Origin of the sequence: Methanococcoides seepicolus, from assembly GCF_023684405.1 — an archaeon.
Lineage (GTDB): Archaea > Halobacteriota > Methanosarcinia > Methanosarcinales > Methanosarcinaceae > Methanococcoides > Methanococcoides seepicolus.
The window spans coordinates 1-56,326 of sequence record NZ_JAGSOI010000005.1; the positions used below are offsets into that span (position 1 = coordinate 1).

Annotated in this window: 68 protein-coding genes, 3 tRNA genes, 1 other RNA gene and 1 pseudogene (1 of these 73 cut by a window edge); 17 read left to right on the forward strand and 56 right to left on the reverse strand. The window is 43.0% G+C overall.

The features are described 5' to 3' along the window. Both KDK67_RS02000 and KDK67_RS14505 read right to left on the reverse strand, forming a co-directional pair. The coding region (locus KDK67_RS02000) for a DUF6444 domain-containing protein (RefSeq protein ID WP_250867173.1) at positions 1-722 on the reverse strand (722 nt) is incomplete at its 3' end. A gap of 363 nt (positions 723-1,085) precedes the next feature. Beyond that, a complete protein-coding gene (locus tag KDK67_RS14505) occupies positions 1,086-1,328 on the reverse strand; it encodes a tyrosine-type recombinase/integrase (protein WP_420846916.1) in 243 nt (80 codons plus the stop codon). Here KDK67_RS14505 and KDK67_RS02005 point away from each other — a divergent pair. Continuing rightward, positions 1,316-1,552 (forward strand): hypothetical protein, encoded by a 237-nt coding sequence (locus KDK67_RS02005; protein ID WP_250867174.1) that lies wholly within the window; start codon positions 1,316-1,318, stop codon positions 1,550-1,552. The two genes, KDK67_RS14505 and KDK67_RS02005, sit on opposite strands and share 13 nt — an antisense overlap. A gap of 37 nt (positions 1,553-1,589) precedes the next feature. Here KDK67_RS02005 and KDK67_RS02010 read toward each other — a convergent pair whose 3' ends face one another. Continuing rightward, positions 1,590-1,775: a 4Fe-4S binding protein gene (locus KDK67_RS02010; protein WP_250867175.1), complete on the reverse strand. Its 186-nt coding sequence runs from the start codon at positions 1,773-1,775 to the stop codon at positions 1,590-1,592. Positions 1,776-1,856: 81 nt separating this feature from the next. Here KDK67_RS02010 and KDK67_RS02015 point away from each other — a divergent pair, with 81 nt between their 5' ends. The 6 genes from KDK67_RS02015 (at position 1,857) to KDK67_RS02040 (ending at position 9,176) form a co-directional block, all read left to right on the forward strand. Then, on the forward strand, positions 1,857-2,903 hold the full coding sequence (locus KDK67_RS02015; protein ID WP_250867176.1) for a radical SAM protein: 1,047 nt from the start codon (positions 1,857-1,859) through the stop codon (positions 2,901-2,903). A 106-nt stretch (positions 2,904-3,009) separates the two neighbouring features. Beyond that, on the forward strand, positions 3,010-3,321 hold the full coding sequence (locus KDK67_RS02020) for a DUF2551 domain-containing protein (protein WP_250867177.1): 312 nt from the start codon (positions 3,010-3,012) through the stop codon (positions 3,319-3,321). A gap of 80 nt (positions 3,322-3,401) precedes the next feature. Further along, positions 3,402-4,259 (forward strand): polyprenyl diphosphate synthase, encoded by an 858-nt coding sequence (gene uppS, locus KDK67_RS02025; protein ID WP_250867178.1) that lies wholly within the window; start codon positions 3,402-3,404, stop codon positions 4,257-4,259. A gap of 397 nt (positions 4,260-4,656) precedes the next feature. After that, positions 4,657-6,027, forward strand: coding sequence for a monomethylamine:corrinoid methyltransferase (locus tag KDK67_RS02030; protein WP_250867179.1), 1,371 nt, complete (start codon positions 4,657-4,659; stop codon positions 6,025-6,027). A gap of 15 nt (positions 6,028-6,042) precedes the next feature. Further along, on the forward strand, positions 6,043-7,224 hold the full coding sequence (locus tag KDK67_RS02035; RefSeq protein ID WP_250867180.1) for a Cdc6/Cdc18 family protein: 1,182 nt from the start codon (positions 6,043-6,045) through the stop codon (positions 7,222-7,224). A 23-nt stretch (positions 7,225-7,247) separates the two neighbouring features. Continuing rightward, a complete protein-coding gene (locus tag KDK67_RS02040; protein ID WP_250867181.1) occupies positions 7,248-9,176 on the forward strand; it encodes a hydantoinase/oxoprolinase family protein in 1,929 nt (642 codons plus the stop codon). Between the two features lie 210 nt (positions 9,177-9,386). Here the strand turns inward: KDK67_RS02040 and KDK67_RS02045 are convergent. From KDK67_RS02045 to KDK67_RS02075, 7 genes are all read right to left on the reverse strand, one after another. Beyond that, positions 9,387-9,474: transfer RNA gene (locus KDK67_RS02045), tRNA-Leu, on the reverse strand. A gap of 78 nt (positions 9,475-9,552) precedes the next feature. Next, positions 9,553-9,640, reverse strand: a tRNA-Leu gene (locus KDK67_RS02050). A gap of 52 nt (positions 9,641-9,692) precedes the next feature. Continuing rightward, a complete protein-coding gene (locus tag KDK67_RS02055) occupies positions 9,693-10,496 on the reverse strand; it encodes a DNA-directed RNA polymerase subunit D (RefSeq protein WP_250867182.1) in 804 nt (267 codons plus the stop codon). Positions 10,497-10,519: 23 nt separating this feature from the next. Continuing rightward, positions 10,520-10,900 (reverse strand): 30S ribosomal protein S11, encoded by a 381-nt coding sequence (locus KDK67_RS02060; RefSeq protein WP_250867183.1) that lies wholly within the window; start codon positions 10,898-10,900, stop codon positions 10,520-10,522. A gap of 13 nt (positions 10,901-10,913) precedes the next feature. Next, the gene (locus KDK67_RS02065; RefSeq protein WP_250867184.1) at positions 10,914-11,468 is read right to left on the reverse strand and encodes a 30S ribosomal protein S4; all 555 of its coding nucleotides are present in this window, start codon (positions 11,466-11,468) and stop codon (positions 10,914-10,916) included. Between the two features lie 12 nt (positions 11,469-11,480). After that, positions 11,481-11,927, reverse strand: a complete 447-nt coding sequence (locus KDK67_RS02070; RefSeq protein WP_250867185.1) for a 30S ribosomal protein S13 — start codon at positions 11,925-11,927, stop codon at positions 11,481-11,483. A gap of 311 nt (positions 11,928-12,238) precedes the next feature. Next, positions 12,239-13,141, reverse strand: a complete 903-nt coding sequence (locus tag KDK67_RS02075; protein ID WP_250867186.1) for a DMT family transporter — start codon at positions 13,139-13,141, stop codon at positions 12,239-12,241. 223 nt (positions 13,142-13,364) lie between these two features. Here KDK67_RS02075 and KDK67_RS02080 point away from each other — a divergent pair, with 223 nt between their 5' ends. Further along, complete coding sequence (locus KDK67_RS02080) at positions 13,365-13,589, forward strand: DUF5684 domain-containing protein (RefSeq protein ID WP_250867187.1); 225 nt, start codon at positions 13,365-13,367, stop codon at positions 13,587-13,589. 22 nt (positions 13,590-13,611) lie between these two features. Beyond that, positions 13,612-14,277 (forward strand): HAD family hydrolase, encoded by a 666-nt coding sequence (locus tag KDK67_RS02085; protein ID WP_250867188.1) that lies wholly within the window; start codon positions 13,612-13,614, stop codon positions 14,275-14,277. A gap of 5 nt (positions 14,278-14,282) precedes the next feature. Here KDK67_RS02085 and KDK67_RS02090 read toward each other — a convergent pair whose 3' ends face one another. Continuing rightward, complete coding sequence (locus tag KDK67_RS02090; RefSeq protein ID WP_250867189.1) at positions 14,283-17,105, reverse strand: M1 family metallopeptidase; 2,823 nt, start codon at positions 17,103-17,105, stop codon at positions 14,283-14,285. Between the two features lie 153 nt (positions 17,106-17,258). Between KDK67_RS02090 and KDK67_RS02095 the strand changes: the two genes are divergently transcribed. Beyond that, the gene (locus KDK67_RS02095) at positions 17,259-17,792 is read left to right on the forward strand and encodes a DJ-1/PfpI family protein (RefSeq protein WP_338101224.1); all 534 of its coding nucleotides are present in this window, start codon (positions 17,259-17,261) and stop codon (positions 17,790-17,792) included. A gap of 51 nt (positions 17,793-17,843) precedes the next feature. On the opposite strand, the gene KDK67_RS02100 is transcribed toward KDK67_RS02095, so the two are convergent. The 31 genes from KDK67_RS02100 to rpl3p form a co-directional block, all read right to left on the reverse strand. Continuing rightward, positions 17,844-19,037, reverse strand: a complete 1,194-nt coding sequence (locus KDK67_RS02100) for an ammonia-forming cytochrome c nitrite reductase subunit c552 (protein WP_250867191.1) — start codon at positions 19,035-19,037, stop codon at positions 17,844-17,846. Between the two features lie 243 nt (positions 19,038-19,280). Continuing rightward, positions 19,281-20,723: a hypothetical protein gene (locus KDK67_RS02105; protein ID WP_250867192.1), complete on the reverse strand. Its 1,443-nt coding sequence runs from the start codon at positions 20,721-20,723 to the stop codon at positions 19,281-19,283. A 395-nt stretch (positions 20,724-21,118) separates the two neighbouring features. Beyond that, positions 21,119-21,201, reverse strand: a tRNA-Ser gene (locus KDK67_RS02110). A 29-nt stretch (positions 21,202-21,230) separates the two neighbouring features. Continuing rightward, positions 21,231-22,226 (reverse strand): RNA-guided pseudouridylation complex pseudouridine synthase subunit Cbf5, encoded by a 996-nt coding sequence (locus KDK67_RS02115; protein WP_250867193.1) that lies wholly within the window; start codon positions 22,224-22,226, stop codon positions 21,231-21,233. Positions 22,227-22,248: 22 nt separating this feature from the next. Continuing rightward, entirely contained in the window at positions 22,249-22,776 is a 528-nt protein-coding gene (gene cmk / locus KDK67_RS02120; protein ID WP_250867194.1) for a (d)CMP kinase, read from the reverse strand. 2 nt (positions 22,777-22,778) lie between these two features. Then, positions 22,779-23,399 (reverse strand): DUF106 domain-containing protein, encoded by a 621-nt coding sequence (locus KDK67_RS02125; RefSeq protein WP_250867195.1) that lies wholly within the window; start codon positions 23,397-23,399, stop codon positions 22,779-22,781. Positions 23,400-23,419: 20 nt separating this feature from the next. Then, on the reverse strand, positions 23,420-24,067 hold the full coding sequence (locus tag KDK67_RS02130; protein WP_250867196.1) for an adenylate kinase: 648 nt from the start codon (positions 24,065-24,067) through the stop codon (positions 23,420-23,422). A 21-nt stretch (positions 24,068-24,088) separates the two neighbouring features. Continuing rightward, positions 24,089-25,567: a preprotein translocase subunit SecY gene (secY, locus tag KDK67_RS02135; RefSeq protein WP_250867197.1), complete on the reverse strand. Its 1,479-nt coding sequence runs from the start codon at positions 25,565-25,567 to the stop codon at positions 24,089-24,091. Positions 25,568-25,673: 106 nt separating this feature from the next. Continuing rightward, complete coding sequence (locus KDK67_RS02140; RefSeq protein ID WP_250867198.1) at positions 25,674-26,117, reverse strand: uL15m family ribosomal protein; 444 nt, start codon at positions 26,115-26,117, stop codon at positions 25,674-25,676. A gap of 4 nt (positions 26,118-26,121) precedes the next feature. After that, a complete protein-coding gene (locus KDK67_RS02145; protein WP_250867199.1) occupies positions 26,122-26,583 on the reverse strand; it encodes a 50S ribosomal protein L30 in 462 nt (153 codons plus the stop codon). A 2-nt stretch (positions 26,584-26,585) separates the two neighbouring features. After that, complete coding sequence (locus KDK67_RS02150) at positions 26,586-27,221, reverse strand: 30S ribosomal protein S5 (RefSeq protein WP_011498209.1); 636 nt, start codon at positions 27,219-27,221, stop codon at positions 26,586-26,588. Between the two features lie 12 nt (positions 27,222-27,233). Then, on the reverse strand, positions 27,234-27,755 hold the full coding sequence (locus KDK67_RS02155; protein ID WP_250867200.1) for a 50S ribosomal protein L18: 522 nt from the start codon (positions 27,753-27,755) through the stop codon (positions 27,234-27,236). Between the two features lie 59 nt (positions 27,756-27,814). Further along, the gene (locus tag KDK67_RS02160) at positions 27,815-28,261 is read right to left on the reverse strand and encodes a 50S ribosomal protein L19e (RefSeq protein ID WP_250867201.1); all 447 of its coding nucleotides are present in this window, start codon (positions 28,259-28,261) and stop codon (positions 27,815-27,817) included. Between the two features lies 1 nt (position 28,262). Beyond that, positions 28,263-28,709 carry a 50S ribosomal protein L32e gene (locus KDK67_RS02165; RefSeq protein WP_250867202.1) on the reverse strand — a complete coding sequence of 149 codons (447 nt, stop codon included), beginning with the start codon at positions 28,707-28,709 and terminating at the stop codon, positions 28,263-28,265. Between the two features lie 23 nt (positions 28,710-28,732). Next, on the reverse strand, positions 28,733-29,266 hold the full coding sequence (gene rpl6p / locus KDK67_RS02170; protein ID WP_250867203.1) for a 50S ribosomal protein L6: 534 nt from the start codon (positions 29,264-29,266) through the stop codon (positions 28,733-28,735). 18 nt (positions 29,267-29,284) lie between these two features. After that, a complete protein-coding gene (locus KDK67_RS02175) occupies positions 29,285-29,677 on the reverse strand; it encodes a 30S ribosomal protein S8 (RefSeq protein WP_250867204.1) in 393 nt (130 codons plus the stop codon). Between the two features lie 11 nt (positions 29,678-29,688). After that, positions 29,689-29,841, reverse strand: coding sequence for a 30S ribosomal protein S14 (locus KDK67_RS02180; RefSeq protein ID WP_011498203.1), 153 nt, complete (start codon positions 29,839-29,841; stop codon positions 29,689-29,691). Then, positions 29,841-30,338 carry a 50S ribosomal protein L5 gene (locus tag KDK67_RS02185; RefSeq protein ID WP_250867257.1) on the reverse strand — a complete coding sequence of 166 codons (498 nt, stop codon included), beginning with the start codon at positions 30,336-30,338 and terminating at the stop codon, positions 29,841-29,843. Before KDK67_RS02185 ends, KDK67_RS02180 begins: the two co-directional genes overlap by 1 nt. A gap of 4 nt (positions 30,339-30,342) precedes the next feature. Continuing rightward, positions 30,343-31,053: a 30S ribosomal protein S4e gene (locus tag KDK67_RS02190; RefSeq protein ID WP_250867205.1), complete on the reverse strand. Its 711-nt coding sequence runs from the start codon at positions 31,051-31,053 to the stop codon at positions 30,343-30,345. Positions 31,054-31,057: 4 nt separating this feature from the next. Beyond that, positions 31,058-31,411, reverse strand: coding sequence for a 50S ribosomal protein L24 (rplX, locus tag KDK67_RS02195; RefSeq protein ID WP_250867206.1), 354 nt, complete (start codon positions 31,409-31,411; stop codon positions 31,058-31,060). A 10-nt stretch (positions 31,412-31,421) separates the two neighbouring features. Beyond that, entirely contained in the window at positions 31,422-31,820 is a 399-nt protein-coding gene (locus KDK67_RS02200) for a 50S ribosomal protein L14 (RefSeq protein ID WP_172368496.1), read from the reverse strand. Beyond that, positions 31,817-32,146, reverse strand: coding sequence for a 30S ribosomal protein S17 (locus KDK67_RS02205; RefSeq protein WP_250867207.1), 330 nt, complete (start codon positions 32,144-32,146; stop codon positions 31,817-31,819). Before KDK67_RS02205 ends, KDK67_RS02200 begins: the two co-directional genes overlap by 4 nt. 5 nt (positions 32,147-32,151) lie before the next feature. Next, on the reverse strand, positions 32,152-32,457 hold the full coding sequence (gene rnp1 / locus KDK67_RS02210; protein ID WP_250867208.1) for a ribonuclease P protein component 1: 306 nt from the start codon (positions 32,455-32,457) through the stop codon (positions 32,152-32,154). A gap of 1 nt (position 32,458) precedes the next feature. Further along, positions 32,459-32,662, reverse strand: a complete 204-nt coding sequence (gene rpmC, locus KDK67_RS02215) for a 50S ribosomal protein L29 (protein ID WP_250867209.1) — start codon at positions 32,660-32,662, stop codon at positions 32,459-32,461. Positions 32,663-32,664: 2 nt separating this feature from the next. After that, positions 32,665-33,579, reverse strand: a complete 915-nt coding sequence (locus tag KDK67_RS02220; protein ID WP_250867210.1) for a 30S ribosomal protein S3 — start codon at positions 33,577-33,579, stop codon at positions 32,665-32,667. Next, positions 33,579-34,034: a 50S ribosomal protein L22 gene (locus tag KDK67_RS02225; RefSeq protein WP_250867211.1), complete on the reverse strand. Its 456-nt coding sequence runs from the start codon at positions 34,032-34,034 to the stop codon at positions 33,579-33,581. The genes KDK67_RS02220 and KDK67_RS02225 overlap by 1 nt, the downstream gene beginning before the upstream one ends. A gap of 10 nt (positions 34,035-34,044) precedes the next feature. After that, complete coding sequence (locus tag KDK67_RS02230) at positions 34,045-34,461, reverse strand: 30S ribosomal protein S19 (RefSeq protein WP_250867212.1); 417 nt, start codon at positions 34,459-34,461, stop codon at positions 34,045-34,047. 12 nt (positions 34,462-34,473) lie between these two features. After that, positions 34,474-35,187: a 50S ribosomal protein L2 gene (locus KDK67_RS02235; protein WP_250867213.1), complete on the reverse strand. Its 714-nt coding sequence runs from the start codon at positions 35,185-35,187 to the stop codon at positions 34,474-34,476. 11 nt (positions 35,188-35,198) lie between these two features. After that, positions 35,199-35,447 carry a 50S ribosomal protein L23 gene (locus KDK67_RS02240; protein WP_250867214.1) on the reverse strand — a complete coding sequence of 83 codons (249 nt, stop codon included), beginning with the start codon at positions 35,445-35,447 and terminating at the stop codon, positions 35,199-35,201. Then, positions 35,444-36,205 (reverse strand): 50S ribosomal protein L4, encoded by a 762-nt coding sequence (rpl4p, locus tag KDK67_RS02245; RefSeq protein WP_250867215.1) that lies wholly within the window; start codon positions 36,203-36,205, stop codon positions 35,444-35,446. Before rpl4p ends, KDK67_RS02240 begins: the two co-directional genes overlap by 4 nt. 5 nt (positions 36,206-36,210) lie before the next feature. After that, positions 36,211-37,224: a 50S ribosomal protein L3 gene (gene rpl3p, locus KDK67_RS02250; protein ID WP_250867216.1), complete on the reverse strand. Its 1,014-nt coding sequence runs from the start codon at positions 37,222-37,224 to the stop codon at positions 36,211-36,213. A 644-nt stretch (positions 37,225-37,868) separates the two neighbouring features. Here rpl3p and KDK67_RS02255 point away from each other — a divergent pair. Further along, positions 37,869-38,912: a methyltransferase domain-containing protein gene (locus KDK67_RS02255; protein ID WP_250867217.1), complete on the forward strand. Its 1,044-nt coding sequence runs from the start codon at positions 37,869-37,871 to the stop codon at positions 38,910-38,912. 24 nt (positions 38,913-38,936) lie between these two features. Here the strand turns inward: KDK67_RS02255 and KDK67_RS02260 are convergent, their stop codons facing one another. The 4 genes from KDK67_RS02260 to KDK67_RS02275 form a co-directional block, all read right to left on the reverse strand. Further along, positions 38,937-39,305, reverse strand: a complete 369-nt coding sequence (locus KDK67_RS02260; RefSeq protein WP_250867218.1) for a response regulator transcription factor — start codon at positions 39,303-39,305, stop codon at positions 38,937-38,939. A 107-nt stretch (positions 39,306-39,412) separates the two neighbouring features. Beyond that, positions 39,413-39,940 (reverse strand): Hsp20/alpha crystallin family protein, encoded by a 528-nt coding sequence (locus tag KDK67_RS02265; RefSeq protein ID WP_250867219.1) that lies wholly within the window; start codon positions 39,938-39,940, stop codon positions 39,413-39,415. Positions 39,941-40,033: 93 nt separating this feature from the next. After that, positions 40,034-40,285 (reverse strand): hypothetical protein, encoded by a 252-nt coding sequence (locus KDK67_RS02270; RefSeq protein ID WP_250867220.1) that lies wholly within the window; start codon positions 40,283-40,285, stop codon positions 40,034-40,036. A gap of 209 nt (positions 40,286-40,494) precedes the next feature. Further along, positions 40,495-41,091, reverse strand: a complete 597-nt coding sequence (locus tag KDK67_RS02275; RefSeq protein WP_250867221.1) for a PEF-CTERM sorting domain-containing protein — start codon at positions 41,089-41,091, stop codon at positions 40,495-40,497. Positions 41,092-41,256: 165 nt separating this feature from the next. Here KDK67_RS02275 and rnpB point away from each other — a divergent pair. Then, an RNA gene (gene rnpB, locus KDK67_RS02280) (RNase P RNA component) lies at positions 41,257-41,610 on the forward strand. A 60-nt stretch (positions 41,611-41,670) separates the two neighbouring features. Here rnpB and KDK67_RS02285 read toward each other — a convergent pair. From KDK67_RS02285 to KDK67_RS02310, 6 genes and pseudogenes are all read right to left on the reverse strand, one after another. Then, positions 41,671-42,288, reverse strand: coding sequence for a DUF116 domain-containing protein (locus KDK67_RS02285; protein ID WP_250867222.1), 618 nt, complete (start codon positions 42,286-42,288; stop codon positions 41,671-41,673). Next, positions 42,281-42,916, reverse strand: a complete 636-nt coding sequence (locus tag KDK67_RS02290; protein WP_250867223.1) for a DUF116 domain-containing protein — start codon at positions 42,914-42,916, stop codon at positions 42,281-42,283. Before KDK67_RS02290 ends, KDK67_RS02285 begins: the two co-directional genes overlap by 8 nt. Before the next feature lie 100 nt (positions 42,917-43,016). Then, the gene (locus KDK67_RS02295; protein ID WP_250867258.1) at positions 43,017-44,267 is read right to left on the reverse strand and encodes a (Fe-S)-binding protein; all 1,251 of its coding nucleotides are present in this window, start codon (positions 44,265-44,267) and stop codon (positions 43,017-43,019) included. Then, positions 44,267-45,073, reverse strand: coding sequence for an NUDIX hydrolase (locus KDK67_RS02300; protein ID WP_276575035.1), 807 nt, complete (start codon positions 45,071-45,073; stop codon positions 44,267-44,269). Before KDK67_RS02300 ends, KDK67_RS02295 begins: the two co-directional genes overlap by 1 nt. 350 nt (positions 45,074-45,423) lie before the next feature. Continuing rightward, positions 45,424-46,082: pseudogene (locus KDK67_RS02305) on the reverse strand (NAD(P)/FAD-dependent oxidoreductase). Between the two features lie 44 nt (positions 46,083-46,126). After that, entirely contained in the window at positions 46,127-46,501 is a 375-nt protein-coding gene (locus KDK67_RS02310; RefSeq protein ID WP_250867224.1) for a ferritin-like domain-containing protein, read from the reverse strand. Positions 46,502-46,722: 221 nt separating this feature from the next. Between KDK67_RS02310 and KDK67_RS02315 the strand changes: the two genes are divergently transcribed. The 5 genes from KDK67_RS02315 to KDK67_RS02335 all read left to right on the forward strand — a co-directional run bounded on the left by KDK67_RS02315 (position 46,723) and on the right by KDK67_RS02335 (position 51,552). Continuing rightward, positions 46,723-47,418 (forward strand): RNA methyltransferase, encoded by a 696-nt coding sequence (locus tag KDK67_RS02315; RefSeq protein ID WP_250867225.1) that lies wholly within the window; start codon positions 46,723-46,725, stop codon positions 47,416-47,418. A 117-nt stretch (positions 47,419-47,535) separates the two neighbouring features. Next, on the forward strand, positions 47,536-49,626 hold the full coding sequence (locus KDK67_RS02320) for a minichromosome maintenance protein MCM (protein ID WP_250867226.1): 2,091 nt from the start codon (positions 47,536-47,538) through the stop codon (positions 49,624-49,626). A 12-nt stretch (positions 49,627-49,638) separates the two neighbouring features. Further along, positions 49,639-49,929 carry a DUF424 domain-containing protein gene (locus tag KDK67_RS02325; RefSeq protein ID WP_250867227.1) on the forward strand — a complete coding sequence of 97 codons (291 nt, stop codon included), beginning with the start codon at positions 49,639-49,641 and terminating at the stop codon, positions 49,927-49,929. A 43-nt stretch (positions 49,930-49,972) separates the two neighbouring features. Beyond that, positions 49,973-50,632 carry a hypothetical protein gene (locus KDK67_RS02330; RefSeq protein WP_250867228.1) on the forward strand — a complete coding sequence of 220 codons (660 nt, stop codon included), beginning with the start codon at positions 49,973-49,975 and terminating at the stop codon, positions 50,630-50,632. Further along, positions 50,629-51,552 carry a coiled-coil protein gene (locus KDK67_RS02335; protein WP_250867229.1) on the forward strand — a complete coding sequence of 308 codons (924 nt, stop codon included), beginning with the start codon at positions 50,629-50,631 and terminating at the stop codon, positions 51,550-51,552. The genes KDK67_RS02330 and KDK67_RS02335 overlap by 4 nt, the downstream gene beginning before the upstream one ends. Positions 51,553-51,763: 211 nt before the next feature. On the opposite strand, the gene KDK67_RS02340 is transcribed toward KDK67_RS02335, so the two are convergent. The 4 genes in view from KDK67_RS02340 to oadA are tightly spaced (at most 48 nt apart) and all read right to left on the reverse strand, a layout consistent with a single transcriptional unit that may run on beyond the window. Next, the gene (locus KDK67_RS02340) at positions 51,764-52,318 is read right to left on the reverse strand and encodes a hypothetical protein (RefSeq protein ID WP_250867230.1); all 555 of its coding nucleotides are present in this window, start codon (positions 52,316-52,318) and stop codon (positions 51,764-51,766) included. 12 nt (positions 52,319-52,330) lie between these two features. After that, a complete protein-coding gene (locus tag KDK67_RS02345) occupies positions 52,331-53,296 on the reverse strand; it encodes a biotin--[acetyl-CoA-carboxylase] ligase (protein ID WP_250867231.1) in 966 nt (321 codons plus the stop codon). Between the two features lie 48 nt (positions 53,297-53,344). After that, positions 53,345-54,841 (reverse strand): acetyl-CoA carboxylase biotin carboxylase subunit, encoded by a 1,497-nt coding sequence (locus KDK67_RS02350; protein WP_250867232.1) that lies wholly within the window; start codon positions 54,839-54,841, stop codon positions 53,345-53,347. A gap of 14 nt (positions 54,842-54,855) precedes the next feature. Continuing rightward, a protein-coding gene (gene oadA / locus KDK67_RS02355; protein WP_250867233.1) for a sodium-extruding oxaloacetate decarboxylase subunit alpha crosses the window boundary here: on the reverse strand, positions 54,856-56,326 show its 3' portion. It continues 245 nt past the right edge of the window; the window shows 1,471 of its 1,716 coding nt (coding positions 246-1,716); its start codon lies beyond the right edge, outside the window; it ends in the stop codon at positions 54,856-54,858.

The window sequence follows — 56,326 nt, forward strand, 5'->3', positions numbered from 1 at the left end:
AGGTCCTTGATATGTTGTTCAAAATCTTCCAGTTGTTCAAAACATGTTTTTTCTGCTCTGATCAAAGTAGCAGGACTTATCTCACACCCACAAACATCGGATAACAATTCACAACTGCGTTCATAGGGAATCAACTGATAGTCATGTAGATAGACTGACAAAGATGTCAGACGTGAACCATATTGTACAGATTGTTTGATCCCTTCTGGAAAAATAGCTTTATTCTTACAACCACAATGAGGACATGTCTTAATTTCAGCACGATGTTCGGTCACTCTAAGTTTAATGGGTGGTATGTCAAACACCTGTCTTTTTTCATGATCATTGGTCTTTAGAGTTTCAAGTAAACTCTCGCAATTACTACATTTGTGCACTTCATGAAGTACAATTTCATCAGGATCATCTACCATTCTGAGCGTGGTTCCAGGATGGCCTTTCTGACCACCTTGTTTCTTTCCACTCTTTTTTCGTCTGCTTTTTGGGTTTGGCTTCTCATGAACAAAAACATCAGTCGAAGGTGGTTTACTACTATTACGACTGTTTTTCTTGAGTTGGTCTTCCAATTTTTTAACTCGTTCTTCGAGTTCTGTTATTCTAGCAGCCTGTAACTCGATGATCTTTTGTTGTTCAGCAATTATGTCGTATAACGTGGTGACAAGAGTAACAACTGCTTCTGGACCTTGTTCATAAACTGCTAGGATTTCTTTGCGTTTCGTAATCAATCACCTCGTGCCTGGTAAAAACCAGGTTGAATTTCAGGGAGTGACTAAAATAGAGGCATAGTATATTGTTTTTTGGTAAAATCAATATCAAGCACTGATGGAATTGTGTTGAGTATTCTAAGTTTATATCAAAAACGTGAGGATGGCTGAATAGTTACGATTAATATAATATTCCTCTTACTTTTTTGAGATTCGCAATCTCATAAGATATATTGTGCATTGATGGTTTTGTTCAGCCCATGATAGTGGCATATTTGCCGTTTAGGTCGATGTAAAAAAGAAATGGATGATTACATCCGATTGTAAAAAAGATTGAAACGTTGGGCTATTTGCCACGTCAGATTATCTTTCCGACATTATCATCTATCGCATCAAGTGATGATTGCACATCTTGGAATCCGATGTTGAGATCTTTATGGTAGTTCCAATGTTCTTGTGCCGAAGAAATTTACTTAATGTTGTGATTGGCATTCCATGGTTCAAGAGATAGTTGGCTCTGGTTCTACGGAATCCATGAGTTGCAATGGACTTGTCAAGTCCAACATCCTTACATATCTTGTTGAATACTCGAAATACTTGTGTACGGCTGACCTGTGGACTTTTCACCGGAGAACCTTGACCAGACAATTGTCCCGGAGCTTTTCATGCTGGCTATTGGGATCTACCTTATACTGATCACAGCCATCCTCACAAGATTTTCAAGCACCATTGAGAACGGCGGGGACAGAACACAATTCATGTATGACCTGGGACAGGTATTACCAATTTCTATAATCGTTTTCACTGTAACTGCCATTACGGCAAGGACCTTCTTCAGAGGACTTATATGAGCCTTTAAGAAAAATAATGAGAATATTACACTACAGCTCATTCGATATAGACAATGGCCTTTATGGGACATACCTCTGCGCAATCCATGCAGAGAATACAAAGATCATAATCAATGGTCACCCTGCCGTTGTGATGCTGTAAAGCACCATGAGAGCATACCAGAGCACATTTGCCGCAATTATTGCATCCTATGATGGCCAGAAGGCCTTCAGGTCTCACCATTGTCACAGGTTATGGTACAAAACAGATAAGAACTTTGCTTTAAAACATCCTTATATATCAGAGGGCGTATGAAAGGATACTATGAAAGAAATGATCCAGACGGATAAAGGGTCTTTCTACAATTTTCTAACTGAAGGTTGCAGACTCTGTCAACAAGGTGCCAAAATGGTACTCTTCATCACAGGTACATGTGATAGAGGATGTTTCTACTGCCCCCTTTCCGAAGATCGGAAAAGAGATACTGTTTATGTGAACGAGAAGGCAGTTGAAACTGATGATGATGTTTTGAGTGAAGCATATACGATGGATGCGCTAGGCACAGGCATCACCGGAGGAGAACCTTTACTTAAAAAAGAGAAGGTTATCCATTATATCGAACTTCTCAAAGCGGAGTTTGGGAAGGAACATCATATTCACCTCTACACATCCATAGCACCTTCAAAAGAGACACTTGAAGCTCTTGCTTCTGCCGGTCTGGATGAGATAAGATTCCACCCACCGCAAAATATGTGGCACGTTCTGAAAGGGTCCGCTTACGAGAAAGCGGTTAAGGATGCAAAGGACCTGGATATCGAAGTAGGGTTCGAACTGCCTTCGATAAAGGGAGTTCACGAGCTGAAGGACATTATTAACGAGCTAGGATGTTTCCTGAACCTTAACGAACTGGAATTTTCAGATAACAATGCCATGGAACTCACAGAAAGGGGATTCATGCTTAAGAACGATATAAGCAACGCAGTGGAGGGTTCTGAAACATTTGCCCGGGAAATTGCGCAGTATCTTCCAAAGATGCATTTCTGTTCATCAAGATATAAAGATGCAGGCCAACTTAGGGAACGACTCATTAGAACTGCTAAGCAGACCGCCCGCCCATTTGATGAGATCACAGAGGATGGGACATTGCTATACGGATCCATAAAAGCAAGCGATATTGAGGAAGTTGTGAGCTTCTTAAATGAAATAGGTGTCCCTGAAAATATGTTCGAAATAGGGGAAAGAGCAATAGAATTGCCGGGGTGGTTTACCGAAGAAAATGCCCAGGAACTTAAAGAATGTGGATTCATACCATCAGTTATCGAAAGATATCCTTTCAAAGATGGTCTGGTAGTCGAAGTTATACCGCTTTGATACTAACATTTATAAGGATTAATGCTGTAGAGAAAACGCATTCTGCATCAGAAATCAAATGTATTACCATAAATTTATAACTTAAAATCACATAGAGACAATTGAGGTGTTTGTGCTGGAGACTATAGAAGACCGGGTTAAGGCGAGACTTATAAAATATTTGGGCCGAGACGATACCGGAATACGGGAAGTTGTACTGAAACTGTTCCTTGACGGAGGCACTTTCACTACAAGTGATGTCTACAAACATCTCCATGAAAAGGAGTTCGATGTAAGCTACAGAGGAGTTTCAGCCATGGTAGGGCTTATGAACACAAGGCTTGGAATACTCAGTATCGATGTTACAGGCGACCATAATCTATACCTGTTGAAAGAGGATTATAAACCAGTAGTTAAGTCCGTACTTGATAATTACTGATCTTCATTATAGTTCAAATTACTAATTGGCACTGAGAATCGGTGCCTGATGCTCTTAAAATATCGAAGATCTGATCTTTTATGTCACCCATATTGAATCTGTTCTACAATATCTATGAGAGATCCCTTCTTGCAGGCATGAAAGGGAAAAAGGTTCCAGACCATATTGCGATAATTATGGATGGGAACCGCAGATTTGCCGGCAAATTCGGGAAGAGGATTGATTACGGCCATTCCCGCGGTGCAGATATTACGGAGAAGGTCATCGAATGGTCTTATGAGATGGGAGTTAAAGAGCTTACCATATATGCTTTTTCTACAGAGAACTTTAACCGCTCCGACGATGAGACAGTACGCCTTTTTGAACTAATTACCAACAAATTTGACCATATGCGCAAGAACGAGCGCACCCATGAGCGGGAGATAAGAGTGCGTGCTGTCGGCGACATTGGCCTTTTGCCTAAAGAGCTTCAGGAAGCTACCCGAAGGATAGAGAAAGCTACCAAAGGTTACAGGAAGTTCAAACTGAACGTTGCTATTGCTTATGGCGGCAGACAGGATATAGTGCAAGCTGTCAGAAAGATGGCGGATAAAGTGCTGATCAATGAACTGATGCCTGAAGATATCAATGAGAACACTGTTGCAGACCACCTATACCCCATGGAAGGTCCTTCGGTCTCAAATGTAGACCTTATCATTCGCACAGGTGGAAATGAAAGGATCTCGAACTTCCTGCCATGGCAGGCCAATGGGAACGAATGTGCTGCATATTTCTGCGCACCTTTCTGGCCGGAGTTTCGGAAGATAGATCTTTTGAGATCGATACGTATATACCAGACACGTCTTGCCGAACAAAAAAGATACGAAAGACATCGAGAAGAACTTTTCTTAAGCAAAATGCAAAATCGATGCAAAGAAGAAGAACGTATCCGAAATTGAGCTTTTACAAACATCCATCATAAAGAGAAGAATGGGGCCGTAGTGAAAGCAAACGGTTTGACGGGATGGAGGAAGCTACGGCCGAATGTTGCAGAAACTCACCTACGAGCTCTTAGTAATTCTTCAAATTGTTCATAGTATCTTGCCCTGTTAACTAATTCTGTAAAGAAATCATCCATTTAAATTCACCTCGAACAATACTACTACTTCTGCATATATTAAAGACTGCCAAGTGGGGTGAAAGTATTCGGTTCTTTTCAATGACATCTCCATGTCAACATAGGTTCTTTTTGATACACATGGAAAACTATAAATAAAGTTCCATGTCAATATAGGTATAAGTAACATTTACATGGAAATTTGACAGCCCTCATAAAACAAAAAAGGAGCAATTGAAATGATCGATATCTACAAACATCTGAAATCTGCAACGACTGGTGATGAAAAAGCTGAAGAAAAGCATGACATGGAAGTTTTCATGAGATCACAGGAGCTGGCAGAAAAATATGGTATCATTCGTGAAAGCGGTAGTTTTGTCCCAACAGACATGAGTCTGGCAGATTCAGTTTTTGAAGCTGCTGTTGAACTCCTGACATCAGTTGGAATATACTGTATTGATACAAAGAAAAGCATCAAGATCGATGAAGAGGAGATCAGGAGATCAGTCAATAGTTCTAAAGTACTGGAAATAGGAAGATTTAAGGAAAAGGTCATTGTGCCTTTTAGATACACAATGGACTCTGAACCCCCTGTTATTATTGGCGGGCCAATGGGTGGTACGGTATCAGAAGAAAATTTCCTTGAAGTCCACTTAAGTTCTGCAATGGAACCTATTGTACAAGGTGTTTATGCAGGAGCTTTGGAAAAAATGGGAGGAAAAGGAAGACGAGGGAAGACTCCTTTTGAGATGCTTGCAGCTTTGAAGGAAGCAAGACAAGAAAGACTTGCAACAAAACTTGCCGGTCGTGAAGGACTGGCATTAATGGGTCCCGGCACACCCACCATTTCACCGGCATATATGCTAGTATCATCCGAAGAACTTTATTCCACTGCGGATGTACAGGAAGTTTACCAGCTTGACGAGCTAAAGACCGATTATGAGACTTTTTACAAATCTATATTCCATCTTGAACACGGCAATCATTTCCTTAGTGGCCAATGTCCTGTATTCGGTGGCACAGGTATCGGCACACCTGAAGGTTTAGCCATAGTCGATGTTGCAGAGACCATCCAGTCAAAGATAGTGACAGGAGCAAGTATTCATCTATCGGGTGCTGTCCATGTAAATACTCATTCCTCCTCCACAGAAGAGATCATGTGGGCATCCAACCTTTCATCCATGGCAATTTCAAGGAACATGCACCACTACACAGGAAGATATTACTGGAACCTTGCTGGATGCTGCACCGATATGATGTTCTATGAAACTGCCGCACAAGCTATTGGCGATACCGTATCAGGAAGAGATATGTTGGTCGGACCTGTGGGCGCAAGAGGAGCAGGTGCAGACCACTCAACAGGACTTGAATCAAGATTTATGGGAGAGATCGCCCATCTGGCAACAGGACTTACACTCGAAGAAGCAAACGAAGCTGTAAGCAAAATATACGCAAAATACGAAAACTTTTTACAATATCCGCCTGAAGGAAAGCCATTCAATGAATGCTATAAAGTTAGATCAGAATATGAAATGAAACCAACAGAGGAATACCTGAAGCTTTACAGAGATATTTTCACGGAGATAGAAAGCTACTGTAACATTGAATGAGACTGTGTAAAGAACATGAATAATATATTCGGGACGGGTGCAAGCAAAATATTCAGGGACAGGTCTGTATTATCATCCAGATACATACCCGAAGAACTTGTCGGAAGGGACAAGGAGATAAAGGAACTTGCTGAGGTAATAAGACCTGTACTGCATCATGGCGAACCTGCAAATGCAATTATTTCAGGAAATAAGGGTACTGGAAAGACAACTGTCGTGAGATATGTCCTGAAACAGCTAATAGAGAACATTGAAAAGGATAATCTCAATGTTGTTCCTGTATTCATCAATTGTCAGAAGATCAATACTACCAGTAGGATCATACAGGAAATACTCAACAAAGTATCTCCTGAGACGGAGGTCCCAAAAACAGGACTTTCCATGGGCAAATATTACAGAGCACTCTGGAAAGCTCTGAACGAGACACATTATACAATAATAGTTGTATTCGATGAGATAGAATTACTCAAAAATCACACGATACTGTATGACCTTAGCCATGCAGGAGAAAATATGAGTATAGAGGATGATATTTTCATAGGAATCATAGGTATTGCAGATGATCTTACATTCCACGGACAACTTGAACAAAGTATTGTTTCAGCACTTCAACAGAAAAACCTTGTGTTTAGACCATATGATAGTGATCAGATCACACAAATCCTTGAAAAAAGGAATACTTCTGCATTTGCAGAAGGAGTTTTAAACAGTGAGAACATTAAATTATGTGTAGAACTGGCAGGTGAAGAAGGCAATGCTTCAAAGGCGGTCACATTACTGGAAAGAGCTGGGAATATTGCAGACACATTAAGATCAGAAGAGATCACCGAAAAACATTTTCGTGTTGCAAACGAAGAAATGGGTGATTCAGAACTGATCAGTTCGATGGAAAAACTGCCATTCCATTCGAAGCTGGTTCTTTTAAGCATTGTCAAACTGACAAATGAATTGAACGACAAGGTCACTACAGGACAAATTGAAGCCCTTTACAGGAAGTTTTGCGACGAGACAAACATGGACCCGCTTGGACGCACCAGTGTTTCCAGGATCGTTTCAGAATTCGACATGGAAGGTGTCATTTCCGCGCCTGTGCGAAGTAGAGGGAGATATGGGAAAACCCGTCTTGTAGCATTGAAGAAAAATTCACAAAAAATAGAGGCAGCACTTCATTCGGACTACAGATTAAAACAGCTGTGAATTAATTAAAAATGGAGACTAACATGAAACTGAGCCTTGGAATAGATGCTGGCGGCACTTACACAGATGCCGTCATTGTAGAGAACTCTAAGAATGAGATACTTGCCTCAAGCAAGGCTTTAACGACATACCCAGACCCGTTAGAAGGGATCAGGAATGTATTGAACTCACTTGATCAGTCCATACTTGGACAAGTTGAGATCGTCTCGGTCTCAACGACCCTTTCCACCAATACGATCCTTGAGGGTACAGGTTTTCCCGTAGGGCTGATCCTTGTCGGAGATTATCATATTAGCACGAATCTCCCCACAGAGCATTATATTCAGGTGAACGGAGGACATGACCACAGGGGTGCTCAGGCAAACCCCCTTGACGAAGATGCAGTGAGAAAATTTGCCCTCAGTGTTAAGGATAAAGTAGCAGCTTTTGCAGTCTCTTCGTATTTCAGTATTCGAAACCATGAACATGAACTGAAGGTCAAGGATATCGTCAGGGAAAGTACAGGAATGCCTGTTGTCTGTGCCCATGAGCTTTCACAGGACCTTGGTGCCTTTGAAAGAGCAGTGACTGCATTCTTCAATGCACAATTGATACCAATAACTGAAAAGTTCATGACCAGCGTAGAATCCGAAATAAGGAGCAGAGGCATGGATGCGAAGATATTCATGCTCAAATGTGACGGATCGGTCATAGGTATCAAAAATGCTCTCGAAAAGCCGATAGAATCCATATTTTCAGGACCTGCAGGAAGTCTTGTTGGTGCTTCATTCCTTTCAAAGAGAGATAGTTGTGCAGTGATCGATGTGGGTGGCACAAGTACCGATGTTTCGGTGATATATGATGGCGTGCCACAGATGAGCGATGCGGGTGCGGTTGTAGGTGGATGGAAGACAAGGGTCAAAGCGATAAAGATGGAAACATCTGCCCTTGGCGGTGACAGTGACATATGGGTAGGAGCGGCAAAGATGACCATCGGGCCCAGAAGGGTCATTCCGTTGTGCAGGGCCGCAGTGAAATACCCAGAGTTCCTGGAGCAGCTCACCAATAATCCAATGCCTTCAAGAGGCATTATTGGTATGAACTTCCAGCCTACGAAATTCTTCATCAGAACAGATTACGAACCTATCGACCTGAGCAATTATGAGGCTGAATTACTGGAAGCCATTTCCAAGACACCCACATCAGTAAGGGAAATACGCAACCGCCTGAATAAGCTTCCTACTAATAAACACCTTGATATGCTTATGCAGAAACGTTTGATACAACCCATCAATTTTACACCCACAGATGCACTGCATGCGCTGGGGGACTATACTGAATATAGTGTAGAGGCTTCCAGGATAGGTGCGCAGCACCTCGGTTCAATGTGCAGGATGGAAGGGAAGGAATTTGCAGAACATGTTAAGAATGAGTTTACAAAGAACATGGCAGCAGACCTTGTATCATTTTTCCTTGAAGATAATTCAAAGGAAGAAGTACGCAAGACATTTGATACGAACTCACCCATAAAGTTCAAGATAGAGATTCCGGTGGTGCTCATTGGAGGACCTGTGGTAGCTTATCTTGAGGGGATGAGAGACCTCATCGATGCAGAGATGATCCTGCCGGAATTTGCCAGTGTGGGTAATGCGGCAGGCGCGCTGGCCGCAAAAGGAGTACGAAGGGTCGAAATGCTTATCAGACCTGTTTCAATGGCTGCCCCTGACTGGGAATTCTACGTGTACTCTGAAAAGGGAAGAGAAAGCTTTGATGAATATGAAGAAGCTGTGGAGCATGCCCTCAGGCTTGGTGATGAGACCATACACAAATACATGAAAGATGCTAACATGGACAGTGATTCGGTAAAGATAGAAGTGAAAAAGGACGAGCTGTTCATGGAAAATTCAAATACGCTCATCGAAACAAGGATAGTTGTTCTTGGTGTAGCCGAACATACTGAGAAGGACGAGTAATATCGATAGAGGGCTGCATCATGTGGCCCTTTTACTTTTTTTGTTTTTTACCGCAAAAGTGACATTTAGAGCACATTTGTAGTATTGGAATTGCAATATTTGAATTGTAGTATTGAATTTGTAATTATTGCATTAACATATCAAAAAACAAGCTATCTGAAAACAAAAGATAATAAAAAATGCATGGATGTTCAATAACTTAATTTAAAATGGTGCGGGAGGTGTGATTCGAACACACGAACTCCTACGAGACTAGGCCCTCAACCTAGCGCCTTTGACCTGGCTGGGCAACCCCCGCATATTGTTGGGTTATTGTTTATCGAACTTCCATCCTGAAATAGCTCAGGATCGCTTAATTCCACATTTGTAGTATGTTTGGTGCGGGAGGTGTGATTCGAACACACGAACTCCTACGAGACTAGGCCCTCAACCTAGCGCCTTTGACCTGGCTGGGCAACCCCCGCACGGGGAATACTGCGAATTAAATAAAGTAAAAAGGAAATCAGAATTTCCGATTTACAATGTGCTCAAGATGCTCTGCATCTCAGCAGCCTTGCCCTTAATAGTATTCACTGCATTTAAGATTAACTGTTGAGCAGTGTAAGAACCATCCGATTCCATACTGAAAATGAATGATTTTTCATCTGCACTTACAGTAATTGCATTAATATCGCAGGAATCCTGACAAAGTCTACAAAGTGAGCACTTAAGACGGTCTTCATCGGCCACCATTGCAGACTCATCGGTGAGCTGAATGATGTTCCTGGGACAAGAATTGACGCAGACGCCACACCTGTCACAACCCTCAACGGTGATGATCGGCATGTTCTTGTAGCCACAGGCAACGCCTGCCTGCCACTTTGCATGCTTATTACCATAGCCCATATGAGCAATTGCTTCAAGGACAACCTTCTGGCCAGCCCTAAGATCGATTATAGGGATGTTCTTGTCTGCTGGTTGAACATTCGGGTCAGATGACACAATATCACCAGAGTGAACGATGGTCTGACCGCTTTCATCAGTTTCTACACTAAGTGTCAATGAAACAGTACATGCAGGGCAACCTGCCCCATCGCATGTACATTTATCCTGAGGAACGAAGTCGTCGAGGCTGGTAGTGAGTGGGATCAAGCCCAATCTCAATGCCAGCTGTTCGTCATACAGAACAGAAGTATTGTTATAGATATTCACGTCATCGATCGCAAGCGTAGGTACGTCGGCAAGCATTGCGCGACGAACCCCGTTTGCGAAAGCTGCAGTTGTATTTGACAGTATGAACTTTGCTGATCTGTCCGATAACTCAAGTATATCGATTTCCATAAAATAACCTCTGTTCTTAGTGATTATACACGCCTTCCGCCTTTTGGACGAGTTCCATCATGTGGTACTGGAGTTACGTCTTCGATCCTTCCGATCCTGACGCCAGCTCTTGCGAATGCCCTGATAGCAGCCTGTGCTCCTGGTCCAGGACTCCTCTGCTTGTTTCCACCAGGTGCTCTTACCTTGATGTGGACACCTTCGATACCCTTGTCCCTAAGGAGATCTGCGAGCTGAGTAGCCATCTGCATAGCAGTATATGGGGAACTTTCATCCCTTGCTGCCTTTACAACCATTCCACCAGAGGATTTTGCGATGGTCTCTGCGCCTGTGAGGTCAGTCACAGTAATGATCGTGTTGTTGAATGAGCACTTGATGTGTGCAACACCCCAGATTCCGTTAGCCATATTTTATTCCTCCTTATTCAGTTACCACTGATGCTGCAATCTGTGCAGGCCTCTCTGGATGGGATTCCTTGGTCATAGGAGATGTACCGTAATATTCGACATTCATCTCCTGCTCCCTTGTTACCATCATACCAGGGATTGTTACCCTCTTGCCATCAATAGCGATATGTCCGTGTGTGATGAACTGCCTTGCCTGACGTGCAGTGCGGGCGAGTCCAAGTCTGTGGACCTGGGTCTGAAGCCTGCGCTCCAGAATAGCCTCGGTCTGAAGACCAAGAACATCATCGATATTGGAATCAGATTTGAGAATTGAAAACCTGATAAGTTTTGCAAGGAGCTGATCAGCTTCGGTCTTTGAGTGACCTACAAGATCAGATTCTGCGGACTCTGCAAGAAGACGTCTTGCATTTCCTCTGACCCTTCTCAGAACACTGAGTGATTTCCAGAGTTCCCTTTTGTTACGGAGACCATACTTCTTTACGAGCTCGACCTCGGATGCCAACCTTTCAGCTTGCCATGGATGTTTTGGAGTGTCATAGCTCTTTGTACTTTTACCTGGATATGCCATAGTTCATCACCCTCATTTCTTCTTCCTGACACCAATGGTGCTTCCACGCCTACCGGTGGATTTGGTTCTCTGTCCTCTGACCTTAAGACCTCTCTCATGTCTGAGACCACGGTATGCACGTGATTTCCTGAGGTCGTTAAGATCTTCTTTAAGTGTCAGAATGATGTCCTGACCAAGAAGGTGTTTGTTTTCGCCTGATATAGGGTCGAACTGTCTGTTGAGCATCCATTTAGGAAGTTGCTCTTCGAACTTATCAATAGTTGAATCCAGTTTTTGAATATCTTCGTCAGGAAGGTAACCGATCACTGCGCTTGGGTCGATACCTGTACTGTCAATGATAACACGAGCGGTTCGTAATCCGATACCACGTATACCGGTTAATGCGTACTTCACTGGCTGGTTGCCCTGCAGATCAGTATTCATTATACGAACCAGATGTCTTATTTCTTCATCTGCCATATATTGTCCTCCTTAAGAATGCGATATCGCACTCCGTAGCCTCGGAACTTATCCGTTCCGACACAGCCATGTGGCTTTATAAATTTTTATAAATTCAAAAGCGACTTCGCTGAATATGCCGTTTCTGGTATATAACGGTATTCATCTGAACGTAATTATAACAAACTTCCTTCAAAATGAAAATGTGTATTTGGACGCATATTGCCCATACGCACCATCAACAGTACTCAGCATCGACCTTACATATAATTGTTTATAGCTCTTTCTAAAAAGAAACTTCACAAAGCAGGAAACGGATCCATGACCCCCGATCAGGTCTCGAATTCGGGATGCTTCCTAAAAGACATAGTCCCCATAACAGCAAGAAGGGCACCTGCAATAATGAACACGCACCCTATCAACGTTTCAGCGAATATTGCACTATGCAAAAGAGCATAATCAAAAAATATGCCACTTACCGGCTCAAGCATAGCCAGTATACTAGCAGTCTGAGTTCTTACCTTTGACAGACCGCTGAAATAGAGAACTCCACTTATACTGGTATTCACCACTCCAAAAAGAAGCAGTATCATAAAATTACCCTTAAGTACTGGAACAGTAACATCCGATGCAAACGGAAGCAGCACGATAACACAGAATATTGTTGCCCAGAAGAATTGTGCAAATCCTGAATATTCATCCCGTAGGTAGCGTGCAGTCATAATAAGGAAACTGAACGATATACCCGAAAGAATACCCGAGATCAAACCGACGAAATGCATATCGCCCAAACCGAGCCCAACAAGGTTTGAAAGGTCCACCATCAGAACAATACCTGCCATAGACAGGAACAATCCAACGATACCAAGCCTTGTAGGCATTTCCTTGAGGACAAAAGGAGAGAATACCGTAACATACATAGGTGCCGTATAGAGCAACAAAATAGCAATTGACAACCCCGAATATAGAATACATGTAAAATAAAAATAAATGGTCAGGAGCTTGAAGATACCAAGAAGCAATAATTGCTTTCGTTTTCCTTTTATCCGGATAAGGTCCATTTTGCCTGTCAGATAAACATAACCCGCAAGAAAGATCACACCAATCAGAAGTTTGTAAAACATGATAGGGAGAGTACCCATATCATTGATGAGGACAAGAAAAACACCCACCATACCATAAATGATACAACCGGTCGTGATCTCGAAATATCCCTTGACAGACGCTGATGCCATGAACGACAAATGAGACACACTATATATAGAATATTGCATCCATCACCGGCATGGATAAGTATAGGGTATAACAATCTGCAAATAAAAGGTAGATAATATGGATATTATATCATTTTTCCCAGGATTTGGCACACAACACTTTATATTTGCTATACTGCTCTACGCATATTTTTCCTACTCTTTGCAAATAATAGCCGCCAAAACTCGAATTTCAAATAAGTGGATGGCGTGGATACCGATATTGAACCTTATATTGATGTGTAGAATAGGAAAGACATCGATCCTAGTACTTCTGGGACTGCTCATTCCATTGGTCAACCTATTTGTATTCGCATACATCTGGGGTGAAATAGCCTTTGCCACCAACAGATCAAGATGGTATGGAATCCTCATAATAGTACCTGTGATCAATGTGATCCTTCCGGGATACCTTGCATTTACAGACTGAATGCGAAGATCTTAAAAAATATATGACCAGAAATATACAGGCCGTCCTTTTTGATATGGACAACACCCTTTTCGATTTTCTGGAAGCAAAACTGATAGCATGTCAAAGGATAGTAGAGCACCTGGGCGCAGGGGATGCAGAATCACTACTTCAATATTTTCTAAGAAAGAATGCCGGCTATGAAGACCTTGAGAACATACAGGATTACCTCCAGGAAAACGAACTATATTCCGATGAGAACTATGCGATCAGTTGTGCTCTTTATGAGAAGGTGAAAGTCGAAGCACTCGTCCTATATCCCGGCGTCATAGAAACACTGCAAAAGCTCAAAGAAAAGAGACTGGATATCGCACTTGTTACAGATGCGCAATCATACAATGCAATAAAACGTATCGAAAGAACACATATAGGCGATTACTTCGATACAATTGTGACAACTGACATGACCGGTGCGAAAAAACCCGACCTAAAGGTTTTCCTTTATGCACTGGACATCCTGAACATTCCCCCATCAAAAGCTCTTTTCGTAGGGGACAGTCCCAGAAGGGATATTGAACCTGCCCGAAAGATAGGAATGCAAACCGCCTACGCAGCCTATGGCGATAAAAGAGAGAAGGGACAAAAAGTAGAAGCCGACATCACCCTTTCAAAGATATCAGAGATAATCGACTTCATATTTGAAAAGTGAAGGGATCAAAAACCTTCGATAGCACCAATTTCCCCCTGATATCTTGCAACCGCTTTTGGAGCACCTTTCAGAAGCTTCCTTACCCGGTTATAGACACTCGGAACCTTTTCAGAATCCAATTCCTTCAACATCTGTGCAAGGATATCCACCAGAGGCACATGGTATACATCTTCCATCAGATCTATATTGGCAAACACGTTCAGCATGTTAGTAGTACTATATTCATTAACATTAGAGAGCTTGAACAGTATCTCACGAAGCAGTTCACGTCCAGCTTCTGTTTGCAGAGATATTTTTCGGTTCCTCGCAAACCCACCATAAAGAGCACGCTGGTCATTTGCCTGCTCAATACGGAACGATTCGGAGACTTCGATCTGCCTGACAAGAGATACAGCATCCGTACTACTGTTTCCTGCGACTATTGACAAGAAAGCCTCCCAGGCGACAAGGTTCTTTTTCGACTCTTCCATGAACATTTCAAGCAGTTCCATCTTATCATCGGCAGAACTGTTGATGTAACGATCAAAGGCTGCAAGCTTGTCACTTGCACAAGAAGATTCATAGAACTGCTTCTTACATAACTGCTGTACAAAGGAAGTATCAAGTGTCGAAAGGATCCTCAGAACCAGATTCTTGACCTGTCTGGCCTTAATGCAACGTGCCTGCTCTTCAAGAGTATCGCTCTTAGGAACTGAAAGAGCAAGGTATTTGTGATAAACATTAAGCAAGGAAACTGTCCGGTTCTTTGCAATCTCACTAAGAGCACGTTCCTTAACATCATAAAGGAGCTGATAGCGGTGAGATAAAGATACATCCTCAACTGATTCGAATATCGAGAGGAATTGACCGCCAACATTTCCCATAAGTTCATCATCGGTGATGAGCTCACTAAAGAGATCAATGAACATTTCAGAGACACTGGCACCCTCGTCTGCAATGAGCTTCATCTTTTCCCGGTCCACCAGAGTGTAATACGCAACGAACCTGTTGATCATATCACTATCCTTTTCCACCTGTATGAGCAATTCATCGTCGGAAACATCACGAACGACCTTCCCATAGAACGAATATCCACGGTTCACAGAAACAAAGGCAGGCATGTCAACATTTTCCACGGAGATCTCAGCTTTTTCTGAAACTATCCATTCAGTGAATGCTGCAATATCATTTCCTTCACGGTCCACCAATGCAGCCACGAAAGGGAATTCCCAATAAGTGCTGCCTTCCGGAACGACCTGAACCAGTTCGAACTTAAATGAACGGTTCGAACTGTCATAAGAAGTATTGATGTTCAAAACAGGGAATTTGGTCTGTTTGAGCCAATTTTTGGACATTTCTGAAAAGTCCATTCCTGAGAACTCTTCCATTGTCCTGAGCCAATCCTCACCTGTTGCATTGGAATGACTGAACTTCGTATGATAACTATCAAGAGCACGCGCAAACGTTTCCTTACCCATTAACGTTTCAAGCATCCTGACAAATTCCGGTGCTTTCACATAGGTGACAGCAGTTATCAGGTCATTGGGATCGTTAAAGCCCTCCGGAACAATAGACATCGAAGCTGCACCGCTATCAATGGCAAAGGTACCTACTCCGGGATATAGCAGGTCCAAGACGTTCGCCAGACGGCTGTAGGTATCTCCGAAAAGGAAAGCATGGAACTGATGTTCAATGTGTACGGTCACCGCCTCATTAAGCCAGATCTCAAAAGGACTCCAGCCAGTGACCTCAGAACCATTGATATTGTGATAATATTCATGCACCTTGACACGTATCATGTATTCAAATGCAGGATCAGTGGTTTCCGGATATGGCATGATGCGATTCGTGGTGATGGTAGTATTGCCGACATTTTCCATCCCGCCAAAATCAGAGTTCTGCATTCCGATCTCACGATAGACAGTACCGGTATATTTATAGCCCATTTTAAGGGAGCGATCAAGCTTTTTCAGTTCATCACGAACGAACTGGAGATCTTCAGAGTCACCTTCCTTCTTCAGACCGTCCCTTGTCCTGACAAGCTCATATATCTCTTTCCTCTTGTCAAGTTCATTGTATTGTTCAGGCCCGGTGAAAAGATATGTCCACAGAACAGAATCATAGAGAACATCGAGTGCCTTTTCTGCAGGATATATATCAGATTCGGGAGGGACCAGGAACTCGAGATTGAAAGTGTCGCCACAGGGGTATTCGAATTCTCTTGTGAAAGTGCGGTAGGTACCCACTCCCAAAAAGAAGAGATAGGTCGCCATGGGAGTGATGGAATTGTCATAGATGATCCTGGACCTGCCATTTCCGATGGAATGACGTTCTTCGATCACATCACCATTGGTAATGAGATTGGTGTAACGTTCATCTGCAATTATTGTTGTAGTGTAAGTGCATTTTGCAGTCATGTCGTCAATGCAGGGAACCATACGCTGGAAGCCCCACTGTTGACACTGTGTTATCTGCTGAGGAGGCGCGCCTGCCGGCGTTTCGTCATAATAGAGACCTTCGAGTACATTCGAGGTTGGTCTGCAAATGGTTTCCGTGTGAATGACAATTTCAGTGCTTTCCGGCACCATTGCAGGGAATTTGATGGAAAGTATATATTCATCCGCCCTAAAATCATAGGATATGTCATAGTCCTTGCAACTAATGTCCTTTATTTCCAGATCACGACAATTAAGGTCAAGATGATCTATCGGTTTGTCAAGGGTCTTGACCTTCAAATCGGATGTAACATATGTATGGTCATCATATACATCGAATAAAAGGTCCATGTGAATGACATTTACAGTAAGCTCCCCAAAATCTTCAGGATAATATTTGTATATACGTTCCATGTGATTACACCTATTTTCCTAAAGTCATGTTAGCTTAAACATGTTTCTAAATAGTGATAGCAAAGGTCATCCAATATTCTGCAAGCGTAGGATAAAAGCAACACTTTTTCAAAGAAAAGGACACAATTATAGAAAAGAGATAACTTTTTGTTGGTGATCAGTTTGACAGAGCAGAAGAAAATACTCATGGTAATAGCACAGGAAAATTTCAGGGATGAAGAATTTCTTGAACCAAAGAAGGTGTTCGAGGACAGTGGTGCAAAAGTGACCGTTGCGAGCAACACCACAAAAAAAGCAAAAGGTGTGCTTGGAAAGAAAGTCAGTCCGGACATCAGCATCTCTGATGTGAACATCGATGATTATGATGCGATATCAATCACAGGAGGCGGAGGAGCAAAACAATACCTGTGGGATAATAAGGAGCTTCAGGAAATCGTAAGAAAGGCAAACGAACAGAGGAAGATCATTGGTGCCATCTGTATCGCACCTGTGGTCCTTGCCAATGCGGGATTGCTGGAAGGTAAAATGAGCACTGTTTTCAAGAACGAGGAAACTGTGAAGATCCTGAAGGACAATGGTGCGAAATACAGGGATAAAGATGTCATGGTCGATGGGAATATCATAACTGGCAGGGATCCAAACGCTGCCAGCAAATACGGACAAGCTGTGATAAAGGCTTTGAAGTAAATAATACAGTAAAAGTAGTTAAGAAAAGGATAGAAGGAGAGGGATCCAATATTAGTGCCCTTTCCTTACAATAAAAGCCACTGCAGCAAAAAGTGCTATTGAGATGAAAGCACTGAACCCAGGAACCGGTTTTCCAGCTTCATCGGAACCATCGCCTGCAATTATGACCTTGTTGAACAGTTCTTCTGCGGCCACAAGGTCATTTGTAGCAGTTTCAAGGTTGTGGATTCCAAGGCTTCCATCATTCTCTATTTTTGTCAGATAAAATTGACCGTTGTTGTAGTTGACCCTTTGCTCCTCGTATGCATCAGTACCATTGATGCTCTCAAGTGCATTGCCTGCTTTTTCTTTCAAAGAGTTCAGAGCGGAGATGTGGGATGCAATAGGTGCCTGCTTTTTTTCTATCAATGAGGGGAGAGACGACCGATGACAGAGGCTACAGTTGTTCCCGGAATCGGGATTCGACAATAGTACCGCATCAAAGTCAAAAGTGTGACCGGTTTCAACAACTTCATCAGTAGATATTTCCACCATGTGGCAATCGACACAACCGATAGAAGTAGGATGTGTGCCATCCACATATCCGGAAGTGCTCACCAATTCCCACTGTGCATGTCTTACTATCGGGGTGTTACCGTCCATGACCGCACCTTCGGTGTTATGGCAGTTCCCGCACAGAAGGATCGAATCATCGATACGGGGGCCAGTATCGTGAGGATCATGACATGCAGCACATGAAATTGCCCATTCCTCCACCACTTCAAGATCATGAATGCTTTCCTCATCCAGAGCATAAGGTTCAGCGTCTGCGATGTTCAATATGCCCCCATCAGTGCTCTTGCATGCAACACATGATGCTCCACGATGCAGGATATAAGGCTCGGCAACATCCGTTGGTTCTGAATGGCTTGCAATAGCCTCTATATCGAAGTCAGCTTCACCGAATTCGTTCCATTCATCATAGATCCCTGAATGGCAGTCCCCACAGACTTCAGAGGAAAGGCTGACGTTAGGCGAGGACGTGAACGGCGCAGAGATATGAGCATCAAAACCGCCTGGTGATGTAGTATGACATATCTCACAGGATGCAGACCCGTGAGGTGATGAGCTCCAGACTGCATAAGTTTCCCCATGGCAGTCGCCGCATTCTTCAAAGTCTACCGCCCCCACAACAGTTGTTAAAAATAGCAATACTGTTGTAACTACTACTATTGATCTTAAGATTTCCCCCATCATATGAATCATTTTAATATTGGACATTCAGAACATATAAAGATTTCTGACACAGATTTCAGATCAGAGAGAACATAACGTTAAAGCGAATAGGATGCTTGTCGTGAATGTGGGAAACAAGGCCTTTCATATGATAGCACAAAGGAGCTTGTTTCAAAACTTAAGAAGCATGGTGATCTGTTGGCTGTTAATACAGAGTTGTTTAGGATGGGGAGTTAAATATCTTGCAACTAACTTTAATGACTTATTTTTATTTTATGGTAAATAATAAGTTAGCAGTTGCCTTGCCATTCCTGAAACCAGTGACGTAATAGTATCAATCTGACTTAATATTAAAATTACTTGTATAACTGTAAGAATAATTATAAAAATTGTTAAATTTTTAACAGATTTTTGTATTTTCTTGTTGTAATAAATGTTTTTTAGTGCTAAGTTGCTGCTAGAATGTTTATTTAATATACTAACATACGATTCTATATACTTAATATTTGAATTAATCATTTTGTTAATTTGATCGTCAAATAAGTAATTATGTGGTTCGTTTAGTTCACGAAAATCATGATATTTTCTTGTAGAAGTCATGACGAATTTTTGAAATTCTACTTTAAATCTTTCAAAATTGAAAATGTACTTGATAATTAGTTCCCTATTAGAGATTACTTGATCAAATTCGTTTTTATTTATGTGTTCTAGTTCATTAGATATCAATAATTGATGACTTGTACCTTTTCTTTTCTCTACTTCCACCCATCTATCAAAACCAATGAGTTCAAATGTTATTTCACTCATTAGAGGGTACTGGATAAAGTGTTTTATATCAGAGTATCCATTATCCGCATTTGCATTTTTTCGATTTGCAAGTAGGGAATAGTTTGAATATAAATTATAAGTATATGCATTTATTGCAAAAATATAGTTGTTGAATTTATATAATGGATAAATGCTTGTAGGAATGTCTAAACACTGGAGAAAATGACTATTATCTGCTAACCACTGACGTGTTTCTTCTAACTCCAGTGGATAATTTATAGAAAATAGATCAATTGAAGGAACATATGATATATCCTCTTTAGACAAAGTAAAGAAGCTACCTTCGAAATATGATGACAAAAAATTAATGATCTTAGTTTTGAGTTCCTGTTTAATTTGATTTATTTTTTGAAATTTTATGTTGTTTGGTGAAGTAGTTGATGTGTAGGTTCCGTCTAATAATTTGAATTCTTCTATTTTTTCACCAAAAGTAGAATATAAAATGTCATTAATTTTTTCAGAGATATTAGGGTTTAAAGAGGTATGGATTTGTAAATGTATAGCTGATGGTAGAGTAACGTTTAAGGTTATTACAATGCCTACAAATTCGGGGTCTAGTTTTTGGGTAACTGCCCTTTCACCTTTACTAACTTCTTTAGCTAGTATAGTTGGAAGAATAATGGTTCTTTGAAATGCATTTTGTTTATTGTTGTCAAGTAGTTCTCTGTATTTTAATTCATTTTTATCAAAATTATTTAGACCTGAATACAATCGATCCAATGAGTTGAAAAAAGAATCCCATTTCTCAATAAAAATAATCTCAGATAGAATAATTGAATCATAGTACACTTTTTCATTATTAGGAGGATAGCACATTTCATTAAGTTGCTTAATAGTGTCTTTTCTTGAGTTACACGTATAACTGCCAGATGATATTTTATCACTCATTTTTACCACATTATTTTAACTATTAAAGCACAAACATTTTCAGAGATTATATTTCCATCACAATATAGAAGTAATCTGGTTTTTCTTTCCGAAATAAGATTAATTCATTTCTAGAATGTTAACAATAAATATGTGGTGTTATAAAAATTTTTGTGTTTTGTTTATATTAAAATCATAAATTTTAGTTTAGAAAATTTGCCTGTTAAATTGAACAATTTCTCAATTTTCCTTCTATCCTGTTATACTTAAGAATATACTCCCCATCTGAATCCTAATCTACATGGAAGAGGGACAAAAATACTACAATTACTAATATCTACTTTAATATATGGAATTAAGTACAATCAAAATAAGTAGATCGATCACATCAAAAAAAGCACTCAAAAAGAATTATACGCCGAGGGGGAGATTCGAACTCCCGAGGGGTCAAGCCCCACAAGCTTTCCAGGCTTGCGCCCTACCACTAGACTACCTCGGCAAAAATGCCAGATTCGTGCTGACCGGCGTTTATTTCGCCTTCCAGCACCTTGGATAAATAGCGGCATCCATTATTACCCTTTCGGTCACACAAGCTATGCCGTGACTTTCATTTTCAAGTTCATTTGCATCCATAGAGGACTTGCAAAGTGCCACAGCTTCCCCTTTTAGAGTGAAAACGGCAATTATGTCATCTTTTTTGATGCATTTACTAAATGAAACGATCCCCGGAACTGCAAGGGAAGCACCCCTGCAAACAGCATCTACAGCAGTATCACGTACGATGATTTTCGGCAGATGGGACAGACCATCTTCCATTGGACGTACCAATTTGCGTAGTTCAGACTCATCGCCATCTTCCTGCCAGTACACGCATGCATCCTTGAGGTCATATAATGATACAAGAGTATCTTCCCTGAACGGACCTGTTCCGGTTCTGCGAAGCTGCTTCATGTGTCCGCCACAACCAAGGACCAGACCTATGTCATGACAGAGCTTACGAAGATACGTACCTGCCTCACAGCCCACCCTCATGAGCACTTCTCTGCCTTCGATCTCAAGGACATCGAGGTAATAGATGTTCCTGATCCTCAATTGTCTTTTAACAGCGGAGATAATTGGAGGGGTCTGGTAGATAGGACCTGTGAATTCTTTGCATGCTTTTCGGATCTTCCTTTCAGGAATGTCATCATGCAAATGCATAACACATATGTACTCTTTTCCGGAAAGACGCAGAGCTGAGATAGCTTTTGTTGCCTTGCCAAGCATCACGGGGAGCAGACCTGTTACGTGTGGGTCAAGTGACCCGGAATGTCCAGCTTTTTTTACACCGAGCATATCCCGTACCCATGCTGTGACCTCGTGACTTGTCGGACCTGTTGCCTTATCGAGGTTCACAACACCCATGTTGATGTACTCGAGGATCGGCCGGTCCCGGGGAAGACAGCCGTATGCTGCATTGGTAGTTGTGTGGAACTTTTCCACCATTATATCCACATCTTTGGAAAAACGTTTAGATGAAACCATGAACTAAAAACTCCATTGATAATTAAAAACTGCCACAGGCATCAATTGCTTTCTTAAGCATGTCTGTGATCACAAACTGATCCCAGCGACTGGAATCGACCACTAGGTCATAGACAGAGAGATCATTGATATCAATGGAATGAATCTCTTTGTAACGAAGAGCTTCTGAAGCTTCGCGCTCTACAGTTTCTTGCATGCGCACTTCAAAAGAAGAACCTTCCCTGTCAACTATTCTCTTAACACGCACTTCAAGAGGGGCTTTTATCCATATTTTAAGCGCTTTTTTTGCCATTTGACCGGCAAGTCTGCCCTCGAGTATAAGATTATCTGAAGAATTAGCTATATCCGATTGTCTCTTATCTATCTCGACATCAATACTTGGATCGGATTCCGCGAGACGACCGAATTCAGCAAGGGTCACACCACGTTCTTTTGCAAGACCCCTGAAAACATCACCTGCGGATATCACCTCCACAGAATAATGTTCGGCCAGCAGCTTCCCCACAGTAGTGGTTCCACTGCCAGGCAAGCCACTAATAGTCAGTAGCATACTTAGACGCCACCGATATTAAGTGCTTTACGTACTACCTGACTAATAGCCAGTGATGTAATGAAATACCAGAAGATCCAGTACTGGATAGGACCTATTACCGTCTCGACCAATACCTGTTCTCCCCAGAATGGAAATACAAGGAATGCACCCGGATGACCACTTATGTAGTGGTATGCCCACATGAAGAGTGGGAGAGATATTATACTGATGTATGCCATTGGCTTGAACTGTTGTTTTGACATCTCCATCTGGTCGCCCATCATATCAGCACGCTGCTCTTCCAGTTTTTTCACCATATAGGTGTTCTGGGAAAGCTGTGCTTCCCGGAATTCCTTCTGGAATGACTTCATGCGCTCCTGTGTGTTGCGCATCAGGTCCCAGTCAATTGTATATTTCTGTATGAGGGATGCATAAAGAGCAGTTATAGCTGCCATTATGAACAGCATTATGTGGAAGTTACCTTCACCGACCATCATACTGATAGGGTCCATAAAGACACCCATGATGGCACCTATGGCCTCCCTACCATCCTCCCCAAGTACGACAATGCCTATCATTAAAGAAATACCGACCGCCAGAACAAACTTTTCTGCGGTCTTTTTGAAATTAGAATCTGCCATGCGTCACACCTGTTTTTCGTTTATTTGTACTGATCAAGGATATTACAGATATCCGAAAATACCCGATCTATTGCACCAGTACCGTCGATGTCCACAAGAAGACCTTTCTCCTTATAATAGTTAATGAGAGGTTGGGTCTTTTCCTTGTATGAATCAAGTCTCTGACGAATAACATCTTCCTTATCATCATCACGCTGGTAAAGCTCTGCACCACATGCATCACAGACATTCTCCTTTTCAGGAGGGTTGAACTTCATGTGATAACTTTCACCGCATGTACACATGTGCCTGCCACAAAGGCGGGTGACAAGCTCCTCATCGGCAACATCGATGTTCAGCACAACCTCTAAAGGCATGCCGATCACCTCAAGAATAGCAGATAAAGCATCTGCCTGAGGAGTTGTCCTTGGATAACCATCGAGAAGATAGCCAGGCTTACAATCGGATTCAGCCAGACGGTTCTTTATGATACCAATAAGTACATCATCAGGAACCAGTTCGCCTTTATCCATGTAGCCCTTTGCTTCTTTACCAAGTTCAGTACCATCACGTACATTGGCCCTCAGAATATCACCAGTAGATATGTGAGGGATCTGATAGTGCTTAGCGAGTTCTTTGGCCTGGGTGCCTTTTCCTGCACCCGGTGGACCAAACAATACAACATTCATCAATATATCTCCATTTTTTTATTATTCCCGCCCGAAGAACGATCTGACCATTGGATGCATTTCCATCATCTGTTCAGATGCAATATCCTCATACAGGCGATACACAATACTCACGGTAAGCAATAGTCCAGTACCTCCGGCACCACCTATGGTACCGAGCATACTTGCCAGAAGCGTCAGTGCACCGATGAAAGCACCACCAATGATAGTGACCTTCGGGATGTATCTGAGCATTACTTTCTCTATACTTCCGACATTACGCCTGAAACCTGGGATCTGCATACCTGAATTGAATACCTTCTGAGCAGTTGGTTTTGCACCCATTCCGGTCGTTTCGATCCAGAACAGAGCGAATATGATACCGCCACCGATCAGGAAGACCGCATCAATGAACACATGCAAACCGACCTGCCACATTGATGGCACAGCAACACCATAGCCTGTGAACGTCTCCCTCACAAGTGATGGGATCCAGTCATATGGACTGTTGATCGGTGAAATATAATACATGATGCCGTTGATGGGCGTTGAACCGGAATATTCACCAAATATGTTGATACCACGTCCTGAAAGCAGCAGACCTATCATCTGAAGGTTTGCCTGAAGTGCCCTGACAAGAATCATCGGAAGGACTGAAGCATAGATCAGTTTTACAGGGAACCTGCCCCTGGCACCTCTTACTGCACTGTGTGCAAGAGGGATCTCTATACGAGTACTTTCCGCGAACACGACAATCAGGAATATAGCTATCGTAGTGATCAGTGCAAGTACCCCACCTCTGATGAGCAGGAACATTACTCCTTCACTGGTTGCGATGTAATCCAAACCAACATTCTGAACGATGTATATCCACTTTGGAAGGATACCAATTGGAAGACCTGTGGTGTCAATACCCCAATTGAACAGACCTGTTACGATCTGCTGGGAAACACCAGCCACGATGAAAAGTCCCACACCGGACCCAATTCCCCATTTTGATACGATCTCATCCATGAAGAGGATAAGGACTCCACCAATACAGATCTGAACGAAGATTATTCCTGTAACGACACTTGGAGTTACACCAAGTGCAGATGCCACACCCACATCAGGCATTATGTAACCACCAACGATCTGTGGCAGAGCTTCAAGAACGATCATAACAAAGACCATGAATTTCTGTGCACCCTGGAAGAATGCCTGGTCTGCGGGATCGGACATATTGAGTTTGATGACGTCAGCACCAACAAGAAGCTGAAGTACGATAGATGCTGTGACGATAGGACCTATACCCAGCAGCATCAAAGAACCAGATGCTCCTGCAAAGAAAGCACGATATTGTTCAAACAGGTCAATGGAATCACTTGAAAGACCAAACAGTGGAATATTCGCCAGAGCGAAATAAAGCACTAGAATTCCAAGAGTCCACATTAACTTGTTTTTAAAATGCACATGCCCTTCCGGACTAGCTACGGCGGGCAATCTATTAAAAATCGGTTCCAAACTCTCCCTGAGACTCATTAACTACACCCTTTGATTAGGTTTGAAATCCAGAATAACTGGAAAACAAATTAAGTAGCACAGTATAAGATAAACAACAAATATAAAAGTAATGTCTTAAAAGACATTACTCCTTAAATTCTACGCAGGATCCACCTGCAGTTTCGATCTTGCCCCTTGCAACTTCTGAGAAGTTGCATGCAGTAACAACCATATTCTTTGTTACTTTTCCGGTACCAAGAACTTTTTCTATTTCCAGATCTGCAAGGTCGATGACATATGCTCCAGCTTCAAGCTTTGCAAAGCCATCTTCTACGAGCTGATCTGCAAGTTCATCAAGTTCGCCTACATTCACTACAGAAACGTCATGGATCGCCTTTAATGGGCGGGAAAAACCACGTTCGCTTCCACGTATGTAACCGAGCTGAAGAGCCCTTGTAAAGTGGTGTTTGTTTTCACCAGATCTACCACGGCCACCACGGTTACCTGCACCGCGCCGGTTCTTGGTAGTTCCGCCACCACAGGTACGGGAACCCCTGAACTTCTTTGTGTTGCATTTTCTGCTAGTCATAACATCACCTCATCTTGTTCAAAAGTGCCTTGATATCATCGCCATGGTTTCCAAGGACACCGCCCTGCTGAGCAGTCCTTTTGATACCAGCATGTCCCTTCCTTGGAGGGTGAAGCCTGAAAACAGGTTTCAACAATGGGACATCGGTGATCTTTGCATCACCATTGACAAGAGCTTCTGCAAAGGAAGCAATGGAAGCAAACTCAGAGTTTTCCTTCACATATTCATTGGTAAGGCGAGCATCGCCCTCCAACCTTCCACGATTGCCGAGTATCTCAGTCAATGATTCAACATCGACAGTACCGTATGCGACGTAGTCCTTTGCCTTCTGGATCATACCCTTATTGTTAGGGGTATCCTGAAGGAAGACGCAATGGTTGACCTTGTGTAAACGGAGCATGCCGAGGGTATCCTCGATCTTGCCGCTTACATTTACCTGGCCTCTAACTCTAACTACTGCGAACATTTTTAGGCCTCCGTCTCATCGAAAACGATTGGACGCCTTACAGTGCCCGTGTTCATCAAAGCATTGTATGTTGCCTTTGCGAAGTTGAGGGTTGTCCTAGTCTGACCTTCGGTACGTGTCCAGACATCTTTGACGCCTGCTTTTTCAAGCACTTTTCTTGCAGTGCCTCCTGCAGCAAGACCAAGCCCACGAGGAGCAGGCTTGAGAACCACAGTTACACTACCTGCTTTACCATTGACTTCAGAAGGAACGGTGTGTGGAAGTCCACAGCCACATTCCCATGATCCGCATCCACGTTTGATACGTGTGATGTTGATCTTTGCATTGTCAATAGCTTTTCTGATAGCAGGTCCTACCTGTACATCTTTTGCCTGACCAAGTCCTACGAAACCGTCTCCATTTCCAACGATAACAGTAGCCCTGAACTTGACACGCCTTCCGGAATCAGTCATTCTCTGAACCATGTTAATGTCGAGAACTTCGTCCTCAAGTTCAGGTAATAATAGATCTACTATTTTTGATTCCCTTATAGGCAGACCGGAATCCATAGCTTCATCCATGGATGTGACCTGTCCATCAAAGACAAGCTTTCCGAGCCTTGTCTGTGGAACCCATTCTTCATTATATTCATATGCCATATTAACCACACCTTAACTGAACTCGGCAAGGATCTTTTCCTTTACTGCATCGAACACTTCAGGCAGATTTGATCCTTCCATGTATTCTGCAACGTGTTCTCCCCTTATGCGCTCATCGGATGGGAACACTGAGGAGTTGTGAGGAACATCAAATCCAGCATCAACAACACCTTTGAGTGCTGCATAGACACGGGAACCTACAGATGATGACTGAATACCGATATCCAACACACCGCTCTCGTAGCCTTCAGCAAGTGCCTTGTAACCAAACAAGAGCCCTGTGAGGTATGCTGCGGTAGTGTTACCGGCAGATCCTTCATAGCCATACTTTGCAAGCTCTTTAGAGATCGCGGATGACATTGTTACATCCCCATTTGCATCAGGTGCAACAAGCTGTATCTGCATGTGCCTTGCGCTCTTACGCACGACAACACGATCCTCTCTTGACAAAAGCAACCTGAGTCTCTGGTGATAATCTGTACGCCCTTCCCTTCGTCGCCTGAACGCGACTTTATAACGGGGTCCTGTAGCCATATTAGATCCTCCACATCAGTTTAACATTTAAATTTGTTTTCATTATTCATTCCTCAGGCTTACTCTTTCTTTGCAATATTGAGGTGTGTTTCCATATGAGCCAAGTTCTTGTACTCGCCACCCTTTGCCTTACGGTAAGCTTTGCAGAATGCGGATTTATCAAGTGTACCATCTGCTCGAAGCTCTTTGAGCCTCCTTCTGAGAGCACGGATCTTCTTCATCCACTGTTCTTTTCGAGGATTACGTGCACCCTTTGTACCTTTACGGGAACCATGTCCCTTACGGTGACCGTACCTGCGTTTTGCATCCCTTGCTCTTGCTCGTCCACGGCTAACGCCTTTCACAGCTTCTGCTTTAACGCTTCCACTTGCGATAAGACCACGGATATCTTCCCTTGTGATAGCAACAGCGATCTCGCTGGATGCTTCAGGATTCAGCCAAACTCTGTGAACGCCACATCCAAGCACTTTAGCTGCAAGTCTTTTTTGGTTTGTGAGATCAGTCATCTCACTCACTCCTTGCTGGGTTCAATATCTTGATGCCCATTTCTACAGCTTTTGCTTCAATAATAGCTTTCTTCCTTGCACCAACAGTCCTTCCGATCCTGATAGCCTCAAGTGAAGCATCAACACCTTCTATTCCTGCAAGATTGTTCACAAGAACTTCTGAGTATCCAGATGGATGAAGACCTTTCACTGCCTTAGGACTTCCATATCCTGCCTGCACAACTGAACCTTTTGCTTTAATGCCTTTGCGCAGTTTACCCTGAAGACCTCTTGGACGTCTCCAGTTAGAATCCAGACGCTTGTACTTGTGTGAATCGGCCCTTTTGAAATCAGGCTTTTTGCCCTTCTGGACCTTTCTTACATTGAAAAGTCTCTTGGACTCTACATCAAGTGCAAGTTCGGTGGACACTGCTTCCTTCATGTTAGTTTCATTAACTGTATCTTCCATTCAGATCACCTACAATATCTCTCTTACACTCGCTTGTCTACGATGTATATACCATCCTGGAACACACGTGGGTCGAAGCGCTTGATCTTGGTCTTCTGCTCAATGTTAGCAGCGGTCTGGCCGACATCTTCCTTGTTGATACCGGAAACAATTACCTCATCGCCGCTTGCCTTTACAGAGGTTTCACCGAGGATATTTGATACCCTAGGCTTCTTCTCACCAAGGAAATTGTTGATGACGAACTGCTTGCCATTGACCTTGATCTGCATTGGAAAGTGAGAGTAGACCACTTTCATATGGTACTCAAAACCATCCACAACACCTTTCATCATATTGGTGATGTGGGAGGTATATGTTCCAACCATTGCTCTCTGTTTTTTCCTCGATGAAGCAGAGTCAACGATAATTTCTGAACCGTTCACTTCAATATTCACGCCTGGATACCACAAGAATCTTGTATTGGTACCTTTGGGCCCTGAAGCAGACAGGACGTGCTTCTCAAACGTCACTGTCACACCTTCAGGAATCGAGATTATTTTCTTGATTTCTTTTGCCATATCATCTCACCCTTAATCTTAGTATACAAATGATAATAACTGACCACCGACATTGTTCTCACGAGCCTCGTACTGGGAGACTACTCCATTAGGGGTTGTGAGGATCAATACACCAAAGTTCTTAGCAGGAAGGAATTGTTTCTCCCATCTCTCGAACTCAGTTACTCCTACGGAGTAGCGTGGCTTGATAGCTCCACATTTGTTAATACGTCCAATAAGTTCAACTGTATAAACTCCAGCCTTACCATCTTCTACGAACTCAAAATCACCGATATATCCACGGTCATTCATGACCTTAAGGACATTTCCAATGAGTTTTGATGCAGGTCTGATCGTACAGGAATCTTTACCAACAGCTTCTGCGTTCTTGATCATAGATAACGCATCAGCAAGAGGATCTAATAATACCATATCTGTTCACCTCACGAATATTTTTCAAATCCCATGTCATGGGCAATTTCCCTGAAACAATGCCTGCAAAGATAGATCCCATACTTGCGCACAAGACCCTGCTTTCTGCCGCATCTTTTACACTCGTTTGCGCCTCTTCCAAAATTCTTCACTGTCTGAGTCATCATTCTACCTCCACAGCATACTTATCCTTAAAGAAAGATATCGTATCCTCTTTTGTGATCTTGTGGGAAGTTGGTATCTTTCGTTTTGCGATCCTTCTTTTGCTCACCCTGTAACCAGGACGATTTACAATCACAGCGATATCCATTCCAAAGATACCGATGTTTGGATCGTATCTCATGCCTGGATAATCGGTGTGCTCTTCAACACCAAATGAAACGTTACCAAAGATATCGAACTGAGATTCGTCGATCTTTCTTTCAACGATTCCCAATGAAGTCTCAAGAAAACTTTCTGCTGCTTCGCCACGAAGTGTGACCTTACATCCGATAGGTTCTCCCTTTTTGATAGTGAATGCTGGAAGTGTCCTCTTTGCATAGCTCCTGACAACTGTCTGTCCGGTAACTGTCTCAAGGATACTCTCTGCATCAACAAGGTGCTGACCACTTTCACCAACGCCCATGTGGACGACTACCTTCTCGACCTTAGGATTTCTCATTGGATTACTCAACAGTTTCACCACCTATGAAGATCTCTGGCTTGGATTCACCGATCACGAACACATAATCTTCGATGGTCTCGAATTCGGTCTCACCGGAAATAGTAACTGTGTTGTTCTTGGAACTTTTCACTGTGTTGATATCTTTGATAGATCCAACTTCGCCTGCATGGCTTCCACCAACGATCATTGCAAGATTGCCCACTTCATATTTGATGTGTTTGACGATCTTTTTGTCTGGAACGGACAGGACTATTGAATCCTTGGTGTTGTAATCGTTGGAACCAATGATATTGACACCATCGTTAAGACGCATCTGGGTCTTACCTTCTTTGATAGAGGTCTTACCTTCAATGCGGCACAATTTGTCAGCACCTGTTCCATCAAGTTTGTTCAGCACAAGTCTGCTCTTTCCATCGAGCATTACGCGGTATTCCACGTTGTTCAATGGGATGGTAATAATATCCATCAGACCTACAGGGAACCTAAGGTCCTTTCTTGCTACTCCGTCAACAAGTACATTGCCTTCAGAGAGTACTCTCTTTGCTTCTGCGCGGTTATCGACAACACCGAGCATATCCCTGAGTATGACTGCTAATGGGATGCTCTGGAGTCTGTTGTGAGGACCAGGCCTTGTGGATGTTATCCATTTGTTGGATTTCTTTGAAATCTGCCAACTTTTTGGGACAGATATCCTCTTTTGATGAGTGGCCACGAATTCACCTACCTCTTGATAATATTGAATCTCTACGTTTATCGTTCATTTCTAGTGATGTGATCATCACATTTGAAGGATAGATCGGCCTTGGAACCTCGGTTCCATCCACCTTGCTGACAGAAACACCTTCTACAACAATTGTTCCGCTCTTCAAGGATAATGCCTCGACCTTTCCTTTAACACCTGCATGGTCGCCACGCATCACAATTACAGTGTCACCTACAATGACATTTGCACTGCGACCGTACTTACCACGAAGGTCCTTTGACAGAGGTGCCGCCATGTACTTCTGCTTCATGTGAAGTGGAGCCTCGTAACGTGCTTTTCTCTGTTTCCTTGGCTGTTTTGATACCATATTTAACACCTCACACAATCATAGATGCAGTTGTACCGATCTTAGGGAACCTTTCTGCTGCTTCTCTTGCAACAGGACCTTTGATATCAGTTCCTTTTGGAATGCCTTTGTCATCCACGATAACTACAGCATTGTCCTCGAATGCGACCCTGAGCCCATCTGGACGACGGAATTCCTTCTTCTGGCGTACAATGACTGCGTAAAGGATCTGCTTACGCATTTCCGGAGTACCCTTCTTTACAGATACAACACACATGTCACCGATGCCTCCTTTAGGCATCCTGTTCTTTACACCTCTGTACTTCTTGACAGAGATAATCTCTACAGTACGTGCTCCAGTATTATCAACACATTCTATCTTAGCGCCAGCATTCAGTGCACGTGGGATCTTTGAACGAATACCCCTCATGCCTTCACCTCCGCCTTGACAACTACGTATGATTTTGTTTTACTGAGAGGTCGGCATTCCACGATGGTCACAATATCTCCAACCTTTGCATCAATGCAAGGTGGATTGTGAGCGTGGATCTTTGATTGCCTCTTCTCATATCTCTGGAATTTATTTATAAGCTTTTCACGCCTCTGTTGAATTACCACTGTACGATCCATCTTGTCGCTTACAACAGTACCGACGAGGATCTGCCCCCTTACGGAGAGTTCGCCATGGAATGGACAATAAATATCATCACATTCCTTTGTTGGCTCTGGTATATCCAATCCAATGTCTTTTGCCATGATTATTACCTCATGCGAATTTTCCTAATGTTCTTGACTCTATTCTCGGGTTGTGAGAGCAATAATGTCCCGTATATTTTAACACGTTGATCGTGATCGGCAGATGATGATGGAAGATTGAACACAAACGTTGTCCCGTTCTTTGGAACCATTTTTTCGTGCATATCTTCCGTTTCGATAACAAGCATATTGCGCGTCTCGTTTATTACTCTGCCACAAATATTGATTAATTTGGGATTTGTTGACTCAAATACTTCCGCATAAAGCCCGATAAGCTCGTGAAAGATCAAATTAGAAGGCGATGCTTCCAATTCAGATCTCCTTTAATTCGTGCTGAATCGTCTTTATCTTTGCGACTGTCCTTCTAAGCTCTCCGACCCTGCCAGGATTATCAGGAGCGCCACCTGCAGATGCAAGTGCACGTTCACGGATAAGTTCACCGCGGATCTTTACAAGCTCATCCTCACGTTCGTGAGGGGTCATGTCCCTTATTTCTTTTGTACGAAGAATTGCCATGATCAGCCCTCCCTGTGCATACGTCCGGTTGGATGCCAGTAATCGTGGCCACCATGTTTGTGTTGCCACACACCGTTGACTTCACGGCGCTCTTCTCCTTCCTCGGTAACAGATTCGCCGGTAATTACATCAGCTTCTACTTCGGATACTGCCACTTCTTCAACTGTCTCTTCAACGGTCTCAGCTTCAGCCTTTGCTGCTTCTTCGACTACTGCTCCCTCAGCTTCTGCGACTTCACCTTTAGCTTCTACCTCAACGAGTTCCTCGATACCTGCGCTCTTCTCTTCTTCAACAGGAGTAGAAACCAATGAACCAAGTTCTTCGGCGTTCTTCAACCTGTATGAGTCTGGAAGAACTGCATCTGGGTGAATGATACGTACTTTACAACCAAGGGTACCGAGTTTCTTGACAGCGACAGCAAAACCATCATCGACTATATCATCGACAGGCTTTCCTGCATGTTTGATGTAACCATTGACCATCTTCTCTACCCTTGACCTTGAACCAGTCAATTTACCAGAGATGACAATCTCGCAGCCAAGTGCACCAGCATTCATGACAGCACGCATGGTGTTGTGTCCAGCCTTTCTGAAGTACCATCCACGTTCGATGGAGGATGCAAGTCTTGATGCCATCATCTGTGCATTGAGTTCCGGCCTCTTGACTTCCTGTGCATCGATCTGAGGATTGTCCAGATCGTATAATCGGTCTACATCACGAGTGAGCTTCCTGATTACCTTTCCAGCCTTTCCAATAACCATACCTGGTTTTTCAGCATATACTGTGATCTGGGTTCCCATAGGAGTACGGTTGATATCCATACCACCATAGCCAGCCCTGCTGAGTTGTTTTGCAAAATATTCATCCATGGATGCTTTTACATATCCATCCTGAACAAACTTTTTCTCTACAGCCATTAGAGCACCTCGCTTATGATCATCTCAAGATTTACAGTTTCTGTGTTCTCTGGACTTGCCCTTCCGCGAGCCCTTGGTCTCATACCATGGATCACACGGCCACGGTTCATTGCTGTATGTGCAATGAACATATGTTCCGGGTTTAAGCCTTTATATTCTGCATTACTTTCTGCATTTTTGAGCAACTTAAGCATCTCAGATGCCACCTTTACAGGATAGCGGCCTGCTGCCATTGGTCCCTTTCTGTGACCTAAGCTGTCATTGTGCCTTCCGAAAGGTACTGCCTGCTTCAAGATAACAACATCTTCAAGATATTGTCTTGCTGCTTTTGTGCGCATACCCTTGATAGCCTTGCAGAGTTCACGGGATTTCTTAGGTGAAATGTGAAGCTCTGAACCCATTGCTTTCGCACTGGTCTCAGCATCAAGCTCTGTAGTATATTTGATCCTTGCCATTCATATCACCTTATTTCAATGGTACGAACTTACTGGAACGTGTTGCACCGACACCAGCGCTTCCGTGGGAAACCCTGTTACGAGTAGGTGAATATTCACCGAACCTGTGCCCGATCATTTCAGGCATGATCTCCTCGATCTTCACGAACTCTTTGCCGTTATAGACCTCGAGAGCCTTGCCGATCATTTCAGGGAAGATAATCATGTTCCTGTAATGAGTACGCACACTTTCCTTTCCGTCTCTGAACTGTTGTAGAATTCCCATCTGTGAATCAGAAAAACCCCGGCGTATAGACCGGCGTTCCTGTGCAGGCAAGAGTTCTGCAAAATCCTCAAAGCTCATTTCCTGGAGCTGTGCTACCGTTTTACCACGGAAGGTATATTCTCCTTTTCGCTTTGGTAACCTTGAAGTTGATTTTTTTGCCATGTTAATACCTCTTTACTTTTTTCCGGTCCTGCGTGCTGCGATATGACCAACCTTTCTACCTGGTGGTGCATTCCTGCTGACTGTGGTCGGCTTACCTGGATGCTTTCTGTTACCTCCACCGAATGGGTGATCGACAACGTTCATAGCAACACCTGATACACGAGGGTACTTAGCTGCCCTTGCTTTCATCTTGTGGTATTTCTTTCCTGCTTTAAGGAATGGTTTGTCAATCCTACCGCCACCAGCAACAATACCGATCGTTGCTCTGCATTTTGGATGGAACCACTTCAACACACCGGATGGCATCCTGACAATTACTTTGCTTAGCTCACGGGATACAAGTGTTGCATAAACACCTGAGGAGCGTGCAAATTGCCCACCATCGTTTGGTTTGGATTCAATGTTACAGATAGGGATACCTTCAGGGATCTCTGCAAGAGGAAGCGTGTTACCTGGCTTGACCTCTGCGGAAACACCGCAGGAAAGATTTTCGCCAACAGAAATTCCCTCAGGAACAACTATAAACTGCTTCTTTCCGTTCTCAAAAGCGACCATTGCAATCGGAGCTGACCTTGCAGGGTCATGTTCGATACCGATAACTGTACCATTTAGAGTGCTTTCCTCATCCACACGTGGGTGTTTAAGTTCAGCTTTATACTTATGGGATGGAGCCCTGTATGTTGGACTTCCACGACCTCTGTTCTGGGATATAATTCGTTTAGTCATGGACTTTCACCTCACACCAATCCGATCCTTGTTGCGATCTCATGTGCAGCATCCGGCTCATTGAATGTCACCAGTGCCTTTTTCAAGCCTTTCATTGTGGTCATGGTACAGATAGACTTCACAGTAAAGCCATACATCTTAACCACATCGTTTTCCACCTGAGTCTTGTTAGCACGTGTGTCAACAACGAACTGAAGCTTATTTTCGTCCATGAGCATCATTGCTTTTTCAGTGATGAATGGATATCTGATAGCATTCATAAGAACATACCCTCCATGTTAGTTATTGCAGATTGGGTCCAGACTGTAAGTCTGCCTGCATGGGTACCTGGTGCAAGAAGCTCTGCGTTAAGAGCAGTTACTGTTGCAACATCAACACCTGGAAGGTTGTTTGCTGCCTTGCTGAGTGGACTTTCTTCGCCTGTGACGATCAAAACGCTCTTTCGGTTCTTGTACTTACGTCCCCTGCGTTTACCTTTACCTGCCCTTATGTGTTTACCCTCTTTAGCGCGGATAATATCATCATAAAGACCTGTTGCTTGAAGGAAACTGATGACCTCTTTGATCTTTACAAGACCTTCGATAGCATCATCTGCAACGAAAGGAACCTCTGCAGTGAACTTGTGACCACGGGCCTTTACAAGGTCAGCATCGATAGTTGCTGCAATTGCAGATCTGACTGCAAGACGCTTTTCCTTCTTGTTGATCTTCTCTGTACGGTCGGTCTCTGTCTTTGGTGGATGTGCACGCCTACCTCCCACTGCTTGTGGAATTCTTGCGACACGACTACCATTTGAGATCCTCGGAACCTGTGCAACGCCTCTTCCTGATCCCCAGGAATGTGCTGACGTCTGCATACCTGCATAGAGCTTGGTACCGTATGGCTGGAGTCTGTTTGCCTGAGCAGAGAGGACCGCCTTCTTGATAAGGTCAGGTCTGAAAATCTCACTGAAAACTTCCGGCAATGCAATCTCGCCTTTGGAATTTCCTGATAAATCTATAATATTTGCTGTTGTCATTCACATCACCCCTGCAGTGTTTGAGTGCTAACGTGCATGATCTGAGGCTCGCCAATGCTGGATACCTTTGACCTTGTTGGCTCCCTGAGTCTGATCAACCTTTTGGATGGACCTGGAACACTTCCTTTGATAAGGATGTAGTTTCCACGAACAAGACCGTAGTTAACAAAACCACCAGCTGGATTGACCTCATCAACATCAGAGGACATCTTCAAGATCCTCTTGTTGTAGTCGGTTCTCTGGTGATAGCCCATCTGACCTGCCTGTGGAACTCTCCAGCTCACGTGTGCAGGAGTCCATGGACCGAGTGTACCTACCTGTCTCAAACTTCCCTGACGGGAGTGTTTGTTCTTCATTAGGTTGATGCCCCATCTCTTTACAGGACCCTGTGTACCATGTCCAGTAGTGATCGCTGCGACATCGACGATCTTGCCGCTGTCAAATACATCAGAGATCTCTACCATTGTACCCAGAACTGTTTTAGCATACTCGAACTTTGCTTTTACATCAGCGCCACTTACACCAGTTTCCATCACATCAGGGACCTTTTTAGGTACACCGGTAAGAGTAGATGGTAAAGTGTATGTGATGAGTCTGATATCCTTTGCACGTCCGCTTTCAACAAGAGCCTCGAGCTTCTCAAGTGATGCATTCACGTCAGGGTTCTTTGCGGTCTTGAGCCTGCGGCCAAGATCCTTGTCAAGAACGTCCGTCCATGCTTCTGCAATAGCGATTTCACCATTGGTGTCTTTGCCATATGCACGAATTGCTGCAACACGGATTGCTGGGGTCTCGATGACAGTCACAGGAACGGATATTTCAGTACCCTCTGTAAGACTGTGCTTAACGTCGTCGATCATGATCACATGGGTCATACCTACCTTGTAACCTGCAAAGCCCTGAAGCTTTGGTTCAGCGTCTGACTCTGGCCATGATCTAAACCTTGGTATGTGACTTTGTGATCGCTTGCGTGGACTGTATGCAAGTGAACCTCGCCTTGGTCTGTGTCCTTTTGCCATTTATATTCTCCTCCTATTTCAATTATTTTTGAAACAATGTTTCATTTATTCATGATGTAGGACAAGACAATTAGAAAAGTATAATCTTACGTGATGTACTGATACCCCTGCCCAGCTCAAATAGAACCACTGGCAGATCGATCACATACAGTCACGCAGGAAGCAAGATAACTAACATACTGGACTGACCTGATAGATTGCCGGTCCGTCCGTCCTCAATCATCTCTAGAAGATTTAGCCAGTTAGCATTCCTCAATGCACATTTGTACACAAAGAAGGGCATTCCGAGAAGAGGCCCATGAACACTTACTGTCAAACCCGACTTTTCACACTTGCTTATTCCTACGTTATGATCTTCAATGATGTAATAATAGCAATGCCAAATTACACAATCAATCCTAACTTAGAACGTCTAAATGTAATATTCCGTATATAAAGGTGTTGCACATATTCCCCCAAAAAACAGTATATTAAACACAACTCAACAGGGAATTTCACAAAAAAGTGCAATTTGCCATACAGTACATCAACACTAGCACCAATATCCACTATAGAACAAAGACATCTAAATAAAGATATCGGATTATTCCAGGATAGCATGAGATTACTTTAAATTGATTGAGCTATTTTCCAGACTGATAATTGTGTCACGAAAAAAAATATTTGATAAAAGGATGAAAGCTGACAATGATGGTATCCGTTTTGCCACGCCGGAAGTAGTTGCAAAGTACAGGGCAAAACGGCTCAAATGCAAGACCATCGCAGACATCAGTTGTGGAATAGGTGGACAGACGATATTCTTTGCAAAGGAATGTGAAAAGGTCTATGCAATAGAGATAGATCCCAAAAAGATAGAATATGCAGAGAGGAATTGCGAACGTTATGGCCTCGATAATGTAGAATTCATTTGCGGGGATGCACTTTCAGAAGACGTCATCGACCAGATACCAAAACTGGACGTACTTTTTTCTGATCCTGCAAGACCACCATCAGAAGATGAAAGAAGACTCTCGAGCCTTCAACCAGGAATACCCAAAGTATTGGAAGCATATTCCAAAATTACAAACAATTTCGCATTCGAAGCACCACCCCAGCTGACACCTGAAAGAATTCAGTTCGATTGTGAAAAAGAATACCTATCATTGGACGGGCAGCTGAACCGCCTGAACCTGTACTTTGGAGACATAAAGACATGCGACAGATCTGCAGTTGCACTCCCGGCAGAAGCAAGGATAGACTCGGAACACAAAAGATCCGAACTTTCAATAACGAACAAGATACAAGCATATGCATGTGAGCCGGAACCATCCGTCATTAAAGCAGAACTACTTCCTGAATTGGCAAATGCTCTAATCGAAAATAACACAACTGATGTTCAGTTGTTCGAAATCGACCAGAAGAGAAGTCTTTTTACATCAGAAGAGCCCTTAGATCACCCACTTGCCAAGAATAGTTATGAAATAAAGTATGTAACTGAGATGGATGCAAAAATTATCAACAGCCTCTTGAAAAAAGATAGTGTAGGGACCGTTATTTTAAGGGCTGGGATAAAGCCAGAGAAATATTGGGATATTCGAAAAGAAGTTGAGAATGGACTGACCGGAAACAGAACAGTACACCTTTTTGCCAAAGGTGGGAAAGCGATCATCTGCAAACCAAGAATATCAAGCAACGATCGCAGCCAATAACAACGAAGTAAAAAAGAAAAAGGATCAACTCATTCCAAAAATTGCTTTGACACGCCCGATAAGGTCTTCGGTATCAAATGGTTTATTGACATAGTCAGTCGCATTCAGAACATTCAGACCAAGCATCCGGTCAAAATTCTGTGATCTAGCAGAGATAATACAGATGGGAACGTCAAGATCATCCGCTCGGATCTTGTGGAACGTTTCCCAACCATCCATATCGGGCATCATAATATCCAGCAGTATCGCATCCGGTTTCACAGATCCGAGCATTTTCAAACACTCCGCGCCCCCACCTGCCCCGAAGACCTCAAAACCTTCCGGTTCAAGAATAGACCTTACAAGAAAGATAGTATCTTTCTCATCATCGACGACCAGTATTTTCTCATTCAAAGTGTCAGAACTCCTTCCATAGATCCAGGTAAGACAATTTATAGTTAACACTGAGTTAAGAAAATACATAAATGTGATGTATATTTAGACAGTCTGTAATTGACATATCATTCAATATCGATCTTATATGCATCATCCAGAAGACGGCGTTTAAAGATAACCTCAAGTACACCATTATTGAAAGTCGCTTTTGCAGACTCTGGATATACAGACATCAACAAGTCAAACGTCCTAATATATGACCAATCGCCACGAGATGCAGAAATGTGCAAGGTCATTTCTTCTGCACTCAGTTTGATATCCTCTTTTTCCACACAAGGAAGCTCTGCCATGAAATGGACGTTATCATCAGTTTCAATAATGTCCACCAGAGGTTCCGACCTAGATAGCCCCATACAGGAACCTTCAGCAAGATCATCCTGATCTGCATTTGGGACAGAGCCTAACTCACGCACAACTGGATCTTCCCCAGGGCGATGTGTTATAGAAAAACCATAGATCTTTGGCTTTCCCGAAAACTCCTCCAGATCGGCCTCGATAGCATCCAGGATATTTTCTATCATGTCAGTAACATCTTCAAATGACTCATTTTCAAAGAATTCATCGAAAAAGCGACGTCTTTTCTTTTCATCCATATTGGCCATCTCCATATTATTATAAATGATACCACAGGTTCCAATCAAATAATATACATGCATTTCAGATCACAAATTGCGTAACTAAAGCAATTATAAGTGATCAGTATCCAATACGTTCTTTAGATGAGGAGCAGATGATTCAGAGTTGGAAGACTGATCATTGGACAGATCCCCGGACCCCACCAAACCCAAAGATTCAGCGACTGCATCATCCGGCAACTCAGCATAGATCCGATCAACAATACAACTCATTTTTGATGACAGGACCATCAATTCCAAATGAAGTTGTTTTGTCTTTTCCACCATTTCCTTATAATGATTGAGAACGGTCTTATCAGCCATATTTCCACCACTGAATATTACATGGATCAACCTGTACCACACAGGAAGAAACAAAAATAAAAAATATTCAGACAAAACTTAACAATGGGAGATATGTGATTGCTAACATTTATACTTTTGCAGCTTGACAAAAAAGACAATTAGCAGACATAAAAACCAAAAAGAAAGATAGAGGAACATCTGTAAAGATGCTCGTTCATTCCCCCAACTTATTCTTTACGTCGCATGAAAATTAAGGACAGTCCAAGAATTGCTGCGATTGGAAGTGCAATTGTTGGGAATTCGGGAATTTGCTGAATTTGCTGGGTTTCACACTCACCATCTGCAACTTTGACACTTAGACCTTCATCAAGACCAATAAGATGCACAGCAGCATTAAAGTTTTGAGGAGTGTTCGGTACAACCACCACAGGACCATCGAATGTTATTGTAATAGGACCAAGGGTCTTTTCACTGGTAACAAAACCAACAGTCGTATTAAAATCACCAAATTCAGAAGAAAAGCTGTCAACACCACTCAGTTGTTGAGTTGCACCAGTAATACCCGTTATATTAGCTTCAGTGAGCCCTACAGTGTTCAAGCCAAATGTTTTGATGGTAGTATCACCTGAAAGGTATGTAGGTGATAGATATATAACATCTACAGTTACGTTATTACCGTCAATGATCACACCGACATCCACATCCCCGCATGAAAGCGTGTCCTTTGGATTTGTCACATTATATATTTCACTTGCACTTGCCACACTGACCATCGATATCAGGATGACAAGAAGCCCAGTAATTAATAGAGATTTTTTGATCATTTCTACCACCCACATCATTTGTGCTTCTTTAATATATAATAAGTAATTTCTTAATAATAGTAGATAAACATATCGTAAATAATAAAACAGTTATAATAATTTTTATAATGAGGAGTTATTGTGGATATCGCTAACTATATATACAACCCATCCCGTGATGAAAACGAGAGAGGAAGGACGATCGCCGGGTCTTTGACCTGAGGAAAGTCTCCCCATCATCCAGATACACGAACACCTGTGAAGGGTGTCGGGTGAGAACCCGGGCTCTGGCACAGAAACGATACCACACCATACCAATGCTATGATACTGAAAGGTTGAGGTCGTATGGAACGTGGATGGAACGGCGAAACCTCGTGGATGCAAGTTGGAGTAGGGATCAAGCAGGTTTCTGGACTGCCCCGAATTTATTAACGCGTAGCCGAATATCGTCAATGCAAGTGTCCGCAAGGACCATTCCCGAGTCAGCCCTGCTGGCGGGAAACTTTGCATCAACAGAAGGGAGCTTACTCTCCTCACTCACAACCAACTTATTTTTGATCATGGAACAAAAGAACACCGATGATTCGATTGAAATTGGATCATGCAAACATTTCCAGAGTATCAGTGACCAGCTGATCATCTACCATTGTGTTGTAACATCCGTCATTGAGCATAGGAATACCATACGTCACAACACTGGTCCCTGCAAGGGATCTCATACCCTTGTTGATCTCATAATCACATGCAATTACCAGAACTCCGTCTGCATAATGATCAGTTAAGATGTTTTTAACAAAAGAAGAACCCGTTACAATATAGAGATCATAGCCATATTCATTTGCATCTTCTTTCAGTTTATCCATAACACACTTACCACAGGACTTGCACTGTATCCCATATTTCGTTGCGTATGCAGGACAATCAAGTGAACGCATGCAATGTGGGACGAACATCAGCCGCTTTTTCGTCTTTGAAAAATCTGACATGTGTGCGGAATTTTTCAAAGAGACCATCCACTTGTCAAGTTTTCGCGGGTCAGAAAACTTACAAAAGAAATATTTAAGCGGAAGGAAGAAGAAATCCAATACATTCGCAAAAAGGCCGGATAACCAGACATTTCGAGTAAGGCTTACACGACTAGCATAAAGAGATAATGCTGAAACAAACACAGACAACACTAAAAGAACCAATAACAATTTGCCTATAAAATTATACATTGCAGAGCTCCATTTTTTCGATCACTTCGAGAACATCCACTTTTGTATTGAAGCAACCATCTTTCAAAAGGCAAACACCCTGAACAGGCATGAACGATATTTCTTCCATGGATTCAGAAAGCTCATTGTAACAGGCTACCCCTATACAGGAACCAGGCTTGTGTGCTTTCATAATCTTCTTTACAAAACTGCCGCCAGGAATCACATAAACCCTGAACCCACGTTCATCGGCAGCTTCACAGATACTGCCAATGTCACATAGACCACACTTTTTACACTCATAGCCAAGTATCGGATCACATCTGGCCCTACAATTAGCATGACGCATACACTGAGGTAAAAATATGGCCCTTGTGCCTGTTGCCCTGACAAATTCATCAAGCATTACAGCATTTCTAATCTCAATGAGGATCTCATCTACAAGAGTATCCCTTATCGAGAAGACGCCACACATCCATTTGGCAGGGGAGTAGAACAGATAAAGCATGAAAAGAACAAAATTAGGAAAAATGACCTTTTTATTCTTAAAACTGTAAAATCCAACAAGCAATGCCACAACAATCCCCAGTAGAGCAAAGAGAAGCATATATACGAATAGCTTACCCAGAAGTTCATAGGGAATTTCCATGAGCCAGAGAGAGTAGGTAGCAATATTTAAAAGTAACTGTGAAAGAGAACTGAGTAAAAATAAAAAAGAACATAAAAAAAATTAACGAAAGGTAGAGATATCAGCTCTCCACACAATCATCAAGTGAAATTCCAAGTGCTTCAGCCGTCAGAACAATAACATCCTCAACAACAAGCTCATCTGCACCAAGGGAGTCCCTTCCATCAGAAAGGTTCCTCTTACAGAACGGGCATGCACTTGAAAGGATATCCGGATTCTTTGCAAGGGCATCCTGAACACGAGTTTCAGCAACACCGAGAGCAAGATCAGGAACTCCAGCCTTTACACCACCGCCAGCTCCACAGCAGCGCTGGTTCTCCTTGATACGGTCCATCTCTTTAAGGTTCAGACCGGGAATCGCGTTAAGCACGAACCTTGGTGGCTCATATACACCAACGTGACGTCCAAGGTGACATGGGTCGTGGTATGTTACTGTAAGGTTATCAAATGGCTTTGTCCATTCAAGCTTACCTTCCTTGATAAGATCCTCAAGGAACTCTGTGATATGGATGATCTCGAATGGCATTTCTTCACCAAGTAACCTTGGCCAGTCTACAAGAGAAGTACGGTAGCAACCAGCACATGCATACAAAACTTTCTTTGCACCCTTTGCAACGATACCGTCAACATTCTTCCTTGCAGCTTTACGTGCAATATCCTCGATCTCGTACTGACCGGTCCTGACAAGTGCGGAACAGCAACATACCTCATCCTCACCAAGCATTGTGAACTCGATTCCAAGATAGTTAAGGACACGTGCTGTAGCAAATGCCAGCTTTGTCTGCCTCAGTTCTGCAGTACAACCACCAAAGTAAAGGATTTCTGCTTTGTCAGCGATCTTTACATCATCAGGGATCCAGTTAAGCCTGTCCTTGTTGTCAGCCATGTACGGATTACTGTACTCGCCGATGAGCTTTACGAACATTCCCTGCTTACCGTATGGACCATTACCACGTTTGACAAGGTTTGCACGCATAGATTCCCACAACTCGATAGTGTTGATACCTACCTCACAAACTGTAGCACACATTCCACAGGTAGTGCACTTGTAAACATCATCCTTGAACTGCGCGATATCTTCCTCAGGAATTGCTTTTGGACCAAACAGTCTGGCACGCAGACCATAGGACTTGTTCATGAACTGACCCCACCTGAGGATCTTGTCCCTTGGTGCGAGTCCGGGATCTTTGTTAGAAGCATCGTAGGTTGGACACCAGTTGACACACTCGCCACAGCGTACACATGCGTCAATCTCCATGAGCTGGACAGCTGTAAGGTTATTAGTGTTAATTGAAGGTTCGCCTTTCATGATTATTCGCCTCCCTTGTTAGCCATAAGGGTAAGTGGACCTGCGATCATATGCATGTACTTACTGAATGGAATATATGCGATACAGAATAGTAATGAGATCACAACGTGGAACAGTGATGCAGGTGGTGCAAGGTCAGAATGCATCCCCAGACCCCAGAGGGTACCGTTCCTGATACCATCAGCAACAAACCCTGTAACTACAATGATAGTAAGTCCGACAAGAAGGACTGAATCGAAAGCAATGGTACTCTCACGAGCCTTTGCAACAAAGAGTCTCCTGAAGATAGCAATAATGATACCGATCAAAAGAATATAACTAAATACGTCATTAGGAACACTGAGCATTTCCCTGAAATCTGCAGGATCGAGAATGTGAATACCCACCATGTGAATAATTTCCACAGCGAACATCGCAACTGACATAATACATAGTGCGATCCAGCCTCCAAAGATAGCAAGGTGCATTACCCATCTACCAGGACTGCGTCTTAGAGCACGCCTCTGAAGAAGAGCATCAAAGATCAATGTTGAAAAGATATTCTGACCATGACCGTGCCCTTTTGCACTCATCTGATAAGCCAGGGTTTTAGGGAAGGTAAAGATGCTTCCATTGGAAGGTTTAAGACCATATCCTTCAGCGCCTAAGCCCCATTTTTTAAGATTTATGTACATACCGATCATGAAGATCGCTATAGCAATCGTGGCCATGATCATGACCGCTGCGAATGTGATCCTCATAGATTCGGTAAGCATTCCGAAACTGTTTGTGACATCCGCAGAAAGTCCACTATAATATTCCATACTCATAAATTATCCTCCTGATATTGCCAAGATGTGACACTATTATATCTTTCTAAAAATTATCGTGATATTAAATATGATTTGTGTATTGGTAGAACCAATTATATTTAAACATTTTCATAAACAGAACTTACAGCAAAAGTAAGAAAACGCATCAAAGCAATCACTTTAGTAAATATTTTGGAACAAGGTCCAATTTAAAATTGAATGTAGAAATAATGCCACATTCAGATCACATCCATAAATAATTTCAGAGAAAGTGGCCAGACCCAGGATGTAGGAAAACCTGAGATAGCATTCATCGAAAATTTATTCGAGCCATATTAAATTCGCCATTAATATGTAAGAAAAACATATCATAAAAGACCGATCTCACTCTTAAAAGCCTCTAGCCCAATGTCATCGATAAGTCTGCCCAGACGATATTTCTTAGCAGAGCTCATATAGAATTCAATGATCCGGTCAACCATTTCAAGAACTTCAGACTCATCCAGCCCTTCAGCGACCACATCACCAATACGTGGCCTTATTCCTGCATTGCCCCCTGCCAGCAAAGTAAATCCCCTCGGAGTACCCATTACGCCTATATCCCTCACCGCAGGTTCAGAACAGGAATTCATACAACCGCTCACCGCCATCTTGAACTTGGAAGGCAATTGCATACCATGATAGAGTTCATCAAGGACCAGTCCTAAAGACAGAGCATCCTGTTGTGCACGTTTACAATTATCGATCCCAGGACACACCTTTAACTTCGCACACACTTTCCGATCGATGCTGCAGGCTCCATACAAAGTTCAGACCATGCAGCATCAAGATCACTTTCCATTAATCCGATAATAGCTACACGCTGTGCAGAAGTGAATTTAAGGGTAGCATTATATTTTTTTGCAACATCCACAACACGCTGCAATCCATCAACGCTAATAATACCTGCCGGAGTCTGTGGGACAATGGCATAGATATCCCTATCCCGCTGCAGAATAGCTTTTTTATCAAGTATGTCCGATGCCATCATCCCAATTCCGATATATGCACGTTATGTCACAAGTATGGAATTCATTTAATTTTCTTGAGAAGCCCTGCAAGACCTGATTTATGCCTCGCCTCATCAAGTGATGCCTTTGCAAAGAACAATGCGGCAGCTTCGTTACCTTCTTCATGAGCGATCTTTGCAGCCTCTGCCTTCTCACCCTCTGCCATTGTCTCACCTTCGAGCATCATTTCAATGTTCTCGACAGTTGTGTCCTTTACAAGACCCAGGAGCTCAGCAACCTCTGCTGCATGCCATGCTTCATCCATTGCGATCTGGCGGAAGTAAAGAGCAGCTTCAAAATGACCTTCGCGCTCTGCCTGCCTGGACATTGCAAAGTACCATCCAACTTCAGTGGTCTCACCTTTAAAAGTAGCTTTCAGAATATCTTGTAAACTCATTTAATGTACCTCCTAAATCAAATTTGCAATTATAAGATGATCAGAATCAGTAATAATGTTTATGGAATACGGAACAGAACTGCAATTAAATGACAGTTTGTGCATAGAAATACCTTCCATAGGAATTTCATTCTTATTAAAAAATAGCCTTTACTGATATTGGATAACATTGGTACGTAGTTGCGCAAAATATACATGTATTGGAGATATTCAGAGAATGGATGACATTAGATCTGAAAATAATCCTTGTAGAACCTTTATATCAGGGAAATGTAGGATCGGTTGCAAGAGCCATGAAGAACTTCGGGTTCCATGACCTGACGCTCGTAAATCCCTGCAAACTAAAAATGGAAGCAAGAGCACTTGCATCCCATGCATACGATGTCCTTGATGGAGCAAAGATAGTTGATACCATCGAAGAGGCCCTTGAAGGCAGTGATATAGTCATTGCAACCACCGGCATCACAGGACTGAAAATCGATGAACATATCCGTATGCCACCATACACCCCAAGGGAACTAAAGGAAAAGTTCTGCGGAACAAATGGAACTGTTGCAGTCCTTTTTGGAAGGGAAGACAACGGTTTCACTAACGAGGAACTTAAACTCAGCGATGTGATAGTAAGCATACCGACATCCGAAACCTATCCGATAATGAACCTTTCACATGCTGTCACCATCATACTTTATGAAATGAGCCAGATAACAGCAGGTGAGAACAGTCTTGCAGAGGGATTCGACCTGAGATTGTTATATGAGCATATCGACGAGGTCCTTGATGACATCGAGTACCCTGCACACAAAAAAGAAAAGACTAACCTGATGTTTAAAAGAATATTCGGAAGGGCGCAGCTCATGCCAAGGGAAGTGCAGACATTAAGAGGATTTCTTGGAAAGGTCCAGAACCATATCAAATGAACAGGACCATGCAAGATAGCATTCTAAAAGTATTGACTCGAAATATTGATATGTACATAGTGTATTCTGGTATCTCCGATACCTGAGGTATCATTTCAATATAATAATGTGGATTACATGAGTGAAATAAAATGGGATGAAAAGTTCAGGGATTTTCTTAAGCGCTATTACTGGGATGAAATACTCCTGCTGGCAAATGAGTACCCTGATATCAGAAGTATCGTTGTTGATTTTCCCGACCTCGAGCAATTCGATGCAGACCTTGCATACGAGCTACTTGAACACCCGGACGATGTACTACCCTATGCTGAACAGGCATTAAGGGAGATAGACATACCTATCGAGAAGGACCTCGATGATGTTCATGTCCAGTTCATAAACGTCCCGAATAGCGTAGCTATCAGAGACCTTCGAAGCAAACATCTTCTAAAGTTCATATCCATCGAAGGCATGATACGCAAAGCTACCGAGGTCAGGCCAAAGATAACAAATGCGGCATTCATGTGCATGAGATGTGAGAACACCAGTTTTGAGCCACAGGGTGGCCCTAAGTTCGTAGAACCTACAGATTGTGAAAATGAATCCTGTGGCAAGAAAGGGCCATTCAAGCTTATTATAGACCAATCAACATTCTTAGATGCACAAAAACTCCAGGTACAGGAGTCACCTGAGAGCTTGAAAGGTGGTAGTCAGCCACAAAGTATCGATATCGATGCAGAGGACGACCTGGCAGGTCTTGTTAAACCTGGTGACCGTCTTGTCATCAATGGCGTACTTCGTTCACATCAGAGAACGTTAAGAGAAGGAAAATCGACATTTTACGACCTTGTTCTCCATGCCAATTCTATCGAATACGTAGACCAGGAATTTGATGAGCTCGACATAACACCGGAAGATGAAGAACGTATCGTTGAGATGGGCAAAGACCCTGAGATATATAAGATGATCAGAGGCTCCATCGCACCTTCCATCTACGGATATGAAGACATAAAGGAAGCACTCAGCATGCAGCTGTTCTCAGCAGTACCTAAGATGCTACCTGACGGTTCAAGGGTCAGAGGCGATATACACATATTGCTTGTTGGTGACCCTGGTATCGCAAAAAGTCAGTTGCTCAGATACATGGTGAAGATATCACCCCGTGGTGTTTTTGCTTCAGGTAAAAGTGCATCGTCCAGTGGTCTTACCGCTGCAGCTGTCAAGGATGACCTCGGAGATGGACGCTGGACACTGGAAGCCGGTGCGCTTGTCATGGCAGATATGGGTCTTGCCGCAATTGACGAGATGGACAAGATGAGCAAGGAAGATAAAAGTGCCCTGCACGAAGCCATGGAACAGCAGACCATCAGTGTAGCTAAAGCAGGCATACTTGCCACATTGAAATCAAGATGTGCATTACTTGGTGCAGCCAATCCGAAATATGGAAGGTTCGATAAATACGAAGGCCTTGCAGAACAGATCAATATGCCTCCGGCCCTTATCTCAAGATTCGACCTTATTTTTATACTTCTTGATGTACCTGACCGAACCAAAGACAGCAATATCGCACACCACATACTGAAATCCCAGTATGCAGGTGAGCTCAACGAACAAAGGCAGAGGGTCCCACACTCAACAGTTACAAAGGAAGAAGTGGATTCTCATATGACGGTCATCATGCCCATCATTGAAAACGACTTGCTGAGAAAATACGTTGCGTACGCAAGGAGAAGGATCTTCCCTATAATGGAAGATGATGCCCGAGACCATATCATTAATTACTATCTTGACCTGCGCAAACAGGGAGAAGGCAAAGATTCACCGGTACCAGTCACTGCAAGACAACTGGAAGCCCTTGTAAGACTTGCTGAAGCAAGCGCACGTATACGTTTAAGCGATGTAGTAACTATTGATGATGCGAAAAGGACCACACGAATATCCATGGCATGTATGCGCCAGGTCGGAGTAGATCCCGACACCGGAGCTTTCGACGTGGACGTAATTGCATCAGGAACCAGCAAGAGTCAGCGTGACAAGATACATCATATCAAAGACATAATCAAACGTGTCGGCGACAGGCACGCAGGTGGAAAAGCACCCCTTGAAGAGGTATATGCAGAAGCTGAGACCGAAGAAATAAGTAGGGAAAGAGCTGAAGAGCTTATATCTAAGATGAAAAAGCAGGGAGACCTGTTAGCTCCCGATAGCAAGCACATAAAATTAGTATAATAAGGCGAAGATATGTACCTGAAAATACACAGATCCACAAATCAGATCCTCGTTGCTGTTTGCGACAAAGAACTGGTCGGAAAGAAGCTGACCAAAGGTGAAATTGTGATCGATATCTCGGAAGGTTTCTACAAAGGAGAGATAGCATCCGAAGAGACCATCATACAAGCGATAAGGAACGCTCCGAGTGCAAACATATTTGGAACACGTTCAGTTCAATGCGCCATTGATTCTGGTGCCGTTGATCCGGAATGCGTCATATACATAGACGGCATACCACATGCCCAGATATACAGATTATGAATTTTATATTTAATGTTACATTTATCAAAATATTGGTGTAAATATGAGTGAAAGTAATATGAGTAATGAAACTTCCATTCTTGACAAAGATGAGCTTATCAAAAGCGTGATCGCAAAGCACAGGCGTCTTCTGGAAGAATACAACAGAGAGTTCAGCGAGCTCGATGGAAGATCAAAGACACTGAAAGAACAGATAGAATCCTCAAAGCAGGAAAAAGAAGATACCCTGACCCGCATTGAGGTTCTGAAAGAGAAACGTCAACAGCTCTACCATCAGGCAGAGAACGTTCTTGGGAACATGTTCACTGACATCGATGACAAACTGCTTGATAACAAGCTGATGCATGCTGCAAATGACGGATTTACCAAGGTCAGGCGCCTCATAGACATCAATGAAGAAAAGCAAGTTGTTGATGAGCTATTGACCAAGCTGGATGGCATGAGCACACATGAAACCGTCCAGAGCTCCGTTCAACAGATAAAAGCAAAGGTCAATGGTGCTATCGAAGCCAGCAATGAGCTTGCAGGGACCATTGGCATTAAAGCCCTTGACGAAAACTTCCATAAAGCAACTGAGGAACTTAAGACGATCTCACCACGCCACGGATGGCTTGAGAACAGAATAAAGAGCCATAATGAAGCCCTTGAGCACTGGGGAAAGAATCCTGCCACTGAAGAGAACACGCCGGAGGCTGACGCATGACCACAACAGATGTATCAACCATGAGTGAAAAGGACCTGAAGAACACAATTAACGATTACAGGACGAAGATCACACAGAACGAACGTACCCTGAAAGGTGTTTTTAGAGATCTGAAGCTGCATCGCACAAATATCGATGAGCTGAAAGAGAAAAGGGACAAGCTTAACGCGCAAGTAAAGGAACTTGCAACAAAGGCACGCGAAGAGAAGAAACTTCGTGATATCGCTAATGAGAAGATCTCAGAAATAAAGGGCACAAGAGATGAGATCCGCAGTGAAAAGGACAAGGTCACCGGCAGTATCACCGAGCTTAAAACAAAGCGTGATGAATACAACAAGCAGTCCCGTGGAAGTGTTGAATCTCTGTCAAAGGCATATGCTGCTGAACTTGATAAGTTCTTAAATGCAGACATTCCCCTCAAACATGAGATTGATATTTTCGAGAAACTTTCCGACCTTGGAGAGAGGATCGGTGCTGCAAGTCAGGCTGATGAGCTACATAGCAAGATCGTGGAAACATACAGATCATCAGAGTCGATCTACAAAGCCGATGGGACTGTTGGAAAGGATGTAAAGGGACTTGCAGAAGAGTCACAGAAACACCATCTTTCAATGCTTGCATCCTACAAGAAGATCGATGGACTTCGAAAAGAAGCAGATCTATATCATGCTCAGATCAAAGAGACCTATGATGTCGTCTCACCCATAAGGGAAAAGATCGATCCATTGAAAACAAAGATATCAGAGCTCAGAGATGAACTCAGCATATATCTTGACAAGCTCAATGAGATCCAACTTGAACATGATGAGAAGAAACTGGATGAGAAACACATTGTTGCAAAAGAGAAGTTTGAAAAGACAGGAAGAATGAGTCTTGAAGACCTTAGATTATTGATGGAGAAGGGAGATCTTAAGCTTTAAGCTTATTATCTCATTTTTTATTTTTTATTTTACGTTGTTATTTGATCATTGATCATTTTTACGTTCATCATCATTACAAGGACCTATTTTCAGCATACATCCAGTTAGACCCTAGTCAGATCGATAGAGAGAACTATAGACATAGTCAATCCGTCATGACCATTTCCGACATTATCAAAATACTTGTTAAATGATGCTTGTTAAATTCCAATTAATATTTCCAGGAGAAACGTTTGAAAATTACAAAGCAAGCCATACTCAAAACAGCCATAACAAAACTGAATCCTGGAACGTTCTCTGCCGTACTATTATTTTCAACGGGAATATTCGGAACGTTCGGGGAACTGCCCGGATCCTCAGACACAGGCGCAGGTAATGAAGGATCAAGATACTGATATACCGGAATAAATGTGATCAATTCACCGTCAGGCCCATAGTAAATGGCATCCAGAGTAATGTTAAATATCTCTTTAGAATTATGTGAGTAGATAAAAACAGAACCTTCGCTCAGGATCTCATCTTTGAGAGCAACACCATCAAGTGAAAGTTCCACCCAAACATTGCCATCATCACTCACATCCTTGACCACAAAGAGATATCCCTGACTGAACTGCCATTCACCCTTGGTTTCAATGAAAATACCCTTGCCATCAATAAGTCGGATGCGGACATCATCATTTGCAGCCGATACAGGGAAGACACAAATGAAAAATATTAAAAATAGTAATAGGATAGAAAGTAAAGGTCTTAACTCTCTTTTATCCACGCGCCACACCCATTATCTATGAATGCAACTTCCGGCAACGATCTCTTCCAGACCTTCTGCAGTCTCCACAAGAAGAGTACCATTTTCAGTGATACCTACTGCTTTTCCGCTTATCATCCTTTGCGGCGTCACCACATCCACATCCCGGCCTATAGTTGAAGACAGGGATCTCCACTCCTCAAGAATTGAATCGAAACCTAATGTCTTAGATCGGACATACTCATCTTCAAGTGCCCTCAACAATGCCTGAACAAAAGCGATCCTATCCAGCTCTTCGCCTTTTATCTCACTAAGACTTGTTGAACTCGACCGGATATCTTCCGAAAGGTCTTCTATGGACACATTGACATTGATACCCATACCAATGACAACAAAATTGATCTGATCGGTTTCCGCATCCATTTCTGTCAGAATTCCACAGACCTTCTTATCCCCGACCAAAACATCATTTGGCCATTTAAGAGATGCCTCAATACCAAATTCACGAATTGCCCTTGCAACGGCAACCCCGGCCATGAGAGTAAAACGTGGTGCATATGCTGGAACCACATTCGGTTTAAGGATAACGGACATCCAGACACCGCCTCTTGGAGATACCCAATGTCCACCTTTGCGACCACGACCGCTGTCCTGTATTTCAGCAATTACAACAGAACCTTCATCTGACAGTGGTCCCATCTTCTTTGCGATATCATTGGTTGAATCAACCTCATCGAAATATCGAATATCAACCCCAATGATACTCGTGTCAAGACCATCCATTATCTCCGACGGATAAAGTTTGTCGGGCGCTGAGACCAGAACATGACCGGAACCAGGCGAGGATTTGATGACATAACCTTCCTCACCAAGTGCTTTAATATATTTCCAGACCATCGTTCTGGAAATACCAAGTCTTTGCCCAAGTTCTTCACCGGAAATTGGATCAGTTCCTGCATTTTTCAAAGCTCTGATTATATCCATTTTCTTGTCAGTCAAGTAATACCCCCAAATTCAAATGATAATAGAACAATATATCAACAGACCTTATTTAGTCTGTTGACAGTTTGACTGCTGTTTTGCAGCATTTACATAAGCACTGACTGCCGCGGTAGCAGCTGCTGTCTTACGTGAATTATTGACAAGTACAGATGCAAGAGTGGAACCTTTTTCCTTTTCATGCTCCACGACTTCCTTTACTGCCTCAAGGATATTATTGTCTTCGATGAAATGAGTGGTCAGGTCCCCACGTACGAACGCCTCATTGGAAAGAACAGCCTTATGGAATGGAATATTGGTAGTTACACCAATGATGACAAACTCATAAAGTGCTCTCTTCATCCTGCTAATAGCCTCTTCGCGAGTTTCACCCCAGGTACAAAGCTTTGCAACCATCGAATCATAGAAAGGAGGTATGACATAGCCCATATAAACACCACTGTCTATACGTACACCCGGACCACCTGGTGAGCGGTACCTGGTGATCTTGCCCGGAGAAGGTGCAAAATCATTGAGAGGGTCTTCGGCATTGATGCGGCACTCGAATGCATGACCTGTTATCTTAATATCTTCCTGCTTGAAAGGAAGTTCTTTTCCACATGCAATAAGCAACTGCTGTTTCGCAAGATCTATACCGGTAACAAGCTCTGTGATACAATGTTCCACCTGAAGACGTGTATTGACCTCGAGGAAATAGAAATCACCCTTGGAATATAGGAACTCGACAGTACCTGCATTCTCATAACCGATGGACTTTGCCGCTTTGACAGCAGCCTCACCCATTTTCTTACGCAGCTCCGGGCTCAGCACCGGAGATGGAGCTTCTTCCATGAGCTTCTGATGCCTACGCTGAATAGAGCATTCCCTGTCCGACACATAAACGGTGTTACCATGACTATCTGCAAGTATCTGGAACTCGATGTGACGAGGTTCTTCCACATACTTCTCAATGAACACAGTAGGATCACCAAAAGCAGATTGTGCTACCGATTGGATAGACACCAGAGAAGACTTGAAATCGTCCTTTGAATAGACGACCTTCATACCAATACCACCGCCACCTGCAGATGCTTTTATCATCACAGGATAACCAATGGAATCAGCCATCTCGAGGGCTTCATCCACATCTTCAATAGCCTTGTCATATCCCGGGACCACCGGAACACCGGCTTCGATCATAAGTTTTCTTGCAGCGATCTTGCTGCCCATCTTCTCAATGACCTCACTGGAAGGACCAATGAACACGATCCCAGCAGCCTTACACTTCTTTGCGAAAACCGGGTTCTCTGAAAGGAATCCATACCCAGGATGGATCCCTTCCGCACCAGACTCTTTTGCCACTTCGATTATCTTGTCCATGTTCAGATAACTCTGGCTTGAAGGTGAAGGACCGATATGATATGCTTCATCTGCATATTTTGGAAAAAGGGCATTCTTGTCAGCATCCGAATATACAGCAACTGTGGAAACATCAAGTTCCCTGCATGCACGCATTATACGGATAGCGATCTCACCCCTGTTTGCTATAAGGACTTTCTTGAACATGATAAGAACTCCTGTTAGTTAATAGCCATTAGTACTTCGCCCGTACCGACCAGATCCCCTTCGGAAACGAAGATCTCCTTTACCACACCGTTATGGGAAGCATGGATGGCATTCTCCATCTTCATGGCTTCGATCACACAGACCTTATCCCCTTCTTCAACAGTATCCCCGACACTTACGTTCATGGAAAGGACCATTCCCTGCATGTGACTTGTAACCGCACCCTCACATTCAACAGCCTTTGAAGACTTCTCGGCAACAGTGACAGAACCTCCGGCAGGCTCTACTTTGACCTCGAACACCTCGCCCTCGATCTCAACCCTATAATCCGTTGGTATGGCCACATTCACCGGTGCAACACCAGTCGCTGCCCTTACCGGAACAAGCTCCTCCTCCTCAGCCTCACCAAGCAGGAACTTAGGTGCGATCGCAGGATACAGGATATATGTAAGGACATCCTCCTCTTTCTTCACAAGACCCTTCTCTTCAGCCTCTTTTTTAAGGGACTCATACTCAGGTTTGAGAAGGTCTGCAGGACGACATGTGATGGGCACTTCATCGCCAATTATCTTCGCGATCATTTCGGAACTGATAGGTGCAGGTGACCTGCCATAGAAACCACGTACATAATCCTTGACCTCATTTGGAACAACCTTGTAACGCTCATCCATAAGCACATTCAATACAGCCTGTGTGCCTACAATCTGGCTGGTCGGGGTGACAAGCGGAGGATAACCAAGCTCCTCACGTACTTTTGGCATCTCCTCCAGAACCGCCTCATATTTATCAAGGGCATTCTGCTCCTTAAGCTGTGAAACAAGATTGGAAAGCATACCACCAGGTATCTGATACAACAATACGTTAGCATCAACCTGCTCAGAGATAGGGTCAAGGATACCCCGGAACTCTTCCTTAAGGTCCTTGAAATATTTTGTAACCTCTGTGAATAACCCAAGATCGAGGTCTGTGTCGTATTTTGTCCTCTGAAGAGCAGCAACAATAGATTCTGTCGGTGGCTGGGAAGTTCCTCCTGCCAGGGGAGAAAGCGCCGTATCGAGAATATCGACACCTGCCTTACATGCAGCCAAGTAGCTCATGGATGCCATTCCTGATGTACAATGGCAGTGGAGTGCCACAGGAAGTCCTACCTCTTTCTTGAGTGAAGTTATAAGCTCATATGCTTCATGCGGTGCGAGAAGGCCTGCCATGTCCTTGATACAGATAGAATCACAATCAAGTTCAGCAAGCTCATTTGCAAACTCGACATATTTCTCCACTGTATGTACCGGACTTATTGTATAACTGATAGTACCCTGTACATGAGCACCGACATTCTTTGCAACGGAGATAGCTTTCTCCATGTTGCGTATATCATTAACAGCATCGAATATCCTGAAGATATCAATACCGTTCTCATGAGCTTTGGTAACGAATTTTTCCACAACATCATCAGAATAGTGACGATAGCCTACAAGGTTCTGGCCT

Bases quoted from the DNA above. Each gene is read 5' to 3' on its own strand.
- rpl4p (WP_250867215.1), bottom strand. From the start codon at position 36,205: ATGACAACAGCAAATATTATAGATTTATCAGGAAATTCCAAAGGCGAG.
- KDK67_RS02335 (WP_250867229.1), top strand. From the start codon at position 50,629: ATGACCACAACAGATGTATCAACCATGAGTGAAAAGGACCTGAAGAAC.
- KDK67_RS02310 (WP_250867224.1), bottom strand. From the start codon at position 46,501: ATGAGTTTACAAGATATTCTGAAAGCTACTTTTAAAGGTGAGACCACT.
- KDK67_RS02150 (WP_011498209.1), bottom strand. From the start codon at position 27,221: ATGGCATATGAATATAATGAAGAATGGGTTCCACAGACAAGGCTCGGA.
- rplX (WP_250867206.1), bottom strand. From the start codon at position 31,411: ATGGTATCAAAACAGCCAAGGAAACAGAGAAAAGCACGTTACGAGGCT.
- rpl6p (WP_250867203.1), bottom strand. From the start codon at position 29,266: ATGGCAAAAGAAATCAAGAAAATAATCTCGATTCCTGAAGGTGTGACA.
- KDK67_RS02285 (WP_250867222.1), bottom strand. From the start codon at position 42,288: ATGTATAATTTTATAGGCAAATTGTTATTGGTTCTTTTAGTGTTGTCT.
- uppS (WP_250867178.1), top strand. From the start codon at position 3,402: ATGTCACCCATATTGAATCTGTTCTACAATATCTATGAGAGATCCCTT.
- KDK67_RS02035 (WP_250867180.1), top strand. From the start codon at position 6,043: ATGAATAATATATTCGGGACGGGTGCAAGCAAAATATTCAGGGACAGG.
- KDK67_RS02290 (WP_250867223.1), bottom strand. From the start codon at position 42,916: ATGGAAATTCCCTATGAACTTCTGGGTAAGCTATTCGTATATATGCTT.
- KDK67_RS02160 (WP_250867201.1), bottom strand. From the start codon at position 28,261: ATGACTGATCTCACAAACCAAAAAAGACTTGCAGCTAAAGTGCTTGGA.
- KDK67_RS02200 (WP_172368496.1), bottom strand. From the start codon at position 31,820: ATGAGGGGTATTCGTTCAAAGATCCCACGTGCACTGAATGCTGGCGCT.
- KDK67_RS02065 (WP_250867184.1), bottom strand. From the start codon at position 11,468: ATGGCATATCCAGGTAAAAGTACAAAGAGCTATGACACTCCAAAACAT.
- KDK67_RS02010 (WP_250867175.1), bottom strand. From the start codon at position 1,775: ATGGTGAGACCTGAAGGCCTTCTGGCCATCATAGGATGCAATAATTGC.
- KDK67_RS02040 (WP_250867181.1), top strand. From the start codon at position 7,248: ATGAAACTGAGCCTTGGAATAGATGCTGGCGGCACTTACACAGATGCC.
- KDK67_RS02230 (WP_250867212.1), bottom strand. From the start codon at position 34,461: ATGGCAAAAAAATCAACTTCAAGGTTACCAAAGCGAAAAGGAGAATAT.
- KDK67_RS02100 (WP_250867191.1), bottom strand. From the start codon at position 19,037: ATGATTCATATGATGGGGGAAATCTTAAGATCAATAGTAGTAGTTACA.
- KDK67_RS02275 (WP_250867221.1), bottom strand. From the start codon at position 41,091: ATGATCAAAAAATCTCTATTAATTACTGGGCTTCTTGTCATCCTGATA.
- KDK67_RS02165 (WP_250867202.1), bottom strand. From the start codon at position 28,709: ATGGAAGATACAGTTAATGAAACTAACATGAAGGAAGCAGTGTCCACC.
- KDK67_RS02315 (WP_250867225.1), top strand. From the start codon at position 46,723: ATGACATTAGATCTGAAAATAATCCTTGTAGAACCTTTATATCAGGGA.
- KDK67_RS02080 (WP_250867187.1), top strand. From the start codon at position 13,365: ATGGCGTGGATACCGATATTGAACCTTATATTGATGTGTAGAATAGGA.
- KDK67_RS02185 (WP_250867257.1), bottom strand. From the start codon at position 30,338: ATGAGAAATCCTAAGGTCGAGAAGGTAGTCGTCCACATGGGCGTTGGT.
- KDK67_RS02155 (WP_250867200.1), bottom strand. From the start codon at position 27,755: ATGGCTACAGGACCCCGTTATAAAGTCGCGTTCAGGCGACGAAGGGAA.
- KDK67_RS02145 (WP_250867199.1), bottom strand. From the start codon at position 26,583: ATGTTCGCAGTAGTTAGAGTTAGAGGCCAGGTAAATGTAAGCGGCAAG.
- KDK67_RS02320 (WP_250867226.1), top strand. From the start codon at position 47,536: ATGAGTGAAATAAAATGGGATGAAAAGTTCAGGGATTTTCTTAAGCGC.
- KDK67_RS02055 (WP_250867182.1), bottom strand. From the start codon at position 10,496: ATGGAAATCGATATACTTGAGTTATCGGACAGATCAGCAAAGTTCATA.
- KDK67_RS02325 (WP_250867227.1), top strand. From the start codon at position 49,639: ATGTACCTGAAAATACACAGATCCACAAATCAGATCCTCGTTGCTGTT.
- KDK67_RS02140 (WP_250867198.1), bottom strand. From the start codon at position 26,117: ATGACTAGCAGAAAATGCAACACAAAGAAGTTCAGGGGTTCCCGTACC.
- KDK67_RS02130 (WP_250867196.1), bottom strand. From the start codon at position 24,067: ATGAATGTTGTATTGTTTGGTCCACCGGGTGCAGGAAAAGGCACCCAG.
- KDK67_RS02235 (WP_250867213.1), bottom strand. From the start codon at position 35,187: ATGACTAAACGAATTATATCCCAGAACAGAGGTCGTGGAAGTCCAACA.
- KDK67_RS02125 (WP_250867195.1), bottom strand. From the start codon at position 23,399: ATGGCAGATTCTAATTTCAAAAAGACCGCAGAAAAGTTTGTTCTGGCG.
- KDK67_RS02030 (WP_250867179.1), top strand. From the start codon at position 4,657: ATGATCGATATCTACAAACATCTGAAATCTGCAACGACTGGTGATGAA.
- KDK67_RS02105 (WP_250867192.1), bottom strand. From the start codon at position 20,723: ATGAGTGATAAAATATCATCTGGCAGTTATACGTGTAACTCAAGAAAA.
- KDK67_RS02300 (WP_276575035.1), bottom strand. From the start codon at position 45,073: ATGAGTATGGAATATTATAGTGGACTTTCTGCGGATGTCACAAACAGT.
- secY (WP_250867197.1), bottom strand. From the start codon at position 25,567: ATGAGTCTCAGGGAGAGTTTGGAACCGATTTTTAATAGATTGCCCGCC.
- KDK67_RS02015 (WP_250867176.1), top strand. From the start codon at position 1,857: ATGAAAGAAATGATCCAGACGGATAAAGGGTCTTTCTACAATTTTCTA.
- rpl3p (WP_250867216.1), bottom strand. From the start codon at position 37,224: ATGGCAAAAGGACACAGACCAAGGCGAGGTTCACTTGCATACAGTCCA.
- KDK67_RS02205 (WP_250867207.1), bottom strand. From the start codon at position 32,146: ATGGCAAAAGACATTGGATTGGATATACCAGAGCCAACAAAGGAATGT.
- KDK67_RS02240 (WP_250867214.1), bottom strand. From the start codon at position 35,447: ATGAATGCTATCAGATATCCATTCATCACTGAAAAAGCAATGATGCTC.
- cmk (WP_250867194.1), bottom strand. From the start codon at position 22,776: ATGCTACTGACTATTAGTGGCTTGCCTGGCAGTGGAACCACTACTGTG.
- KDK67_RS02075 (WP_250867186.1), bottom strand. From the start codon at position 13,141: ATGGCATCAGCGTCTGTCAAGGGATATTTCGAGATCACGACCGGTTGT.
- KDK67_RS02270 (WP_250867220.1), bottom strand. From the start codon at position 40,285: ATGGCTGATAAGACCGTTCTCAATCATTATAAGGAAATGGTGGAAAAG.
- KDK67_RS02060 (WP_250867183.1), bottom strand. From the start codon at position 10,900: ATGGCTAACGGAATCTGGGGTGTTGCACACATCAAGTGCTCATTCAAC.
- rpmC (WP_250867209.1), bottom strand. From the start codon at position 32,662: ATGGCAATTCTTCGTACAAAAGAAATAAGGGACATGACCCCTCACGAA.
- KDK67_RS02090 (WP_250867189.1), bottom strand. From the start codon at position 17,105: ATGGAACGTATATACAAATATTATCCTGAAGATTTTGGGGAGCTTACT.
- KDK67_RS02220 (WP_250867210.1), bottom strand. From the start codon at position 33,579: ATGGCTGTAGAGAAAAAGTTTGTTCAGGATGGATATGTAAAAGCATCC.
- KDK67_RS02350 (WP_250867232.1), bottom strand. From the start codon at position 54,841: ATGTTCAAGAAAGTCCTTATAGCAAACAGGGGTGAGATCGCTATCCGT.
- KDK67_RS02175 (WP_250867204.1), bottom strand. From the start codon at position 29,677: ATGGTATTATTAGATCCTCTTGCTGATGCGTTATCTATGATCAAGAAC.
- KDK67_RS02330 (WP_250867228.1), top strand. From the start codon at position 49,973: ATGAGTGAAAGTAATATGAGTAATGAAACTTCCATTCTTGACAAAGAT.
- KDK67_RS02115 (WP_250867193.1), bottom strand. From the start codon at position 22,226: ATGGTTTCATCTAAACGTTTTTCCAAAGATGTGGATATAATGGTGGAA.
- KDK67_RS02265 (WP_250867219.1), bottom strand. From the start codon at position 39,940: ATGGATGAAAAGAAAAGACGTCGCTTTTTCGATGAATTCTTTGAAAAT.
- KDK67_RS02070 (WP_250867185.1), bottom strand. From the start codon at position 11,927: ATGGCAGATGAAGAAATAAGACATCTGGTTCGTATAATGAATACTGAT.
- KDK67_RS02225 (WP_250867211.1), bottom strand. From the start codon at position 34,034: ATGGCAAGGATCAAATATACTACAGAGCTTGATGCTGAGACCAGTGCG.
- KDK67_RS02085 (WP_250867188.1), top strand. From the start codon at position 13,612: ATGACCAGAAATATACAGGCCGTCCTTTTTGATATGGACAACACCCTT.
- KDK67_RS02180 (WP_011498203.1), bottom strand. From the start codon at position 29,841: ATGACTCAGACAGTGAAGAATTTTGGAAGAGGCGCAAACGAGTGTAAA.